Origin of the sequence: Acinetobacter sp. SWAC5 (genome assembly GCF_003419885.1) — a bacterium.
Taxonomy (GTDB): Bacteria; Pseudomonadota; Gammaproteobacteria; order Pseudomonadales; family Moraxellaceae; genus Acinetobacter; species Acinetobacter cumulans.
On the sequence record NZ_QUWR01000017.1, the window covers coordinates 1 to 57,671 of the forward strand.

Here is a 57,671-nt window from a genome sequence, read left to right on the forward strand (position 1 = left end):
GATAGTCTTTTTCAGATTCAATCAATAATTGAACCGCTCTTTCTCTGATTTCAGGGGTATATTTTAATTTGGTCATCGGAACATTCTCTCAGAATACTGAGTCTCCGACAAACCCGGTACGGTTCAAGGATTGCACGTAAATACAAGCATACGACTGATTCAACCCATCGTTTGCCTACAGCACCCAACTTGTTGGATCGCCAATTTACAGTTACTCAGCCTAATAAAGTCTGGACAACAGACATTACCTATATCCGCACTAAAGAAGGTTGGTTGTATTTATGTGTGATGCTAGATTTATTTAGCCGTCGTATCGTGGGGTGGCAAACCAGCCATCGAATAGACCGCCAGTTGGTGTGTGATACGTTTAACTATGCAATGGCTCGTCAGGGTTATCCAACTGGTGTTATGGTTCATTCGGACCAAGGCTCACAGTACTGTAGTCGTGATTTTAGAGCGCTGTTACTGAAAAATGATTGTACTCAGAGTATGTCTAGACGTGGAAACTGTTGGGATAATGCAGTGACTGAAAGCTTCTTTCATACATTAAAAGGTCATGTGGTACATGGCAGTGTGTTTTCGACTCGAAAAGAAGCGAATGCTGTCTTGTTTGACTATATTGAAATTTATTACAATCGAGTCAGAAGACATTCTGAAAACGGCTGGTTAAGTCCAGAAGCCTTTGAACAGAAATATATTAAAAGTTTAGAGGGGCTGGTTGTCCACGATACTGTCTAGGATCACATTAATAACAAGAAAAACTGTCTCGTTTTTTCTAGGCTTCTTCTTTGACACAAGCAAATTTGTAGACTTCCGCCTTACTCCAACGAAGACTACGCCCATGCCTAATAGGATTAATCGGCCCATTTTCGTACAATGCCCATTTACGCAGTGTTTGTTCTGCATACCCTAATAAACGAGCAGCTTCACTAGTAGATAGCAATAATCTATCTTCGGTAATTTGTTTAACTTTATGTTTCATGTTGATTAATGTATCTGAATTAATATATTTATATAAAACTAAACTTTTTAAGTAATTCATATACATCTGAAACTTTTTTATGATTTCATAACACTAAAGAAGATTTCAAAAACCCAGAATAAAAACCATGATATTGATTTATATGAGATATTTTTGACGAAAATATGGAACCACAAAAGTAAAATAAGTACCTTCCAAAGGACTATCAATCTCATCTATCTTTAACAACACTCAGTTCTGAAGAATCATCTTACATAACCATCGTACAAACCAAAATTCTTTATATACTTTCTATTACTTAATTAAAAAATATAAAAATTATAATTTTACTGTTCAAATTAAATACCATTAAATAAAATAATCATATTTATTATTTTTTTGCAATAATATTATTTAACTACATTCCTCAAACATCATTATTTAAAACCAAAATACACTAAAGAATAATATTATAATTAAAAATTTATCATACAATTAACCTACTTCATTACAATAACAGGTTAAATTAATATATCAATTGAGTTTAATTATTATATTTTATCAGCAGTGTAAAATATTCCTATAGTAGTATTAAAAGCAACTCAATAGTTAATATAACGTCATTTTAAAATACTAAAAAATTTTATCTTTAGCACAAGAAGTAACAGTCCATACACTGTATAAACAGGGTTTATTATTTCAAGGTAATAAATCAAAAACTTGTAGTATCTAAAAATACAATGTGCAAATATTTACAGCTCAAGTTCACACTACAGTATCGGCTTACAACCTAGAATATGTATTCTTGACTTATATAAACTTTATTTGCTCGAACGCATAAATGCTGTTTATCCTGAATGGATTCCTGCCGTTGTGCTCTACCAAGAAGTTTTAGAGTTTGAATATCTAGAAACGGTCAGAATCTTAAGGGAATATCTTGCAACAATATAATCAGTCACCAAACTTGAACCCTAACAGCTCAACTGTGTTAAAAAAATATGGTTTTTGCTCCCGCATATGTAAGCCCTACTATGTACAGACCAAAGGTAAAGTTGAACGCTTTAATGAATACCTCAAATCAAGACTATATTAATGGCTCAACCAACACCATCTGACGCTGCTATCGAATTCCCTAACCGCTCTGAGGATCAACTACAGCCTAAAAAACTGGCAAGCACTCTGGCCGCTATCTAGTTGATAGTAACTTACCAATCAACATAAGAAGCATTGCTTCATAAGGGATCTAAAATCAGATGTGTTGCAGGGCCTTGGGACGTAATAACTAGTTATTTGCTGGCTCGATGCGCAGTTGTCAGCGAGCAGCTAATATCATACGCCTGATTCAGTCAGCAAAGCTGAATGGACTGGATCCGCATGCCCATTTAAGTGATGTGCCGAAAAGGTTGCCGACACATAAAGTGACCCAGATTGAAGAATTACTTCCACACCGATGGAAACCCAACTCAAATTAAAAAATAGCTATGGGGTTTAGCGGATGCTTACAGAATAATGTTGATTTAAGCTGCTTACCATTTGCTTACTAGAATGCAAAAACAAAAAAACCACTTACGATTAATGCACGTAAGTGGTTGTTTTATATGGTGGGCCCACACAGACTTGAACTGTGGACCAACGGATTATGAGTCCGCTGCTCTAACCAACTGAGCTATAGGCCCTATATATACCGAAACTGTTATATTTCAACAAGTTCAGGCGAAAAGAATACTATCTAACATTGTTTCAAAAGACAAGTACTTTTCGCGCTTGTTGTACATTTTCAAAACATTTATAAAGTATCAAAACGACTGTTTATAAGTAACAGACTTTGGTTTTGAATCATATTTCTTTATATGTGCAAGCTTTGTTTTCTTTAAGTAATAGATTTTAAGTCTAATTAAACATATATAATAAATACTTTATTTAATTATAAATAAAAAGAATATCTGTATCACTTCTCTAAACATTCAGCAAAATCGAACAATTAAGACTCAATTATTTCTTTCTTTTTAGATTCAAGTTGAATTTCGATCAAAGACCATACAGCAACTAACATAAATAATGCTAGAGCAAAGCTCAAAACGCTCATTAAAGTCATTTTTTTCAGTCTCCAAAAAAATTTAACCATAAAATCTGTCATAGGCATTCTTTACACCTAAGACAAAAGTCTAATAAGAATCTGACTGAATAAAAAGTGCAAAATCACGCATTTTAATATTTTTTTTTATATCGAATAATATATTTAATGAATTAATATTTATTGACTTAGTTTTTTTTTACTCTAAATAACAGGCAGAAATACGTCATTAAAACACGCATAAATTATTATCAAGCATACGGTTTTACTCTTGACTGTTGATTCAAACAGGAAGAAATTAAGCACTTTATTTCAACCTCTTCTTACACCCCATGCTGAATAAATTTATTGGCGAGTCTGCATTCAAGCTTGCAGGCTGGACTTATCATGTTGAACCCGATGTGCTAGAAAAAAAACAAGTGATTGTTGGCTTTGAACATACATCAATGATGGATGCTGTACTTTCACTAGCGCTTTTCAACATCTACAACATCAAGATACATACTTTAATAAAAAAAGAACTCTTTAAAGGCCCTTTCAAGCCTCTACTCAATGCAATTGGGGGCATTCCTGTCGATCGTAAAGCGAATAAAGATATTGTTTCTCAGATGGCTGAGCATTTTGCCAATAACGCAGAATTTAACTTGGTCATTGCTCCTGAAGCGACCCGAGCAAAGCGTGGCGAAGCGCGTAAGCCAATACGTACTGGTTTTTGGCACATTGCTAAAGCCGCTGGTGTACCCATTGTATTAATGTATGCTAATTCAAAAACCAAACAAGGTGGGATCTTCGGAAAAATCTATCCAACTGAACTCGACCATGACTTAGCTTTACTCAAAAAGCTTTATAAAGAAAATACTGGATTGGATATTATTATCCCAGAATCTAAAAACTAAATTTTTGATTGTTTAAAAACTCTAAGCTAAGCCCTTTATCAGAAAAAAGTGCTTATGGTAGAATTTGCACAATTTGATAGGCATAAGGCCAATCTACAAGGAGCATATTTCGCATGGCGGGTCATTCCAAGTGGGCTAACACAAAGCATCGTAAAGCAAAACAAGATGCGAGTCGCGCTAAAGTATTCACAAAATTTATTCGTGAAATCGTTACTGCAGCGCGTTTAGGGGGTGGCGATGTTGCTTCTAACCCACGTTTACGTGCAGTAGTCGAAAAAGCATTAGTTGCAAACATGACACGTGACACTATTAACCGTGCAATTGCACGTGGTGTTGGTGGTGAAGAAAATGCAGACCTAAAAGAAGTGACTTACGAAGGTTATGGTGTGGGTGGTGTTGCTGTTATTGTTGAAACAATGACAGATAACCTAAACCGTACGGTTCCAGATGTTCGTCACTGCTTCTCAAAAACTGATGGTAACTTAGGTACAGCAGGTTCTGTTGCCTACATGTTTACTAAACGTGGTGAGATTACTTTTGAAGATGTATCTTTAGAAGATAAAATCATGGACGTGGCTTTAGAAGCTGGCGCAGAAGATATTGAAGTTGATGAAGAAGAAATTCTAGTCATTACAACACCAGAAACATTTGGTGAAGTTCAAGATGCTTTAACTGCTGCAGGTTTAAAATCTGATAACGCTGAAGTTGTAATGAACCCTTCTACTAAGGCATTAATTTCAGATGTTGATCAAGCGAAGAAAATCGTAAAAATGATCGATATGTTTGAAGACCTTGACGATGTACAAAACGTTTATACAAACGTTGAATTTACGGATGAAGTTCTTGCTCAACTTGACGACTGATCAAGCTGAAAACGAGATACATCTAAAAAAACGCGCCAATTGGCGCGTTTTTATTTATTGCATATAAGATGAAGATAAGTCACTAAGCTTTGCTCAACAATCCTGTGCAATTAAATACGTCATATTCTTTAATCACAAAACTCGAATGCAGTGCGACCACATGTTCAATTTTTCCAATACGTTTTAACAATACATCGCTGTAATTTTCCATATCTTTTGCAACAACTTCTACAATAAAATCTGCAGATTGGCCCGTCACTAAAAAAGCATTAATCACTTCAGGAATACTTTCTAACTCTTCTAGAAATTTTGCAAAGGTGTCTGTATCATGCTTACTTAATGATACTTGCAAGAGCACATGCAGACTAAAACCGAGTTTCTGATAATTGAGTTCTCGTTTTAATCCAGAAATAATATTTTGATCAATCAAGTGCTTAATACGGCGATGGACTGAACTGACTGATAAATTAATCCGCTCAGACAATTCATTAAGATTCAGATCTTCATTGGTTAATATTTCTAAAATTTGCTTATCAAAGCGATCTAATTCCATGCCTTGCTCCATCATAACTACAGCTTTATATACATTTATTTTGTTTTCGTACGACAATCACTTAAAAAGTGACATAAATAATTAATGTAAAGAAGAAAGTAACAAATGCCAATTTATTTTTCAGTTATTTCCATATTTGTCGAATTTTTTATCCCCAAATATCCTTTTTATAAAAAATAGCGTAATTGTGCCTTAGTGTAAATCGTGTAGATAAATGCAAATTTCAGCTTTAAATACGATACATCTGTATACCATTGGTCAGAATTTTTAAATCATCCGACTAAATACAGATTCTTTTATTTTCAGTTAATTAGAACAATATACAGATTATTTTTTTGTGATGAACTTCTCTTTTTTCATTTTTACTGGATTTTTCAATATTTTACATTTTAATTGAATCAGTTTAAAAAAGATTTGCTTTACAAGACCCCAAAAAAAATAAAGCAGATTAGAAAATAACAAGGAATGAATAAAAAATGGCAATTAAATTAATTAGCTTACTCAGCACCAAAATTAGTCCGGTTCTTAGCTCAAATACACAGCTCAGCAGTATTCAAAATAGTCTCAGTACTATTATTAACCCAATTAGTTCCATCATCAGTTCAATTACCAACAAACCAATGACCATTGACCTCAGTAGCTTATCTAGTTCTTTGCCCAAGCTGATGAGTTTAATGACCAACTTAAGCTCAAGTACTGCAAAACCAACGCTCAATACAGATACCATAAATACGCTGATGCAGACCCTGCAACCTCTGCTTCAATCCACAAATGGCACTTCATCTATTAATCAAAGCCAACTATTACAATCTTTACCTACGGTTGTAACTAGCATTACAACCTTAATCAATAGCCTCAACAAGCAAGCTAATGTATCGGATAGCGTTTCCTCTGCAATTACCGCGGTTAAACCACTTCTCACAATTTTAGCAGGTGCTAGTAGCAATACTGACGTGAGTCAAATTGTGAGCACATTAAGTAAAATCATTGATATTGCACAGCCGATTATTCAAGTTGCAGGCAGTGCAACATCTGGCAATCTTGATTTTGGTGATATTGCCAAAGGTGCTACACAAGCATTAATGCCATTACTTGCATCTATTGATACAGGTAACTCCAAAATTGACATGGCACTTCTGCAAAAAGCTTTACCTTCAGTGATTGGTAGCGTAACAACCTTAGTGGGAACATTAACCAAAGCCAACGAAGGAAATATTCCAGAAACTATTTCGGGTGTGATTAAAGGGATTAGCCCTTTACTCAAATTACTGGCAGACAGTGGCAGTTTAGATACTGACCAAGTTACAACTGTGAATACCGTTTATAACTTACTGAACAGCTTAAAAGCGATTATCGACTTTACGAACAACCCTTCGTTGTTAACACTTTCTAGCGACCTCAATAATATCATTGACTCATTGAAACCAGTCATTGCCGTACTGGATCAAAAAGGTGATTTCAGCAACTTACTTGATAGCGTACATATTCCAGATTTGGGCGACCTACTGAGCAACTTAAGCAAACCATCTACAGATCAAAGCCACGACAGCAACAGCTCAACAACGACTAGCTTACCAAACCTTTCATATCTACTATCTAATGCAAGTGGTTTAGGTCATATCGACCTCGGATCTATTGCGCCTGAACTGTGTGAAACTGTGGGGAAAATTGCTGGCTTATTAACAGGTAACATTCCTGAATTAATCACCACATTACCTTTGACAGCACCAGTGCTAGATCTGCATACACCTACGCCTTATGTATAAGCTATCTAGGCAAAGTATTCATCACTAAGTACTATTAAAAAAATGCACCTTCTGGTGCGTTTTTTCAATACTTTAAATCAATTTTAATACGCTTTCAGCATTCTGTTTGCTTTACCTGTAAAACAGTCAAAATCTTAAGTAATAACCATATTAAACACCACGCCAATCCACCCGTGCATTGCGTTCTGTTTGATATATTCGTTGTACATATTGGCCTAATGGAAGTTCCTGCAAGTAGGCCTTATAGTCTTTAAACTCATCCGACAATAAATCTTCGGATTCTTTTTCCCACGGTGTACCTGCAAGCTCTAAGATAGGTGCAAGCATCGAGCAAACTGCAATATCTGCTAAACCGATGCGGTCGCCAACAAAATAACGACCACCCTGCTCAATAATTTTTTCATTCAGCTGTTCAATGAGTTGTTGCATCTGTGTTTTTGATTGCGCGACTTTGTCGCTATCAAGCTGATAGCCTTTGGACATAATCGCTTTCAAAATTGGTTTACTGTATTTTTCAAATTGGCGTAAGTAGCCTTTTTCACCAATTAAGATATCTAAAGACTCACCACCTTCATTCAACACATGTGACAACCCCCAACGGCGCACATGTTGCCCCAATTCAATTGACATTAAATTAATATCTAAAGCTTGAGTGCGTAATTGAGGATCAGCCCTCAGCAAGCCATGTTCTGGGTACTTTTCATCTAAATACAGTGCAATTTGCGTAGAATCTGCAACCCAACATTCTTCATCACGCAAAATAGGAAGTTTATTTTGACCTGTTTTAAGCTGAGCAAAAGCACGATGCACACCAGGCATCAAATTATGAGCAGTATATTCAAGCTCTTTATGGTCGAGTAGCCAGCGTGCTTTTTCACAAAAATGCGATAAAGGAAACTGGTATAAGGTGCGCATATATACTCCAAAATTTATTGTCTTACCCAATCCATGCGGACAAGTATTTTAGTCAGATACTTTAGACACTGCCTCGTTCAAAAACAATGAACTTTTTTTCCAAATTGCTGAATGTTTTGTCACTAAAGTTATTTATTTTTATACGATTTTATCGCATGAATATCTAAATTCAATATATACCGCTTGTTAAAAACTCTTAATAAATAATTAAATTCAATATATTTCATATACTTAATATATACTTAAAATTAAAAAATTCAGCAGGATAAATTCATAGGACTTTTTTGCATAAGGTCATCGAAAACTCACATTTAATTATTGCAATCAGAGCAGTTAGCGTTTGGAGATTAAATATAGGTGCTCTTATGTCTCGTTTAACTGCCGATAATGTACATATTCTTGAAAATGACCAAGATGCAATTACAGCGGCCTACCACGTAGCCGACTTTGCTTTAGAAGGTCGTAATCTTCGTGATCAAAAGCGTCAACTTCCATTTGCTGAAATTGAACTCTTTAGCCAAAAAGGCTTAGGTGCCATGCGCATACCCAAGCAATACGGCGGTGCCTTCATTTCAAATAAAACTTTGGCACATGTATTTCGTATTTTGAATCAGGCGGATTCGAGTGTCGGTCAAATCCCGCAAAACCAAATTAGCTTACTTAATTTGGTGGATATTATGGGCTCAGAAGAACAGAAGACCTTTATTTTTAATCAAATTCTGCAAGGCAAAAGACTCGCCAATGGTGGCCCAGAGCGTAATACCAAAGACAGTAAAACTCTCAATACTCGATTAGATATTGAAAATGGCAATTACATTTTGCAAGGCGAAAAATTCTATTCTACAGGCAGTAGTTTTGCCGACTGGTTAGCCGTAAAAGCCATTCATCCTGAAGGTCATGTGGTATTGGTTATTTTGCCTGCCAAAGCTGAAGGTGTAGAAGTCATCGACAATTGGGACGGTTTTGGACAACGCACAACCTCAAGTGGCACGATTAAACTCAATCAAGTTGTTGTTGATCCATTTTTAATTTTTGATGAACGTAAACTCACCACACAGCCGAGTTATCGTGGTGCTTATTCACAGCTCCTACAAGTTGCTATTGATGTGGGTATTGCTGAAGCAGCCTTCTCCGACACCATCAGCGCGGTAAAACGTGCTCGACCAATAGTCGATGCACAAGTGGAAAAAGCCAGTGAAGAACATTACACCCTACAAGAGGTAGGTAAGTCGGCAGTACTCTTAGATGCTGCGATTTTACTTTTGGATGATGCCGCTGAATATCTAGATGGACTTGATCAATTAACTCATATTACAGAAGAACAAGCAGCCCAGGCATCGATCTTGGTTGCAGAAGCCAAAGTGTATGCCAATGATGCGGCTTTACAGATATCCGAAAAATTACTCGAATTAGGCGGTAGCCGTTCCAGCTTAAGCGCACATCAACTCGATCAGCATTGGCGTAATGCACGTGTGCATACCTTACATGATCCGATCCGTTGGAAATTACACGCCTTAGGGGATTATTACCTTAACAATAAACTCCCTGCCCGCCACGCTTGGATTTAAAGGACGACTCAACATGACCTCATTTCATAACCTTGTTTCTTTTCAATCCAATTCTGTAGCCAATGCCCATATTATTCGTTCAGATGCGGAAGCACTTGAAATTGCGACTCGATTAGCTGAGCAATTTCAGCACAATGCAATTCAACGAGATTCAGATCGACAACTGCCTTTCGATGAAATTGAAAGCTACAGCCAGTCAGGTCTGTGGGCCATTACCGTACCTAAAGAATACGGCGGTGCTGAGGTATCAAGTTATACCGTTGCGCGTATTATTGCACTGATGAGTGGTGCAGATGGCTCGATTGGTCAAATTCCACAGAACCACTTTTATGCCCTTGAAGTACTCCGCAATACAGGTACAGTGCAACAAAAACAAAAACTCTATGCAGAGGTACTCAAAGGTGCTCGCTTTGGCAATGCCTTGGCCGAGTTTAAAACCAAAAATTCCACACAAAAATATAGCGCCATTAGCGCTACAAGTGATGGCTTTGAAGTCAATGGTGAGAAGTTTTACTGCACAGGTAGTTTATTTGCACATCGTATCCCAACCCTCGTAAAAAATGCTGAAGGCCGTGAATTTCTTGCTTTTATTCCTCATGAAAGTGAAGGACTAGAACTGATTGATGACTGGTCGGGTTTTGGCCAGCGCACTACAGGCAGTGGCACGGTTAAATTCAACCATGTACAGGTCAAAGCTGAAGATGTGATTGCATTTGATGATGCATTTAGTACACCTACACTTGTCGGGCCTTTTGCTCAAATTATGCATGCAGCCATTGAAACAGGCATTGCACGAGCTGCCTTTGAGGAAACCTTGCTACGTGTACGCCAAGCCCGCCCGTGGATTGATTCAGGTGTAGATACTGCAACAGAAGATCCACTCACCAAATTTGAATTGGGTCGTATTGTTGCAGATGTCCGTGCGAGCGAAGTATTGCTTAAACAAGCAGCGCGTTCTATTGATGCCGCTAAACCATACCCTACTGTAGAAAATATTGCCAAAGCTTCACTGGATGTTGCTAAGGTTCGTGCACATAGCACGGATACGGCCCTCAAGGCGTCGTCTAAATTAATTGAACTCGCAGGTAGCAGAGGGAGTCAGCGCAGTGATGGTCTTGACCGTTTTTGGCGTAATGCACGTGTGCACACTCTACATGATGCCTCACGCTGGAAATATTATTTTATTGCAAACTATGTATTAAACGGTGTACTTCCACCTCGTCGAGGGACACTGTAATGACACAAATACCTGATAAAGAAATTATTTTAAATGCCTTTGATATGAATTGTGTGGGTCATATCAACCATGGCTTATGGACACATCCACGCGATGAATCACATCGTTTCAATGAGCTTAGCTATTGGACAGGTTTAGCTAAAACACTGGAACAAGGTTTATTTGATGGGCTGTTCATTGCTGATATTACGGGCGTATACGACGTCTATCAGGGCAATATTGATTTAACCTTAAAAGAGTCCATTCAATTGCCTAGCCATGACCCAAGTACTTTGGTTTCAGCAATGGCTGCCGTAACGCAAAATTTAGGCTTTGGCGTGACCGTCAATTTAAGCTATGAAACGCCCTATCAATTTGCTCGTCGTTTTGCCAGTTTAGACCATTTAACCCAAGGACGAATTGGCTGGAACATTGTGACAGGTTATCTCGACAGTGCAGCGCGATTAATTGGTCAAACTGGCCTACAAGACCATGACCTGCGTTATGAGCAAGCCGAAGAATTTTTAAGTCTCTGCTATAAATTTTGGGAAGGCTCTTGGGAACATGATGCTATAATAAAAGATAAATCCCAGCGTATATTTACCCAGCCCAGCAAGGTACATGCAATACACCACCAAGGTCAGTTTTATCACAGCCAAAGGGTGTTCCAAGTGTCTCCGTCAGTACAACGCACACCTGTTTTGTTTCAAGCCGGCGCTTCTACACGTGGCTTAAGTTTTGCGACTCAACATGCAGAGGCGATGTTTATTGGTGCAGACCAACCCGCAAAAGTAAAACAGCAAGTTGAACAAATTCGAGCTCAAGCCCGTAGCCAAGGTCGCGACCCAAATCAACTTAAACTATTGGTAGGTATTAGTGTAATTACTGCTGAAACCGATGAACTTGCACAGCAAAAGCTTGCCGAATATATAAGTTATGCCAGTCCAGAAGCTGGCTTGGCTCATTTTGGTTATGCTGGTACAAGCCACAGGTGATTTACTCGCTGCACAGCTCGATAAACGTAAAATATAGACAACACCGTAAAAGCTTATATGCTCCCCTATGCAAGCCATGACTTTGTCATGGCTTTCATGTAAAATCGTCGGCAATTTTATATATAACACTGTGTGAGTTATTTCATGGGTTTTAATTGCGGTATTGTCGGCTTGCCGAACGTTGGTAAATCTACTCTTTTCAATGCTCTTACTAAAGCTGCTATTGCTGCTGAAAACTTCCCATTCTGTACGATTGAACCCAACACAGGGATCGTTCCTGTGCCAGACCCACGTTTAGACAATCTTACAGCGATTGTTAAACCACAACGTGTAATTCCAACCACGATGGAATTTGTCGACATTGCTGGTCTTGTTGCTGGTGCGTCTAAAGGTGAAGGCTTGGGTAACCAATTCCTTGCAAACATCCGTGAAACAGATGCAATTGCACACGTTGTACGTTGTTTTGAAGACGAAAATGTCATTCACGTAAATGGCAAAATTGATCCATTAGATGACATTGCAACCATTAACACTGAACTTGCTTTAGCTGACTTAGAAACTGTAACTAAAGCAGTTACTCGTTTAGCTAAATCTGCAAAAAGTGGCGATAAAGAAGCGATTGCAACAAAAGCAGTTTTAGACAAAATTTTACCTCTACTGGATGAAGGTAAACCTGCACGTGCAGCAACTCTAGATGACGACGAGCGTAAATTGGTTCGTGGTTTTGGTCTACTGACTTTAAAACCAACCATGTACATTGCGAACGTTGCAGAAGATGGTTTTGAAAACAACCCACACCTTGAAGCTGTTAAAAACTTAGCTGCTTCTGAAAATGCAATTGTGGTTCCACTTTGCAACCAAATTGAAGCTGAAATTTCATTGCTTGAAGATGAAGACCGTACAGAATTCTTAGAAGCTTTAGGCATGGAAGAACCAGGTCTAAACGTGGTTATTCGTGCAGGCTATGGCTTACTTGGCCTTCAAACTTACTTTACAGCAGGCGTACAAGAAGTACGTGCTTGGACCGTTAAAATTGGCGCAACAGCACCTCAAGCGGCTGGCGTTATTCATACAGACTTCGAAAAAGGCTTTATCCGTGCTGAATGTGTCGCTTATAACGACTTTGTTCAATTCAATGGTGAAGCGGGTGCAAAAGAAGCAGGTAAATGGCGTTTAGAAGGTAAAACTTACATCGTTCAAGACGGTGACGTTTTACACTTCCGCTTTAACGTATAATTTAAATACGTTGCAAAAGGCACCTTCGGGTGCTTTTTTTGTAATAACAGATTAGTAGATGGCCTATTGATAAACCAATTAAGAAGCCCAAAGACAAACTTTTAACTAACAAAAGCCAATTGAGAGAAAATGATCAGCAGAGTGGGTAAATACGGCGTATATTAAATTGGAAGTATGCTCAATCGATACATGTGTAGCGCCTATATATATGTGAATTCAAAACGATTTAAATATAAATAAAACATTGAACCAATATACAACCGTATATATTTAAAGCATTAAAATGAAACCAAACTTAAGAGCAAAAATAAAATACATAGGCACACTATTGCTATCTCATACTTACATCAGAACTGCTGCAGATATACGACCCAATACGGCATATTTTAAATATTAGGCACCAACGCCCTTTGTTATAAAGATAAAAGCAATGAAAAAATTAAGCACAATAATCGCTGCAGGTGTTTTAAGTGTACTCAGTGCAACAGCATTTGCATGCCCAAAAGGCACCACACTCACAGGTGGCACAGGTGCAAATCATAAAGGTGGCAAATGTGTTGCCACTCAACCCGTACAAGCACACAAACAAAGCCTAAAAACTGAAAAAGCTGTTGCTAAAACAGAAGCAAAAGTCGCAAAAACCGAGGCTCAAAAAGCCAATGTAAGTGCCCAAAAGGCCAAAGCTAGCGCAGAAAAAGCAACACAAGATGCTCATACCGCACAACACAACGCCAAAGTGGCAAAGTCGTAAATAAACTTAAATTACAAACACCAAAAAGGCTGATCTCAAATCAGCCTTTTTAACATGTAGTTGTTATAGATTTTACTTTATGACGCACTCACCGAATGCGCAACCTTCGCATCCATCAATGCACGTTGCTTATGGGCTTCTTGTAGCATTCTATGTTCCATGTCTTTTCTAAAACCGAGCATAAACACCATTTCGGCCAATACAAATAATGGGCCAATGGCTAAGCCAATTACATCATCCATAAAAGCGGGTTTTTTCTTTTCATAAAAATGACCCACAAATTGAAATACCCAGCCCACAACAAATATTCCAATACTTGCACTCAACCAAGCAACCCAACCCCACTGTGCAATGCTATGTGCCAATGGATACATCAGGGCAAACACGAGCAACATAATGAAACCGAAAATACGGTCTAAGCTCAGATAGTACAAAATGCTTAATGCCATAATGACCAATGCCAACGTCATTTCTAGACCAGAAATCATGACGCCTGCACGTGCTGTTAAACAAATAATTGAAAATACAATCAAAGGAATACCCACAAAATGCGTCAGTATATTTTTATGATCTAAATGATAAGCCGCATATTGGCTCAGTAAGGTTTCAAGTTTAGTCATCGCCAGCATCCTTGTACGAGTAATGATTTCACTATATAAAAAGAGTACAAGCCAAGTTGTCGTATAACCGACAACTGATAAAAATAAATGGATTTTTACCAGAATGTTAGATCAACAGTACCAGACACAACTCAGCAATAACTATTGGTATGCACAGCTCAGTCCAGAGCATCAGCAATATATTGCGACACATAGTCAATTACTTGAGTTTAATAAAGACCAAAATATCTTTTTATCTGGTGACGCCTTTAATGGCATGTATGCTGTTTTAAACGGTGCTATACGCTTAGGCTATATTGATATTCAAGGTAAAGAAGCCGTAGCAGCCATTGCTGAACCTATCATGTGGTTTGGTGAAATATCATTAGTCGATCAACTGCCCCGCTCGCATGATGCAATTGCCTTGCAAAAAACTACAGTATTACATTGGCCAAGCCGCAGTATTCAACATTTACTCAATGAACAACCACAGTTTTGGTTTCATATAGCACAGCTCACCAGCCAAAAACTTCGTTTTGCATTTTTAGAACTGATTTCAATTCAAACTCAAAATATCCGCCAACGTTTAGCACAGCGTCTACTGTTTATTTTAAATGGCTATGGCAATCATATTACGATTGAGCAACGATCTATTCACCTCTCTCAAGAGCAACTTGCACAACTGCTGATCTGTTCTAGACAAACCATTAATCAAGCCCTTCAAGAGCTTGAAAAACTAGGCGTACTCAAAGTGGCTTTTCGTAAAATTGAAATTTTAGATTTAGCATTGCTTCATAGGATTGCACATACACTAACGATTCATGAACCTGAATAGCGCAATTCATTGTGTGTTGCTGTAGATCGTAGCGTTTTATATCATTTTTAATACCGAACAGATCAACTGGAATATTTTAGTGCAATTACCCGCACCATTACTGACATACTTATTGTTTTTTGATCAATTTGAGTGCGCTAATCTCATACAAACTTAAGATAAAAGCTTGCACACATCTACGCTATCAAAGCCATTTTGACAGTTTGCAACTTCATTTGATTGTTCAGTATTGCTGTTAGCACTGACATTGGTTGCCATACTCAACATAAGAACAGAAACCACACAAATTAATGCTTTTTTCATCTTAATCACCAATTCTATATTTAATTTTTCATACAAATAAATTTAAATTTCAGAGTTATTTTCACATAATTTATCAAATTGTGATAATTTATTATTTTTATTAACTTATAAATTAAAACTATAACTCATCGAAAATACATCTAAATAAAATTAACAATACACTTTTTAAAAATAAGTCCAACTATAAAAAAGATCATTTAATTCAGCCATATAGAGTTTATTATTCCTATTTTTTAAATTACACCAACCTATAAGCCACTCAATTCAATACTTTATCTAATCTTTTTTAAGTTTTAAAAATACTCAAATATGTAAAAAACACTACAAAAAAAAGCCGTAAAAATAAATTTACGGCTTTTTAACCATTGTATTCTGAGGCTCAATCAAGCTTAGACTCCAATTTTCTTTGGATCTGTATTGCCTAAATTAGGATTATCAATTGCACCCTGACACTGCTTTTTATCGCGTTCATAGTCAGCTTGCTTTTGTGCTACATCACTCGAACTTTCAAGCACTTCGCGCGCCCAAATATCTAAACTTGTGAGTGCTTTTCGGCATAAGGCATATTTGCCTTCTGTCACAGAATCAGTCATTTTGACATTAATGCGCCAGTCCGTACTCAATTTCCGCGCAGGCTTACGTACTTGCCCATCAAGCTCTGCAATTTTCTTTTCATAAACCAAGTGATCCACTTGATTAATCAGTTTCCATGCCTCATTGGCATATACTGTTGCATCATTCGTCAGTTTTGGTGCAGGCTTAATCACCACTTTTTCTTCAGCCTGATCTGAACTATTGCCACATGCTTGCAACATCCATACGCTGCACAGCAAAATAGTTGTTTTAAAAACAACTGACTTGAAGCTAAACATAGCGAATTCACTTATCCAAACATTTCGGCACTATGCTAGTAAATTCAGGTACAATACTCAACGTCGTTTTGACCCTTTGTTTAACCTCCCGCTAAGGTGTGTCGTGTCTGAGCACAAAACTCCTCCTATAAAAGTAGCTGGTTTTTGGCAAGGTGCCAAAGATAGCCAAGCCATTATCTTTACTTATCTTCCTGTTTCTTTTGCATTTGGTGTATCTGCTACTCAATTCGGCTTTAGTGCTTGGGAAGCATTGTTTCTCTCATGCTCTATGTATGCAGGTGCCAGTCAATTTTTAGTTGTCGCCTTACTTGGAAGTGGCACCTCGATTTGGATGACTGCACTTACCGTCATAGCACTTGATATTCGACATTTACTTTATGGCCCAGCCCTACAAAACCTCATTCAAGACCGCCTTAACCTCAAAAAAACAGCCGTCTGGGCATGGGGTCTTACAGACGAAGTTTTTGCCTCTGGCATGATCAAATTGTCTCAGCGTCGCCAAGAATGGTCTGAGTCTTGGATGCTTGGCCTCAGTTTATTTAGTTGGATGTCTTGGGCACTCGGTTCTTTTTTAGGTGGCTTATTTGCAGATCAGGTCAGCAACCTACCGCAATTTTTACAAGCGGCCCTCGATTTCTTATTACCTGCGCTTTTTCTGAGTTTCTTGTTGGCTGCTTTTGAGCGTAAACATACTTTCGTGGTTGCTGTAACCGTTGTTGTATCTGCTGTTGCGTGTTATATGATTGATTTATCAGCAGCTATTTTCATTGGTATATCTTCGGGCATATTGGCAGGTTTGTTTAAGCATTATGTCTTAAAAAAAACAGACCCAGAACACAAAGAGGCCTAATATGAACTTAGAAATTATTTTGGTCGGCATTGTGGTTGGTATTGCTAACTTTGCATCTCGCTTTGGACCATTTTATTTTATCCAGAAATTCCAAAAGGATTCGCAAAAGCGAGGCTCACTTTGGCTCAAAATTGCATTAGGTGCGATTGGGATTTCAGCCATTAGCTCCATGCTCGTGGTCGCAACATTGCCTCCATTACTTGAAACCCCAGACAAAAGCGTTGCGATGCTGGCAGGATTTATTGTACTTGCTGGGCTTTATTTCAAATTTAAGCAAATTGTACCAGCAACTTTAACTGCAGCTCTCACCTATGGTTTGGTCTATACCTACGTACCGTTTCATTTCTAAATTTTAGTTATTTGCTCGGGCACCCTAATTTATGCGTAGGTAGTTCCTGCTTACGCTTTTTTATATTGTTAAAATATGCAATCATCTAAATACTAGAAAAACTTAGATAAAGCAAATACATGCCGAAATACGAATACATTGAAGGCAAAATTTTTATTCATTCCAGATACTCAGGCACAATCAACTGGGGATTACATCAACCTGTCGACAGTATTGCTTTTAACTGCTTTATACAAAATCAAAATTTCAATGGAAATTTCTGTGGCTTACACTGCAACCCAGCAGATCAAATTCGCGCAATTTACATTGAAGTGAATCAGAAAAAAATCATTATTGGTTTATATAACACCACCCAGCGCATCTTACATTTACACCCTAAGCGGAAGATATATCCTCGACTTTCTTGGCCAAAATTAGGGATTAGCTTTATACAAATCATCTGCTTTCTGCTTTGTTTCCTATTTTGTGTATTTATCTTGACTGCGTGGCAAAATGGTTCATTTGATTTTTTTAGCATAATGAACGATGTCTTTTATTTCACAGCAATCTTAGCTTCAGCAATTATCATTTTAACTGCATGTACCACGCCTATACTTTACCTACTGTATTGGCCAAACTTTCGTGAAACGTCGCGTCAATTACAGCAATTACAACTCACGTATGAAACTATTCAGTCACTCACTCCACTGCCATTGGAAGCGGGCGTATTCAAACAACAGGCCTTAAAAATTCGATAAATTCCAATAATTTAAAATACAGCTTTTGCTCATTTGAAATTAGGCTTTATAGCAAACCTACAGCTTATAAATAAAATTGTTGGACAATATCATTTATTTATGTGAACACGCGCTTAACTGCTTATTTAGTTCTGCTATGCTAAAAGCCCATAAAATCAAGCATGGATGATTTACATGAGCGTGACTATTGGCACTCCACTTCAATCTTCAGCGTTTAAAGTTTTACTTTTAGGCTCAGGCGAATTAGGTAAAGAAGTGGTGATTTCACTGCAACGACTTGGCGTGGAAGTCCATGCTGCTGATCGTTACGACCATGCTCCTGCTATGCAAGTTGCACACTATTCACATACGCTCAACATGGCAGACCCTACCGAATTAAAACAATTAATAGAAAGCGTAAAACCAAACTTAGTTATTCCAGAAATTGAAGCCATTGCAACACAAGTTTTAGTTGAATTAGAACAAACAGGTACACATATTATTCCTTCGGCAAAAGCCGTTAACCTCACCATGAACCGAGAAGGTATCCGTCGCCTTGCAGCAGAAGAGCTTGGTTTACCTACTTCTGCTTATCGATTTGCAAATACACTTGAGTCTTTCCGTGCAGCCTGTGATGACATCGGCTATCCAAATTTTGTTAAGCCAGTCATGTCATCATCAGGTAAAGGACAGTCGCGCGTTAAAAGTTTTGAAGAAGTTGATGCTGCTTGGGAATACGCTCAAACTGGTGGTCGCGTAAATCAAGGTACAGTCATTGTTGAATCACAAATTGATTTTGACTTTGAAATCACTTTACTGACTGTACGCTCAAAACATCCCGAAACAGGTGAAATTGAAACATCATACTGCGACCCAATTGGACACCGCCAAGACTCAGGCGATTACGTCGAAAGTTGGCAACCACAAATCATGACAGCTGTCGCACTCGAAGAAGCCAAACGTATTGCACACAAAGTCACTGTCGCATTAGGTGGTTGTGGCATCTTTGGCGTGGAACTGTTTGTCAAAGGCGATAAAGTATGGTTTAGTGAAGTATCTCCTCGCCCGCATGACACTGGCCTTGTTACATTGGCATCTCAGTTCCAAAGTGAATTTGAGTTACATGCACGTGCCATTTTAGGACTACCTGTAAATACTGCACGACATAGCACAGCAGCCAGCGCTGTTATTTATGCGGGTGTTGATGATACTAATTTGTCATTTTCTGGCTTAAATCTTGCTTTGGCAAACCCGAATACCGATTTGCGCTTATTTGGTAAACCAGAAGGCTTTAAGCGTCGTCGCATGGGTGTAGCCACTGCGCGTGCTGAAACGACTGACCAAGCACGTGAACTCGCGACCCAAACTGCACAACTCATTAGTGTTCATCAAAATTAAGTTAGTCATACACATTTAAACGGACCCTTGTTCATGATCAATACTCTTCCATTGCTGGATTATGCTCAAAATAGCCACGACATTAAGGCCATTAACCAATGGCGTACAGATGTTGAAAATCAGCTACAAGAGCGTTTTGAACAAGGGCTGTCGATTCGTGAAATTATTGTTACTCGCTCTAATCTGATTGATGAAGCACTTAAATTTTTATGGCGTCATGCTGAATTAGAACAAAGTCAATTAGGACTTTTTGCGGTAGGTGGCTATGGTCGACGCGAAATGCTTCCTTACTCAGATGTGGATATCATGATCCTCTCTGAGGATGAAATCCCCAAAGAACTCGAAGCACAAATTTCTACGTTTATTTCTTCTCTTTGGGATGTTGGTAACTTTAAGCCAGGCATTAGTGTACGCACGATTGCTGACTGCGTCGCACAAGCGGCAAGTGACCTAACTGTTGCAACTGCATTAATTGAAGCGCGCTTAATTACTGGTAATGAACACCTTGCAAAATGGCCACGTCGTATTGTGTCGCAAACATGGACGGATAAAACCTTCTTTGATGCAAAAATGCAGGAACAAACCAAACGCCACGCACAACACAACAATACCGAAAGCAATTTAGAACCTGATATTAAAAATGCACCCGGTGGTATTCGTGACATCAATCAAATTGGTTGGATTGCAAAACGTCATTTTCGTGTCAACCGTATTTACGACTTAGTCCATTTGGGCTTTATTTCAGAATTTGAACTGGGTGTACTCGAAGAAGCTGAAAGCTTTCTTTGGGAAATTCGCCACCACCTACACCGCTTAACCAAGCGTGACGAAAACCGTCTGTTGTTTGACTATCAACGTGAAATCGCAGCCAAATTTGGCTATCACCGTGAAGAAGACAAATCGCCTAACTACCCAATCGAACAATTCATGAAGCGCTACTACCGTAGTGCACAACAGGTCTCTACGCTGAATGAAATGCTATTGGCGTACTTTAATGAATCTGTCATTACACCGCGCTTGCCAAGTTATGAACGACAAATTGAAGAAATCAATGAGAATTTTAAATTAGTCGATGGCAAACTGGCAGTTCAACATCACAAGATTTTTTCAGAGAATCCAAGTGCAATTTTAGAAATTTTCTATTTACTTGCTAACCGCCCTGAAATTGAAGGTATTCGTGCACGCACATTACGTCTATTAACCTTAGCCGCAAAACGGATTGATCAGTCTTTTCGAGATAATCCTGCGCATCAAGCGCTATTTATGGAGATTATCCGCTCACCGTATCGCTTATATGACACACTTGTAGCTATGAAACGCTATGGTGTTTTGGGCAATTACATCCCTGCTTTTGGCCAAATTATGGGCCTGATGCAATATGATCTCTTCCATATCTATACAGTTGATGCTCACACCCTACTGCTTATTCGTAATTTAAACCGCTTTAAAGAACCTGAATTTGCAAAAGACTTCCCTGTCGTAAGCTCTGTATTCCAACGCCTTGCGCGTCGTGACATTGTGTATTTAGCAGCAATTTTCCACGACATTGCCAAAGGCCGTGGTGGTGACCATAGTGAACTTGGAGCATCGGATGCTATTGCATTCTGTCTAGCACATGGCTTTACTGAGCGTGAAGCAAACTTGGTTGCATGGTTGGTCAAAAACCACCTGCAAATGTCTGTTACTGCACAGAAAAAAGATATTTCTGATCCAGATGTAGTAAAAACCTTTGCCGAAACAATGGGTGATATGGAGCATCTCGATTATCTTTATGCTTTAACCGTTGCAGACATTAATGCAACCAACCCAACGCTTTGGAATACATGGCGCGCTTCACTCATGCGTCAGCTCTACACTCAAGCACGTGATGTAATTCGTTCCGGCATTGGTCGACCAGTCGACTATCAAATGCTGATTGAAGACACCAAGTTTACTGCCAGCGAATTATTGGTTGAAGAATTCTCACTCGATGATGTTGAAAAAGTATGGCAAGAATTGGGCGATGAATATTTTGTCAAAGAATCTGCCAATGAAATTGCATGGCATACCCGTGCTATTTTAAAACATGGTAGCAATCCCGAACCTTTAGTGCTCATGCGTGCACATCGTAAATTCGCGCAAGATGCCGTACAGATCTTTATTTACACTCAAGACCAACCAAACCTATTTGCAACAACGGTTGCAGTGCTTGACCGTATGAATTTAGACGTCCAAGATGCGCGAATTATTACGGCACTGAAGTCATTTAGCTTAGATACGTATGTAGTCCTCGATCGCTTTGGCACCTTACTCACGGACCCAGATCGTGAACATACGGTCATTGATGCCTTAATTAAAGCACTCAGCCAAGCAGATGTTTATCCTGGCCTCATGCAACGTCGTATTCCTCGTCAATTACGCCATTTTGATATTGAAAATACAGTTGCAGTCACCCTTAATGAAGCCTTACAACAAAACATGGTGGAAATTGCGACACTTGACCACCCCGGCTTACTTGCTAAAGTTGGTGGTTTATTTATGATGCAAGGACTAGATATTCATTCTGCACGAATTGCGACTTTAGGCGAACGCGCAGAAGATATTTTCTTTGTGACTAAAAAAGATGGCATCCCCATGAATGCGAACGAAACAGAAACATTTGCAGCGCAGCTCAAAGCAGCGCTCGATGAAGCTTCGAACCAAGTATGTAGTCATCATTAACTTAATTTAACTGGTAAAGGTTTCATGAACTCTAGTTTGTCATTATTACATCCATATCCATTTGAAAAATTGAATAAACTTTTCGCGGATATTCAACCAGCAGCACTGCCTTTAATTCCACTATCTATTGGTGAACCAAAGCACCCTGCACCAGAGTTTGTGAAACAAGCCATTATTAACAACTTTAATCATCTTTCAACCTATCCAAACAGTAAAGGCTTGCCTGAGTTACGCACCAGTATTGCTAACTGGCTAGCACGTCGCTTCAAGTTAAATACTATTAGTGCTGAAAATCATGTACTTCCAGTATCAGGTACACGTGAAGCAATTTTTTCTTTTGTACAAGCGCTCGTAAACCGTGAAGAAGCACCTTATGTAGTGATGCCAAATCCGTTTTACCAAATTTATGAAGGTGCAACCTTACTCGCTGGTGCACAACCGTATTTCATTAACTGCACAGAAGAAAATAACTATTTAGGTAATTTCGATGTTGTGCCTGCGGAAGTCTGGGAAAAAACAGCATTGTTATTCGTCTGCACGCCGGGCAATCCAACTGGCGCAGTACTGTCTAAAGAACAATTTAAAAAGCTCATTGCACTGTCTGATCAATATGGTTTTGTGATTGCTTCTGATGAATGCTATTCAGAGCTTTGGTTTGATGAAGCACCTGTAGGCTTACTTGAAGTTTGTGCTGAAATGGGCCGTGACGACTATAAAAACTGTGTCGTATTCCATTCTCTCTCTAAGCGTTCTAACCTTCCAGGCATGCGCTCAGGTTTTGTGGCTGGTGATGCGGCGTTACTTAAACCTTATTTGCAATATCGTACTTATCACGGCGCTGCAATGCCTGTACAACATCAACTGGCTTCAATTGCAGCCTGGGATGATGAAACACACGTAGAAGAAAACCGTCGTTTGTACCGTGCAAAATTTGAATTATTCCAAAATGAGCTTGGTCATTTACTTCCACTACAAAAGCCAGATGCTGGCTTCTATTACTGGTTAAAAGTCGACAATGATGAAGCTTTTGCCAAAATGCTGATGGAAAAAGCACATATTAAAGTGCTTCCTGGTCGTTATTTATCACGTGATACGGCGCAAGGTAACCCAGGTGAAAACCATGTACGTATGGCGCTGGTTGCTGATATTGCACAATGTGAGCAAGTCATACAACGCTTAAAAGCGATCTTGTAAGTATCAATTAAGCATAAAAAAGCCCCAACTTTGGGGCTTTTTTATTGCCGTCAACACCAGTAATAAACATCTCAAATATGACTAAAACATGGCATTTCAGATTCTGATTTTCTGCTAAAGCGGTGGTGCAATATTAAATTCATGGACTAGACTATAGCGCAGTGTTCTTTCCACCATCGGTAAAGGCTGTAATTTGGCTTGTTGCAAAGCATCATGCACTTTCTGATCTACACGCACAGAACCTGAGGATCGGATGGTTTTAGATTGTAGAATCTGGCCTGATCCCGCCTCCACAATCATTTCCACCTTAATGGGCTGGCGATAGCTCTGATAATCCTCCGCATTCACCCGAAAGGATGGCTGTACCCGCCACGTCACTTCATATTGTCGTTTGGCAATTTTAGGATCAATCACATAAGGTTGAGTATCAACCTTATACTCAGCAACAGGTGTCGTCAGCATTTTTAATAGTTCATCAGTTTGAGTATCCGCAAAAGCAGACCCAGAAAAAATAGCGCTAAAAGAAATCCATACAAAGTGAAATTTATAATGTTGAACCACAATAACCCTCTTATGGATTTAATTTATTATCAGTTTTCAATGCTTAGCCACGCATACCACCACCTTGTTAAACACGCACTAAGCCACTCACTCAATATAAATGAACCCTGCTATCTTTGCAAAATTGCTGAATTAGGCGTTTTTATTATTTTTTTAGACAGTGCCTTCATTTCTGACAAATCAGTACACACTAAAAAAGTTTCACCTGGAAAAGTAATTGTAGATTTGAGCACATTGATGGTTTGAAGTACCAGTTCAGCATCTACTTTATCAAACATACCGTCCTTTAAGCTAAACGCAAAAACAAAGCAAGGCTGTTCATTTAAATACTTAGTCCGCTTTCTTACCAGCCACATTTTTTGAATTGAACTAAATTTTTCTAATTTGCTGAGTAGCTGATTCAACTCATCTTGTGCCAAACCATGCGACATGAACTTGTCATTTGACGAAATCGTCTCACGCTCTTGCGCTGCCTTCATTTCAATTTCAACACGTTGCTCTAGCATCTGTCTAAAATGTGTCGCTTGTGCATGATCCTCTACATCTTCATAGTATTGAATCAATAATTCACAACTTGGAATCGTAAAAAATGCATTCTTATTCATGGCCTGTTGCAGTAAAGTTATGCCTTGTACGTCTTTTCGTATAATCAATTCTTTGGCATACAGATAAATCGCATGCTCATGCACTGGAAAATCTTGATATAACTGTGCCTTCAGTTCAAAAGCACGTTCAGGCTGATAAGCAACATATTCGGTTAATTCGATATAATTTATACGCTCTTCAAAGGTTAAACTGTCCGTCGGCTTTTCAGATAACTGTGCTAAGTAGTCTTTTTGCTCTTTAAATGTTTGGTGATGCTTTTGCCAATCATACTGCACCGATTTTTGCCATGTTTGATCAAACTCAGTGGCTATTTCCAGTCGTTTTTGTCCCAATAAATAATCTGAAGTTTGACCTATTACCGGGTAGTTTACCTTAGCAACTTGACCAATCGACTTTAAACGATCTGATAATGATGGATGTGTATCCTCAAAATTGGTATGCACATTTAAAGAATGATTTAACCAAACGTGCGTATCTTCACTAGAAACCTCATCGGAGAAACGTTGTACATAACCCGTATAAGGCAAAACATTTGGTCGAGATGACGTCTCAGCTTGCTTAAAAATTTTAGGCCAATAATTTTCCGACAAATAAAACCCAATAACATTCACCGTGCTCAGTGTTTCCGCTACGACTTCTGCAGAAGTTAAGTTCACTGATATTTTATCGGCCTCATATTCATTCGCCCGTGCAATCGGAAATGAATATGCCACAAAATAAGGAACAAACCGCTTTAAAAATGGTCGAAAAATAATATCGACATGACTCACCTTTTGCTCAATTTCAGTAAATAATTGTGCCCAGCGGATACGTTGTCTGTAAATCCAATTGGCTGTCCGCGCATGGTTTTTGGATAAATGACCAAATTCATGTGCTAAAACAGCAGTTAACTGTTCAACCTTTAAGGACTGCATCAAAGGCAAACCTATAATTAAATAGTTTTCATACCAGCCAAAGATTCCTAAACGTGGCCGTTGTACCACAGCAGCATTAAAATCATCGGTAATTAATACATGATTAAATTTGACTGCGTTCAACTGCCCACTTAAACGCTCAATAATTTTAAAAAGCTCAGGTGCATCTTTTTCCGAGATTTCAATTCCAGTCGGTGCATCCACCGTAACCCAAAGTGAACGCACCACAACAAATAAAAATACCCCAGCAATCGCAATCAGTTTAATTGCAAAAGCTTTCAAAACTAAAATGGATAAACAGGCAAGGATTAAAAGAACTAAAAGAATGAAAACCCCACACACGATATAAAAATTACCTAAAAGTGCCAGTAACATCACTTTAGTTTGATAGGCTTTTGGATTTTGTCGTAACTCACGTTCTAGTTTTTCAATTAATTTAGGGTCATACATTTATTATTTTCCACAGATTAAATCCATTATTTTTTATCAAAAGCGTGTCTTTTTATACTGCTTATACTGCATCCCTCAGTATAAAAATAAGCCATCTTATGCTCAAAATTTTGATTTCTTTTTTGAATTGATGCTCAGCCAAAGCTGTGTATGTTAGTTCAATCTAAATGCAAATAAAAAGTAACCCATTGGCTACTTTTTTATTTTGCACAATATGCATGACTATTTTCTTTTTAAGCAGATCAAGCTTTTTAACTGGCAAGCGCTTTTTCAATATCTGCTTGTAAGTCTTCTGGCTTGGTCGTTGGCGCATAGCGATTGATGACTTTGCCATCTTTACCAATTAAAAACTTTGTAAAATTCCATTTAATACCACTTCCTAAAATACCTTTAGAATTATTGGTTAAATAACGGAAAATGACATGCGCTTCTGCACCTTTTACATTCACTTTGGCAAACATTGGAAATGAAACGCCGTAGTTTTTTTCACAAAAGCTACCAATTTGCTCATTTGAACCAGGATCTTGGCTACCAAATTGGTTACATGGAAAACCCAATACCAGTAAGCCCTGATCTTTATATTCTTGATAGAGCTTTTCTAGCCCAGAAAATTGTGGTGTAAAGCCACATTTACTGGCTGTATTCACAATCAAAAGCACTTTGCCTTCATAATCGGCAAAAGATTTGTTTTTCCCATCTAATAATTCAGCTTCAAACTGATATATGTTGGTCATGGATAAGTTTCCTCGTCATTTTTTTCTTGTGTTTTTAGGTCTAAGGAAGCCGAATTCACGCAATAACGCAATCCTGTCGGCTCTGGGCCATCAGGAAAAACATGCCCTAAATGTGCGTCACAATGATGACAAACTATTTCAGTTCTGACCATACCGTGCGTCGTATCCAAATGCTCTTCAATAACCACACCATTAACAGGACGTGTAAAGCTTGGCCAGCCACAACCGCTATCAAATTTAGACTCCGATGTAAATAATGGTTCACCACAACAACGGCATACATAGGTGCCTTCTTGCTTGGTATTCCAATATTTACCTGTAAACGCTGGCTCCGTCCCCTTTTGACGTGTAATGCGAAACTCTTCTGGCAACAACTCTCTTTGCCATTCTCGTTCTGTTTTATTGAGTTTTCCCATGATGACGTCCCTTTATATCGTGCTATTTAAAATAGGATAATCCTATATTTACGTCATTCAATGTTAAATTTCTAGTCTTTATTCAACAATTTACAAAATCGATATAATGACCATAAAAGCAAAAAGTAAGCATTTTAAATTAACAAGTAAGCAAATTAAAAAATTAAATGCTTTTTTGTGAGCAAAATAAGTGTTAGGCTTAGCTCTACTCTTGCTCAGGATTAAAAAATGTCGCAAAAAAAGAGCGTAATTTTTAAAAATCTGCTGCCCGTGATTAAACAATATCAGCAGGCTGGGTTTACGCATGAAAAAATTGTTGCTTTACTCAAAGATGAACACCATCTTGACTTAGTAACAACAGAGACATTTAAAAGCTATTTATACCGTTATGCAAAAGTGACCTCCACTCCTTCCGAGACTATAAAAATGCCGAACACTATCAACACCCCACGCGAAATTAAGAAATCGTCTAAGCTTGAGCATGTATGCTACGACATTCGCGGACCAGTGTTACGAGCGGCCAATGAAATGGAAGAAGCTGGCCATAAAATTATTAAACTAAATATTGGTAACCCTGCACCATTTGGCTTTGAAGCGCCACAAGAAATTATTAATGACGTTGCATTAAACTTACCTAATGCGATCGGCTATACCGACTCAAAAGGTATTTTTCCTGCACGTAAAGCAATTTGCCAGTATTACCAACAAAAAGGCATCCTTAACATGCACGTAAATGACGTGTACGTAGGTAATGGTGTATCTGAACTAATTGTTATGGCTATGCAAGGCTTGCTGGATGATGGCGACGAAATGCTCGTGCCAATGCCTGATTACCCACTTTGGACTGCAGCAGTTAACTTATCTGGCGGTACAGCGATTCACTATAAATGTGATGAAGAAAACTTCTGGTATCCAGATATTGCAGATATGGAAAGCAAAATCACACCAAACACCCGTGGTATTGTGATTATTAACCCGAACAACCCGACTGGTGCTGTATATCCACGCCACGTACTTCAACAAATTGTAGATCTTGCTAAAAAATACGATCTCATTTTATTTGCTGATGAAATTTACGACAAAATCGTTTATGACGGCATTGAACACGTTTCTGTAGCTGCTTTAGCAGGTGATCAACTGTGTATCTCATTTAACGGTTTATCTAAATCGTACCGTATTGCAGGTTATCGCTCAGGCTGGATGGCAATTACAGGTGATAAATCGCGTGCGCTAGACTATATTGAAGGTTTAGACATGCTTGCATCTATGCGCCTCTGTGCTAACCATCAAGCACAATATGCGATTCAAACCGCATTAGGTGGCTATCAGTCTATTAACGACTTGATCCGTCCAGGTGGCCGTTTATACGAACAGCGCAACATTGCTTGGGAAATGTTGAATGATATTCCTGGTGTTTCATGCGTGAAACCTGAAGGTGCAATGTACTGCTTCCCGAAATTAGACCCAGAAATTTATCCAATTCAGGATGATGAGAAGTTCATGCTGGACTTCTTAAAAGCAGAGAAAGTTTTATTGGTACAAGGGACTGGTTTTAACTGGCCAACACCGGATCATTTTCGTGTGGTATTCCTCCCTGCCGAAAATGAACTGCGTGAAGCATTAACGCGCTTAAGTCGCTTCTTGGCAAAAATGCGTTAATTCGCTCTTTAAAAAAAACCGCATTCTGTGCGGTTTTTTTTGGCCTAAACGAAACATATCACACCCAAAAAATGCATTTTTAAAAAATATTTGCGGTTATACATTACTTTTAATCCGTCTTCACGCATAATACTCGTATGCAAATTCACTTTATTTGAGATTTATACAAGAAACCTCTATGTTTCTTTTTTCAATAAATCCTCACCAATTTCTAATTCATGTAATTACAGAAGTTATTTTTTATGAAAATCGTCATTCTTAACAAGCCTTATGACGTGCTCTCCCAATTCCGCAAAGACGAAGCTCACATGACGATGTCAGACTTCGTAGATGACCCAACACTGCGTTTGGCGGGTCGTTTGGATATGGACTCTGAAGGCTTAGTATTTTTAACAGACCACGGTGGTTTAAACCAATACATCACCAACCCTGAAAACAAAAAGTTTAAAACTTATTTGGTACAAGTCGATGGTGATGTAACTGAAGAAGCTTTAGAAAAACTTCGCCAAGGTGTTGAATTAAAAGACGGTATGACTTTACCTGCTAAAGCAAGTAAAGTTGAAGAACCTGAATGGTTATGGGAGCGTGATCCTCCTGTACGTTACCGCGCAAATGTACCAACATCTTGGGTTGAAATTTCAATTTGTGAAGGCCGTAACCGCCAAGTTCGTCGTATGACTGCTGCTGTTGGTTTCCCAACTTTACGTTTAATTCGTACTAAAATTGGTTCTATTGACTTAGTTCAAATGGCTTTACAACCAGGCGAAACCAAAGATATCGAGCCTTTATTGTATAAAGACTTTCAAAATGTACCAAAGGAAGAACCTTACCGCTCACGTTCGTACGTGAAAAAGCCTGGCGGTACGGGTGGTAAGCCAATGGTACGTAAGAACAAAGATGGTTCTGTGAAAAAGTCAGGTACTAAACGTATTTGGCAAATGGATGAGAGCGAAAAGCCAAAACGTCGTACCAATGGTACAACACGTCCAAATACCAAAGCGCCACGTGGTAGTCGTAGCCGTAATGGTCGTGGTTAATCCCCTCTGAAATTAAAATAAAAGCTCACAAAAGTGGGCTTTTTAATATTCGATCAATTATCAACATTAAATGTATTGCTCTTTAACTCATATCTTTTTGAAATTCTCTTCCACCGCACACTATCTGAATTCAAAACATCTAATTCATATACTCCATAAAATTGATACACATACCTACCTTTTGGCATCAAATTATTTTTAACAGCTCCAAAAACCAAACGTATTTTTTCTTTTTTGGACCATATATCATTCATTTTTTCTATTTTTTCTTCTATTTTGGTCTTTTCATCAATATATAATCCATCAGACGCAATACTATTACTCCATTGTTCATTTTCAAAAAATTTTGGATACCAAATTTTTATTTTTTTTTCATCATTAAGCCATGTCCCACCTTTTCGCTCTAAATACTTTACTCCAAAACACTCACAGATTTTCTTAGCATTTAGAAATAAAACATTTTCATCTGCATCAAGATACCCCTTTTCAATATAAGTTTTAGGATTAAACTCTTTTTCAATATCCCAATCTTGAAATTTACCCTGACTCTTTAAATCCAATTTTTTATTTTTTAACAATTCAATTATTTTATCAGTTTGTTTATCAATACTTTTTAATGATATGGTTTCCGAAGTTGTTGTATTTCTAAAAACATTGATTCTTTCTATTTCTTGCTTTGTACTATTTACTATATCTGACTGACGTAGCTTATCTTTATCTGTTTGCTTCAAGACTTTTTCTTCAACTTTAAACTCCCCATTTCTTTCTTTGACTTCATTTTTTTCTAAATCAAAATGGTGCCCCTCATCAATCTCAACTAAAACACCTAACTGTGGAAAATAAATATCCACTAAAGCATAATTATATTCCGATAATCTTACATATTGTTGAGTCACAAACTTAATACTGTGATCATTTAATAATGTTAAAATCCTATTAATGACATAAGCTTCATACACTTTGTTTTTAGTTTTATTTAATTGTTTAAAAAAATATTCCGTATACAATTCAGAATTTTGCTCATAACACGATGACATAAATACCCCCAAACAAAAAAACCGATGCCTAAGCATCGGTTTTACATGGTTTTTATAGCGTATGCAAATTAAACATTAAGCCACTTTTCAGCTTTCGCCTGATCTTCCACTTTTAATTCAACTTCAGTTAAAACAGAACCAGCTGCATTCACTTCAAATGTCATTAATTCATCACGACGGAATGCATGAATAGTAAAAGTACCATCTTGTTTAGCATATTTTTCTGCAAGCTTCACTGTGGCTTTAATACCATCAATCGCCACAATCACATCATTGGCAGAAAGGCCTGCTTTAGCAGCCACCCCATCACGGCGTGCAGAAGACACAACCACACCTTCTGGCTTGTCTGTTAGTTTCAAACCAAATGGCAAAGCCTTGTCATTATTTAAAGTGTAGCTTAAACCAAACTCAGGAAATAATTGATCCAGTGGCAATTCATCGGTCGTGTTAACCAAATGATTGATTTGTTCAATCCAATTATCGCCTGTGAGTTCATTGCATAACTCTACAATCGTACGTTCATTAACTTGTATGCCATTTTGCGCATTTTCATACAACTTACGCATTAAGGCATCAAGGCTAGAACCACGCAAACGCAAGCCTAAATCTAGGCATAAAGCCACCAAACAACCTTTGTTGTAATAGCTTGTACCTGCGTTATTGGAGTTTTCATCCTGACGGTAGAATTTCACCCACGCATCAAAACTTGATTCAGATACCGACTGAACCTCACGCCCCGGATTTTGCAAATAACGATCAATCTGAGCTTTCAACAACTTGATATATGACGCTTGAGAAATCACACCACTTCGAAGCAAGATTAAATCATCATAATACGAAGTGAAGCCTTCAAAAATCCAAAGCAGTGAAGTGTAACCTTCTCTGTTTAAATCATAATTGACAAAGTTTTCAGGGCGAATGAATTTTACCAACCAAGAGTGGAAATATTCATGGCTACATAAACCCAAGAAACGCTGATAATCCGCAGAAGGCTCTACAGGCTCATTGGCTTTTGGCAAATCGTCACGCGGACTAATTAAGCTCGTGCTGTTTGGATGCTCTAAACCACCATAACTGTTGCCAGTCGCCATAGTCATAAAGGTATAGTCTTTAAATGGCGCCGAACCAAACATTTGAATTTCTGTTGCACAGATTTTTTCAATGTCTTGTTGCATACGTGTGGCATTCATTGCATGTTTGCCAGACACCACAAATTCATGCGGAATACCTTCAGCTTTAAAGCTAAAACGTGTTTGCTCCGCAAGCTCAAACGGTGCATCAATTAATTGTGCGTAATTGTCGGCTTCTAAGGTAAAACGACCTTTCACTAATGTGCGTGACTTCAATCCCGTTGCCAATTGAAAGTGCTTTAACTCTTGCGGTAAAAACAACTCAACTTCAATCGCCTTATGCTCCTGCCCTTCCAAAGCCAAGCATACGCATGCAGGATTCACATATAAGCGTTTTTCATCAACATAAGCACCACGCACCGACAAATCATACGCATAAACATCATATTCAACCGTAATCAGCTCATGATCCGTATTAAATAAACGCCATTTATTTTTTTCAAATTTTTGAATTTTTAAAATTCGACCATCTTCATCATAAGCACGTACAGACTCAATATGCTTTGAAAATTCACGGATTAAATAGCTACCCGGAATCCATGTTGGGAGAGACAGGATTTGCGTTGGATCTGCAAGAAAACGTGCAGTGACATGAACCAAGTGCTGACGATAATCGTCAAATTCGATTTGATAATGCAACATAATGGGCAATACAAAATAAAAATAGATAACTTAGTAACTAGCTTAACATTTTTTTATTGCTACAGCGCTGAACTGTCGTAATTGTCTACAATTAAGACTAGTCAGCAGAAAAAAAAAGGCATAGCATTCCTAAAATTTTTTTGTATTTTCAGCCTAAGGATAGGCTGTAAGGAAACCCATTGAAACGCGTAATTTACTTCATCTTGGCGCTCGTAGCTTTATGCTCCACGATAACCCATGCAGCCTTACTCAACATTAAGCCTGAAACCGTAGAAGCTGAAGCTTGGACTATTCTAGACCCTCAGTCTGGACAAGTCATTGCTGAGCACAATAGTCATCTTCAACGTGCTCCTGCATCATTAACCAAAATGATGGTGGCCTATATTACGCTTAAAGAAATTCAGGCTGGTCATCTACGCAAAGATGAAGTGCTAACCGCAACACCTGTTGTAAAACTTGTGCAATGGGACGAATCCCAAATGTATCTTAAAGAAGGTGAGCAAATCACGATTGATCATCTTCTTGCAGGTTTAGTGGTTATGTCTGCCAATGATGCCGCTGTTACACTTGCAGAGCGTATTTCGGGTAGTGTTCCAAAATTTGTAGAGCGCATGAACAAAGAAGCCAAAGCATTGGGTATGAATGACTCACATTTTGAAAATCCACCTGGTGTCACAATGCCTGAGCATTATTCATCAGCAGCTGATTTAGCGCGTTTAGGTGCTGCCCTAGTTAAAGAAGTTCCAGACTATTTAAACTACTCAAAACAACAAAGTTTTTCTTATAATGGTCGTTTTCACCGTGCAACCAACATATTATTAAAACAAGACCCAAGTGTTGATGGCTTAAAAACAGGCTTTACCCGCGCTGCAGGTTACAATCTAGCGCTCACCGCAAGCCGACCAACAGGACGTTATAATGACCCTGATCGTCGCTTAATTGTGGTGGTTTTAGGCACAAAGAGTGGGTTAAAACGTGCAGAAGTCGCACACAAACTCATGAACCTCGCTTATGTCTATACACGCAATGAAGTTGCGGTAAAAGACAAAACGCTTTTGGCTGAAGTCCCTGTGATTAAATCTACTTTGAAAATGTTTAAAGTTGAAACTAAAGCACCACAAATTATCAGTACAGCGCTTGTTGATCCTGCAGTTCAGCTTGATTTAGCCAATTTTGATCCTTTACGCCAACGTATTGCACAAGACTTAGGCAATGGTCAAATTCAAGTCCTTGAGCCACTACAACAAACCAATACCAACTTAGAAGTAAAAATGAATGAGAAGTTGCTAACCGCACCACTGTCTCAAGTGATGAAACTTGCAACAATCGAGGTCTATCAAAACAATCAGCTCATCAATAGCTTTGATATTGAAGATGACGTACAGATTGAAGAAGCTGGCATTTTCCAGCGCTTTTTCCACTGGTTAAGTAGTTTATTTGGTGGCAGCGTAAATAGCGAAATTAAAACTTATCCTATTGGCAAATAATTTTTGCAATGATGTGTTTCTGTAACATGTCAGACAAAGGTTTATAAAGCAAAATAAGAAGATGGCATACTAAGCCATCTTTTTTTTACAATAATAAAATAGGTAACTGCAATGCCGAATGACAAAAATACCACTTCAGAAAGTACAGCTCCACATCGAATCGTGATCGTTGGTGGTGGTGCTGGCGGTTTAGAACTTGCAACACTATTGGGCGGCAGTTTAGGTAAATCTCAAAAAGCTCACATTACTTTAGTCGATTTAAAACTCAACCATGTGTGGAAACCCCTACTGCATGAAATTGCAGCAGGCACCATGAATATTAATGATGAAGCAACCAACTATTATGCACATGCCAGCAAAAATCATTACGAGTTTGTACTCGCTAAGCTAGAACAAGTCTATTCCAAAGAGCAACAAATTGGCTTAAGCCCAATTATCAATGGTAAATATGCCTCTACAAATGAAGAAATACGTCTAAGTTATGACACCCTCATTTTAGCTGTAGGCTCAGTATCCAATGACTTTGGTACGCCAGGTGTACAAGAACACTGTCATTACTTGGACAGCCTACAACAAGCTGAAGTCTTCCAACAAGACCTGCTACACCTATACCTCGATGCACAAAATAAAAATGCTGACCGCACACTCACCATAGGCGTGATTGGCGCAGGTGCAACTGGGGTCGAACTGTCAGCCGAGTTAATTCAAGCCAAAGAAAATTTCTATAAATATGGCTTAAATAAAATCCATCCAAACAATGTCAAAATCACCTTAATTGAAGGTGCAGACCGAATTTTACCTGCACTGCCTGCCCAAATGGCCGTTCACGCACAACAGCAACTCACACGTATGAAAATTGATGTTTTGAGTGGCAAGCGTGTAGAAAAAGTCGACGCGACTCATATTTATTTTAACGATGGCACGAGCATTCAAGCAGAACTCAAAGTTTGGGCTGCAGGGATTAAAGCACCAGATGTCATTAGCCAATTAGAAGGTTTTGCTAAAGACAGAATGGGACGCCTCGAAGTATTTGCCACCTTACAAACCAAATCTGATCCCAATATATTTGCCTTAGGTGATTGTGCACACTGCCAACCGCGTGCAGATGAACCTGTATTGGGCCCGCGCGCGCAAGTGGCTAGCCAACAAGCCTCTTTTCTTGCTGAAGCCATGAAAGCGCGCATAAAAGGTCAATCCCTACCTATGTTTGTATTTTCTGACAAAGGCTCTTTGGTGTCATTGAGCAAACATAAAGCGGTTGGCGAGTTACTTGGTCAAGTGAATGTTCAGGGCTTTGTGGCTAAATCGATGTATGTTTCATTATATCGCTTACATCAAGCTACTATTTATGGCTATACCCAAGCTGGCCTGCTAACAGCCAAAGATTTTGTTACACGAAAAATCACACCAAAAATAAAATTGCATTGAAAAATAAATATTCATCCCCATTAATGAAAAAAGCATCAGAAGAACTGAAATTTTGCATTTTTTTCGCAAATTCAGTCTACAAAAGTGCAAATTCACTTTATGATGTAACCCTTAAAAAATTGAACGGATCAATAACATGACTGCTATTGCAAATAACCTCGTGGTTTCTTTCCACTACACATTGACTAATGCAGAAGGTGAAACTCTTGACAAATCTCAAGGTGAACCACTTGCATATTTGCACGGCGCAGGCAACATCATTCCTGGTCTTGAAAATGCACTTTTAGGCAAAACTGTTGGTGAAAAATTCACTGTTACAGTACCTGCTGCTGAAGGCTACGGCGAATACAACCCAGAACTAGTTCAAGAAGTTCCTGCGCAAATGTTCCAAGGCGTAGACAACATCCAAGCTGGTATGCAATTCCAAGCGCAAACTGATGATGGCGTTCAAATCGTTACTGTTAAATCTGTTGAAGGCGACAACGTAATCGTTGATGCTAACTTCCCACTTGCTGGTCAAGATTTAACTTTCGAAGTTGAAATCGTTGAAATCCGTGAAGCTTCTCAAGAAGAACTTGACCACGGTCACGTACACGGTGCAGGCGGTCACCACCACTAAGATCTATTGATCTAAAGTGTGAAAAGGCAAAGTTTTTACTTTGCCTTTTTTTATGGATTTTATTTGATTTATTTGTATTTGATTTCAACGATTGTTTATATAAATCTTCAGATTGTGCAGTTGTAGATATGAAAATTACATTCTATCGACTCGTTACGCTCCTACAATCCCCACGCTCAATAACAGTCACAACCAGTTAAATAAACATAGCCCCTTAAGCTTTAAATTAAGCTAATTGAATTCTCTATATAAATACACAAACTCACAGTGCAATAATGCTTATTGGCCTGCACCATTTTTTTATTTTTAAGACATAAAAAAGCAGAGGATCAACCTCTGCTTTTTTACACATAATAACTGCTTATTTACGCTGAATATAAATGGCTTGCGCTGCTGGCAAGTTTTTACGCATCGCATCAATACGCTGTGTATTTGATGGGTGAGTCGACAAGAAAGTTGCACCACCCTTACCATCGAGTTTGTTCATTTTTTCCCAAAGTGTGATTGCTGCTTGCGGGTTATAACCAGCACGCGCCATCAACATTAAACCACCTTGGTCTGCTTGGCTTTCCAAACTACGAGAATATGGCAAACCTACACCAATTTGACTTCCTAATTGCGCAGCTGCAGTACCAGTCTGACCTACACCCGCAGCACTTAAACCAATACCAAGAGCAATGTCAGTTAATGCTTGCGCACCAATTTTTTGCTTAGAATGCTCTTCTAAAGCATGGGTCATTTCATGGCCCATAATGGCTGCAATTTCGGCGTCGGTTAAATTTAGTTTATTTACAATACCTGTATAGAATACAACCTTACCACCTGGTGCAACATAAGCATTTACCTGATCAGATTTCAGCACAGCCAATTGCCAATCAAAACGAGTGCCTGTTTGATTGTATTGATCTGCTACAGGTTTAAGACGATTAAATACAGCATAAATACGCTTATAGGTTGCAGAACTTGTATCTAGGGTTTTATTACTATTGGCTTCTTGAACCGTTTTATTAAAACCTTGACTGGCTGCTGCATTTAAAGTCGCAGTATCAGCACCTGCCATATCAGCAATAGTCGTACAACCCGAAAGAGTCAACGTACCTGCAACACACAGGCCCATCCATATATTTTTATTCATTGTATTTAAACTCCAAAACATCAGTATTCCACAAAAATATGCTTCATTATATTCTTTAAATTTAGGAGCTTAAATAAATATTAAGGACAAATTCATTTAATTTATGTAACGGCTTTAGCCAATAAACTGCATATAGAGCCAATACAACAAACAAGCGATATTTAAAACAAAATAAGCTTTCATTAACGGCTTAATTTTAAGATCTAATGCCTCATCATTACGTTTAAACAATAAGTATGCATTTTGAATCAGGATCACAGGTGCCAAAACGCAGGCAATCATTACAGACAACCCCACAAAAGCCTGATAAAAGATATCTGGATGATAGCTTTGCCCCTGAATAATCAGCATTGCGATGGTGGGAGCACCACCCATTGCAAACAATAACGAATACAAAATTGTTTTGGCAATATTAGGTTGTAAGGTCATAGCATCTTTATTCATTTTACTTTGTGGTATTTTTTAACGTGAATTTGCGCTAGAACATAGTCAACTTTAGTCGGCAAAAAAAGGAATGCCTAAGCATCCCTTTTTGAATCTTCAGTTTAATCTTTATTTAAATCCGTATTAAGGCTTTGCACTTGCGGTATAAAATTGTTTTGCCTCAGCTAAGCTTTTTTTCAAATCAGCAATACGGTCATTATTTGATGGATGTGTTGAGGTGAATTTCTGTGCACCATTCGTGCTACCCCCATCCATTTTGTTCATTTTTTCCCATACTATAATCGCAGCATCTGGGTTATAGCCCGCTTTAGCCATTAACATTAATCCACCACGATCAGCTTTTGATTCTAAGTTACGTGAGTATGGCAATCCCACACCATATTTACTCCCAATATCTAAAGCTTGCGATCCAGTACTACCAAGTTTATCGCCAGCATAAGCCTTTCCAGCTTTCACTGCTAAATCCGTAATGGCTGTTGCCCCTGCTGCACGCTTTGAATGTTCTTCAAGTGCATGTGTCATTTCATGCCCCATTACAGCTGCAATTTCTGAATCTGTTAATTTTAATTTAGTCACAAGTCCAGAATAAAATACGACCTTACCACCTGGCATTACAAAAGCATTTAGCTCATCTGACTTTAATACGCTCAATTTCCAATCAAACTGCTGGCCTGTTTGATTCACCTGATCGGCAAAAGGCTTCATTTTTAAAAATATGGTATTGATGCGCTTATACGTTGCAGATGTTGTATCTAAAGCTTTTTGCGCTTTCGCATCTTCGACAATCAGCTGATAATCTTGCGCGGCATTTAAATTTAAAGTAGCAGAGTCATTTCCTGTTAATTCAGCAACAGTTGTACAACCAGACAGACTTAGGATCAGGCCAAGCCCCAGTAAACTTTTATTATTCAACATTTTTTCACCAAAAATAATTAATTATTATAAATTATGTCTTATTTGACATTTTTATTTATAAGTGCCAACTATAAATCATTTACAAATAAAATACAATCATTTATTTATTGAATATTAAGGCAAAAAAAAGCCCTACGCATGTAGGGCTTTTTTATTCCATTTAAAAATGCAAATTAAGCATCAAATGGATGACGAAGAACGATTGTTTCTTCACGGTCTGGACCAGTTGAAATAATATCGATTGGACATTCGATCAATTGCTCAAGACGTTTAACATAGTTAATTGCCGCTTGTGGTAATTGCTCAATCGATTTAGCACCGAAAGTAGACTCAGACCAACCTGGCATAGTTTCGTAAATAGGTTTTAAAGTTTCAAATGCAAGCGCATCAGAAGAACCTACGCAACCAGAATCCGCAGCTTCGTAACCTACACAGATTTTCACTTCTTCCAAACCGTCTAAAACGTCAAGTTTAGTTAAGCAAATACCTGAAAGTGAGTTCACTTCTACAGAGCGGCGTAGAATTTCTGCATCGAACCAACCACAACGACGTTGACGGCCAGTAGAAGCACCAAACTCAGAACCTACAGTACCCAAGTGTTTACCAATTGCATCACCAACATCGTTAGCTGCGTCATAAACCAACTCAGTTGGGAATGGACCAGCGCCTACACGAGTTGTGTATGCTTTCGTAATACCCAATACATAGTCAAGGTGTAATGGACCAAGACCTGAACCTGAGCTTACGCCACCAGCAGTGGTGTTTGAAGAAGTAACATACGGATATGTACCATGGTCAACGTCAAGAAGTGAACCTTGCGCACCTTCAAACATGATTTTTTTACCAGCTTTACGGTATGCATGAAGTTCACCAGTCACGTCCATTACCATAGGCTCGATTACTTTGCGCCATTCGTCGCATAGTGCAATCACATCTTCAACTTTAACTGCTTCAACACCGAAGAATTGAGTCAATTGGAAGTTATGGTATTCAAGAAGCTCTTCTAGTTGAGCTTTAAGATGTTCACCACCACGTACCAAGTCAGCAACACGGATTGCGCGACGAGCAACTTTATCTTCGTATGCTGGACCGATACCACGACCAGTCGTACCAATTTTCGCATTACCACGTTTAATTTCACGTGCTTGGTCAAGAGCAATGTGATGTGGAAGAATCAATGGACAGTTTGGAGAAATACGTAGACGTTCACGTACAGGCACGCCTTCTTTCTCAAGGATATCCATCTCTTTGATAAGTGCTTCAGGTGAAAGTACAACACCGTTACCAATTAAGCACAGTACGTTTTCACGTAAAATACCAGATGGAATGAGGTGTAATACAGTTTTCTTACCACCTACAACTAGAGTGTGACCTGCGTTGTGTCCGCCTTGATAGCGAACTACCGCAGCCGCTTGATCTGTGAGCAGGTCGACGATCTTACCTTTACCTTCGTCGCCCCATTGGGTACCAAGTACCACAACATTCTTGCCCATAATAGCCTCATTGCATCATGCTGTTAAAATTGGAAATAGCGTGTGTGCCCGCAGGCACATCCGCGGTTAAATTTGTTTGATTGTCCATTCGCCATTTGCGCGCACCAATTGGTGTGTCGCAGATGAAATTGAATTTAAATCATCATTACCTAGCAATTGAACCACACTAAACCCTTCGTTACGTGCTGAATCAATTGCCTTTAATAAATCTGCTTCATTGCCTTTAGGTGCAACCAAAACTTGAGTGCTCTGAACTTGACCAGCTGTTAAAGCATATAAGTCACAAGAGAAACCCGTTGCTGGACGTGCACGACCAAAGTGCTCACCAATACCATCATAGCGACCACCTTGAGCCAGTGGTGCAGCACGGTTTGGTGCATATACTGCATACATTAAACCAGTGTGATAGTGATATGAACGAAGTTCAACCACATCAATACCAATATCTAGCGCTGGCCAACGTGCTTGAATTGCTGCTTGAGTCGACTTCACAGCATCAAAAGCAAGTTTAAATGCTTCATTCGCTAATACTTCAGGCGTTAAATTAGCTTGCAGTGCATCTAAATCACTTGCAAAACGACCTAATGTATAAAAATCTGCACCAAACGGAATAGTTTGTGTGAATTCAGCAAGTTCAGGCAAAGCTTTGCGTTGATATAAGTCAGACAATTGGCGTTCAAGCGCTTTGCTCAAGCCTGCTTGTTTCACCATGCTACGGAATAAACCGACATGCCCTAAATCAAGATGAATACCATCTGCATGACCGGCTTTTTCAAGCAAGTTGATCATGACATCAATCAGCTCAACGTCAGCATCAATGCTGTCTGAACCAAATAATTCTGCACCTAACTGTAAAGGTGCACGCGTGGTATTAAAACCCTGTGGCTTAGTATGTAGTACTGTACCAGCGTAGCAATAACGAGCTACACCTTCGACAGGATGTACATGCGCATCAATACGAGCCACTTGTGGTGTCATATCGGCACGCACACCAAGCAAACGACCTGAAAGTTGGTCGATCACTTTAAAAGTGGCTAAGTCTAAATCTTGATTCGATTCTGAAAGAGAAGATAGAGATTCGATGTATTCAATGAATGGCGTGTACACCAACTGATAACCTCGAGATGCGAGGAAATCTAATGCTTCACGACGCAAAGATTCAATCACTTGCGCCTGTTTTGGCAGTACATCAGCTACACCATCAGGTAATAACCATGTCTCTGAAATGGGCATGTTGTAAACCTAAATTCTTGTCAGCGCGGAACAAATCCGCATAAAAAAATCGGGAGCACACCCGATTTCTCCTAGTCTAGCACGATCACTTAGCTTGTGCACATGACTTTTTCATAAATCATGTGCAAATAAACACGCTTATATGAAATCTATCGTTATATTTTCTTAAGAACTGATTATATAAAGTATTTTTATGAAGGAAATAGCAAACTACCTGCGCATAATTTACACATCCAAGCGCTATTAACACCTAAGAATAACGCACCAAAAACTAAATACTAGAGTGGTAATGCTGTGGTTTGCTTAATTCGCTGTAATGGTATTTCTGTTTTTACACTTTGTATGCTGATAATTTTGTTTAAATGCTCAACCTGAAAACGTCGATATGCATCCAAATCTGCCACAACTATTCTTAAAAAGAAGTCACAATCGCCTGCCATTAATTGACATTCAACCACCTCTTGCAAATCTTGTATTGCCTCTACAAAACTATTTACTGTATTGGCATCTTGTCCTTTCAACCAAATCCGTGCAAAGACAGTTAATCCTAAATTTAATTTTTGTGGATTTAACAAGGCAACATATTTTTCGATATAACCCTCATCTTCTAATTGCTTAACCCGACGTAAACACGGTGATGCAGACAACCCCACCTGCTGGGCCAGCTCATTATTTTGTAGCTTCCCTTGATGTTGCAATACTTGCAAAATCCGTTTGTCTAATTGATCCATAATTAAAGCACTTAATATCTCATTTAAGATAAAATTAGCAATAAAATTGCGTTAAGGCAAAACATAACCCCAATTTCAATCACAAATGCCAACATAGACAGAATAAAATAGATTTTCTATTTGCAGTTTAATGCCCAACATGTACAGCCTTCGTAGTAGCTCAACAGATACACCCAACACACAAGTTCAAGCAACAGAATTTAAACGTGGTCTCAAAGTGTCTCTACCACTACTGCTGGGTATAATTCCGTTTGCCTTAGTTTTAGGCGCTCAAGCGACGCAAAAAGGTTTTTCTGCAATAGAAGTTCCACTGCTCACAGGTCTTAATTTTGCAGGTGGGTCCGAGTTTGCCATTTTAGAAGTCTGGACCAATCCACCCAACATTCTTATGTTGATTTTTATTACCTTTTTGGTGAATAGTCGCCACCTACTTATGGGTGCAAGCTTAGTGCCCTATTTACGTCATTTACCCAATAAAACGGTTTATACCGCATTATTTTTTATGTGTGATGAAAGCTGGGCTGTTGGTTTAGCCGATGCACAAAAGAAACAAGGAATTTTAGCCCCCTCTGCATTTAGCATGATGTTTTATGCGGGCATTTGTACAGCGCTGTACCTTATGTGGGTCGGCTTTACTACATTAGGTGCCATGATTGGACCTATCTTAGGTGATATTAGTCGTTTCGGCTTTGATATGGCATTCCCAGCGGTATTTTTAATCTTGCTACGCAGTATGTGGAAAGGAATGACTGCGACACGTCCATGGTTGGTGAGTTTAATTACAGCTGCTTTAGCTTATTTATATTTACCTACAGGCTGGTATATCCCTGTCGGTGCAATTTGTGGCATTGCTTCAGCTTTTTACTTTGTTGGAGATGATGCATGATTCACACAGCCACCCTTATTGCCATTCTTTTTGTCGCGATCACAACCTATTTAACCCGTATATTGGGTTATGTTTTATTAAAAAATAAAACGCTGAGCACAAAGCAAAAACAAATCTTAGAAGTCGTACCTGGCTGTGTGCTCATTTCAGTGATTGCACCTTATTTTGTACGTGATAATCCTGCGGACATGATTGCAATTGTAGTGACATTAATTGCAGCATCTCGCTTGTCACTACTGCCAACTGTCATCATTAGTATGAGTACTGCGGCTTTTTTACGTATGGCACTCAGCTAAAGAATGTATTCAGCACTTCCTATTCATTCTTTTGAATTAAAAAAGCTCAATGCATATATTCGATATGCACCGAGCTTTATTCACATCATTTAAAGATATTCTCTTAACCAATAGCAATAAAGCTTTATTCTTTAGGAATAACTACTTTTGCCAGCAAGGTTACCAATTCGGCATTTTGTAATTCGACTTGCTGTAATTTATGTGTGGTTTGATCTAAAACCTCTTGTTGGGTATGCATTTTTTTTGCTAAATCTTGCATAATTTCTAAAGTTTTTTTCAAATTCTGCTCAAGATTTACAACTTTCTGATCCAGTTGCACGTGCTCAGACTGCTTAAAAACTTCATCCCCTTGGTTTTTAAATTGCATCCATGTTAAAAAAATTACCGCCATAGACAGCAAAAAAACAAATCCCCACAAAATAATCATGTGCAAACTCTACTTATATATTTAATTCCATTCTATCTTAACCAAATTCGAGTTAAATGAATGCTTAATTCTATAAAATACATCTACTTTTCACGTCATTTCATCTTTTTAATTATTTGAATGCCTTTAAAACACATTCGAAAGTAAATGATGTTGAAGCCAGCAAAATTAAATATCGGCTTTAGCCAATATGCTCACCCATCAACCAGCACGCACAGCTTTTAAAAAATCGATCAAACAAGCACAAGAAATAAGGCTTAGAAATAACAAAAACCGCTGCACAAATGATGTTCAAAAGTAATCTTATGGTTAGTACCGTATAATTCTGAGCTGTTTTAAAAGCATTAGACGGTAAAAGACTCACATAAATCTAATAAGCGGTTCGCATAACCCCATTCATTGTCGTACCACGCAAAGACTTTTGCTTGCTTACCCACCACCATAGTTTGGGTTAAATCCACAATTAAAGAGTATGGAGAGTGATTAAAATCACTCGACACCAATGGCTCATCGGTTACCTGCATAATTTCAGCATAACGGCTATGCGCAGCTTCCGTTAAAACCTGATTCACCTGTGCTACATTAATTTCTGTTTGCGAAATAAACGTAAGATCTATGGCTGCCACATTAATAGTGGGTACACGAATTGAATATCCATTAATTCGATCGGCCATTTTAGGCAACACCTGCTTTAAAGCGCCTAATGCAGATGATGTAGTGGGAATAATATTTTGACCTGATGCACGAGCACGACGTAAATCACGATGTGCATGATCCAAAACTGATTGATCCGCTGTGACTGCGTGAATTTCAGTCATCATCGCAGTATCTATACCAAACGCATCATCAATAATTTTAACCAAAGGCACCAATGCTTGGGTGGTACAAGACACACTGGAAATAATCTGATCGGTATCTTTTACATCTTGGTGATTCACACCATATACAATGGCCGCATCTACGGTATCAAACGGTGCCGCACCAATAATGACACGCTTTGCCCCAGCAGTAATATGTTGTGTAGCCGCTTCACGTGAGCGAAATAAACCTGTGCACTCAAGCACCACATCAATATCTAAATTTTGCCATGGCAAATCATAAGGATGAGCTTGATTGAGTACTTCCACGCGCAAAGTTTGCGTCGCAGACTGAATATTTAAATAATGATGGTATTCGTGTTGTTCAACACTCACTAGCCCCTGAAAGCGACCATGTGTTGTATCGTATTTAAATAAATGCACCAAGGTTTCTATGTCTGCAACATCATTGATGGCTACAACTTCAAAATTAAAGTGCTTTGGATTTTCAAACCAAGCACGTAACACATTACGCCCAATTCGACCAAATCCATTAATTGCCACTCGTTGCATGACTCAAACCTTGTAATATGAAACTGTTACCTTAAAGCACCTCTATGTTAATTGATTTCAACCCACAATAGTTATCATTAATTCTTTTATTAGTTATTGGGCATTTTTTTATTTTTACATCAAACATCTCAATGATGAAAAAGACTCCTTAACTTGAAGTCAAATCTATTCAAACGGCTGGGTAATTTCCTAAAAACGCTTAAAATTCATCAACATTAAATTTACTACGTATTTAACCTCACCAAATAAGGAATTCCATCCAATAGATTTCAAAAACAGCTTGGAATATTTTAAATATCACTTCAAATTTAGCTGGCAAAATAAACATTAACTCAATACTGAAAAGTCATTCCATAACGAAGCAAAATCCAGCTGAAAACACAAAACAATCTAAAATAAAAATAAAGCAAAAATTCGACAATTTTCAGAGAAATGCATGATTCCCTTTGAATTGTATAAAAAGTCATAGAGATAGCCGAAAATCATTGGTCACCACACCTTTTTCCGTTATAATTTAGCGTTTTTAAATTTTATGTCAGCATCTCAAGCCAGCTTTAAATTTTTGTAAGACTTGCTTGATATGCTATTACCAAATCGAAATTAGGAGAGACTTGGTTGTGAGTACTCGTTTTATGACATCAGCTGAAATTCGCGAAGCTTTTTTAAGCTATTTTGAATCGCAAGGGCATACACGTGTCGCGTCGAGTTCTCTGGTACCTGCCAACGACCCAACATTACTGTTCACAAACGCAGGTATGAACCAGTTTAAAGACTGCTTCCTTGGTCTTGAAAAACGTGACTACGTTCGTGCAACTTCTTCACAAAAATGTGTACGCGCAGGCGGCAAACACAACGACTTAGACAACGTTGGTTATACAGCACGTCACCACACATTCTTTGAAATGTTAGGTAACTTCTCTTTCGGCGATTACTTCAAACGTGATGCGATCACATTTGCATGGGATTTCTTAACCAACGAAAAATGGTTAGGTCTTCCAAAAGACAAACTTTATGCCACTGTTTATCACACAGATGATGAAGCTTTTGATATCTGGAACAAAGAAATTGGTCTAGATGCATCTCGTATTATCCGTATTGGTGACAACAAAGGCGGTCAATACGCATCAGATAACTTCTGGGCAATGGGCGACACTGGCCCTTGCGGTCCATGTTCTGAAATCTTCTTTGACCATGGCGACCACATCTGGGGCGGCCTACCAGGCACGCCTGAAGAAGATGGCGACCGTTTCATTGAAATTTGGAACAACGTATTCATGCAGTTCAACCGTACTGCTGACGGCGTACTCCACCCTCTTCCTGCACCTTCTGTAGATACAGGTATGGGCTTAGAACGTATTTCTGCAGTTTTACAGCACGTAAACTCAAACTACGAAATCGACCTATTCCAACACTTGCTTAAAGCTGCGGCTGAAATCATTGGTTTAGATACCACTGAGCTTGAAGCAAAAGCTCAAGCTGAAGGTAAACCTGTTGAATACCCAGCATCTTTAAAAGTTGTAGCTGACCATGCACGTTCATGCTCATTCTTAATCGCTGATGGCGTAAATCCTTCTAATGAAGGCCGTGGCTATGTACTGCGCCGTATTATCCGTCGTGCAGTACGTCATGGTAACAAGCTTGGCGCAACAGGTTCATTCTTCCACAAAATGTTGAAGCCACTTATTGAAGTGATGGGTGCTGCTTACCCTGAACTTGCTGCACAGCAAGCGCGTATCGAAGCACAACTCTTGAAAGAAGAAGAACAATTCGCAAAAACTTTAGAGCAAGGTTTGAAATTGCTTGAAGGCGAATTGGCACAACTGAAAGGTTCTGTAATTCCTGGTGAAGTGGTATTTAAACTTTACGATACTTATGGTTTCCCGACTGACTTAACTGCTGACATTGCACGTGAACGTGAATTAACGATTGACGAAGCTGGTTTTGAAGTTGAAATGGCTGCACAACGTCAACGTGCACGTGATGCAGGTAAATTTGCAATCGACTACAACGCTGTTGTTAAAGTTGAAGGTGAAACTCAATTCGACGGTTACGATGCAACTGCGGGTGAAGGTCAAATCATCGCAATCTACAAAGATGGTGAGCAAGTTGATGAAGTGGTTGAAGGCGACGAAGCTTTAATCGTATTAAACCAAACACCTTTCTATGCAGAAAGTGGCGGTCAAATCGGTGATACAGGTATCTTCAAAAACGATACAGGTATTTTCGAAGTTCAAGATACGAAAAAATCTGGTGGCGCATTCGTACACCAAGGTATTGTGACTATGGGTAACTTAAAAGTTACTCAAAATGTAGAAGCAACTGTAAAAGCAGACATTCGTGCAGCTACTGCGCGCAACCACTCTGCAACTCACCTTCTACATGCTGCATTACGTCAAATCTTAGGTACTCACGTACAACAAAAAGGCTCATTGGTTGCGTCTGACATTTTACGTTTCGACTTTGCCAACGACCAACCTGTTTCATTTGAACAGCTTCAAGAAATTGAACGTCTTGTAAATGCCGAAGTGATTGCTAACACTGCTGTTTCTACTGAACTTCTAGACATCGAATCTGCGAAAGCAAAAGGCGCGATGATGTTGTTTGGTGAAAAATACGGTGAAGAAGTTCGTGTACTTTCAATGGGTTCAATCATTGAAGAGAAAAACTTCTCAATCGAATTGTGTGGCGGTATCCACGTTAAGCGTACTGGCGACATCGGTTTGTTCAAAATCACTTCTGAAGGTGGTGTAGCAGCAGGTGTACGTCGTATTGAGGCAGTTACAGGCACTAAAGCAATTCAAGTTGCTCAAAAAGCAGAACGTGATATTCACGCAATTAACGATTTGCTTAAAGCGCAAAAAGATCAAACTTTAGAAAAAGTTGAAGCTTTGTCTCACACCGCATCTAGCCTGCAAAAGCAAATTGAACAATTGAACCAAAAATTAGCAAGCTTCCAAGCTACTGAGCTTTTGAGTCAAGTTCAAGACATCGCAGGTCGTCAAACTTTAATTACCACTGTTCAAAATGTAGATGCGAAATCGCTTCGTAACTTACATGACGGCGTGAAATCTAAGCTAGATAATGCAGTGATTGTAATTGCAGCAGTTGATGCCGATAAAGTGAGCTTAATTGCTTCAGTTGCTAAAGAATTTACAGCAACTGTTAAAGCGGGTGACATCATCAAACACCTTGGCCAAGAGCTAGGCGGTAAAGGTGGTGGTAAACCAGATATGGCTCAAGGTGGTGCGCCTTATAGCGACAAACTCGAAGCTGTAATGAGCGACCTTGTAGCATGGTTAGCTGCAAAATAAGAGCAAATATTAAAAGTTGATCAAGCAATTTTGATCAACTTTTGTATAAAAACCAAACAAACGTCAGACTCATGTGGATTTTTTAATGATGCATAAGTGCTAACGTGATAAAAATGATGGAGTCCACGAGAAAGCACTCTGCCCACTTGCGGACAAAAATGCATTCTCTTAAATAACCGTGAAAACAGTTATTTAAACATGCGTGGTATATTAAAGCCGCCCCGAAAGGACGGCTTTAAATATGTAAAAGTGCTTTAAGCCTTGCGGCTTATATACTTGGTAAGGATAGTTATGGCATTAATCGTTCAAAAATATGGTGGTACCTCAATGGGTACTCCTGAGCGCATTTTAAATGTTGCTCGTCGTGTAAAGCGTTGGCATGATCACGGTCACCAAGTTGTGGTGGTTGTTTCTGCAATGAGTGGCGAAACCAATCGCCTACTTGCTTTAGCGAAAGCCATTACCGAAACCCCTGATCCACGTGAATTAGACCAAATGGTGTCTACAGGTGAACAGGTAACGATTTCTATGTTAGCAATGGCGCTCAATTCTATTGGCGTTGCAGCAACATCACTAACAGGCCGTCAAGTCGGCATTAAGACTGACAGCGCTTTTACCAAGGCACGTATCGAATCGATTGACACTGATGTGTTAACTTCAAATTTAGATGCTGGTCGCGTAATTGTAGTTGCTGGTTTCCAAGGCTTTGATGCAAATGGCAACACAACAACACTTGGCCGTGGTGGCTCAGACACTTCAGGCGTAGCGATTGCCGCAGCACTTAAAGCAGACGAATGCCAAATCTACACAGATGTAGATGGCGTGTATACGACTGACCCTCGTGTTGCACCAAAAGCGAAAAAAGTTGACCGCATTTCATTTGAAGAAATGCTAGAAATGGCATCTCTTGGTTCTAAAGTTCTACAAATTCGTTCTGTAGAATTTGCAGGCAAATATCAAGTTCCGCTACGCGTATTATCAAGCTTTGATAATGACGATGACGGCGCATTTGATGAAGAGTTCAAAAAGAACGTTGGTACACTTATTACGACTGAATTGGAAGACAACATGGAACAACCAATTATCTCTGGTATCGCATTTAACCGTGACGAAGCTAAATTAACGATTTTAGGTGTTCCTGATGAACCAGGTATTGCGTCTAAAATCTTGAAGCCAATTGGCGATGCAAACATTGAAGTGGATATGATTATCCAAAATGTTGAAGAAGATGGTACAACTGATTTCACATTTACAGTTAACCGTGGCGAACTTGCGAAAGCGAAAAAAATTCTTGAAGAAACAGCTCAAGCAATTGGCGCTCGTGAAGTTGCAACACGTGATGACATCGTAAAAGTATCGATCGTTGGTGTTGGCATGCGTTCACATGCTGGCGTAGCAAGCAAAATGTTTACTGCCCTAGCTGACGAAGGCATCAACATCTTGATGATTTCTACTTCTGAAATCAAAATCTCTGTAATTATCGAAGAAAATTACTTAGAGCTTGCTGTACGTTCTCTCCATACTGCTTTCGGTTTAGACCGTGAACATGGTGAATCAAGCGCTCGTGCGTAATTAATGTGTCAAAAATTGTCATTGTTAGACAGTATTTGAAAAACATTACAAAAAATCAGAGCCACTATAGTTTTTCTTATAGTGGCTCTGTTATATTAACTGTGAGGATATTAAGAAAAGAATCAGAATAAAATTCGTAACAATGACGGTTACAACTTCTGATATATTTTCTTTGCTTTTTCAGGTTGTGTTTTTACATTCTAGATCAATTGCAGGTTTAGCGTTTTGCAAGGAGATAAACATGCTGATTCTGACTCGACGTGTCGGAGAAACATTGATGATTGGGGACCAAGTCAGTGTGACTGTACTTGGCGTTAAAGGCAATCAGGTGCGCATTGGCGTAAATGCTCCAAAAGAAGTTTCTGTTCATCGTGAAGAAATTTACCAACGAATTCAACATGAACGCGCTATGCACGAACACCTACAGCATCTCGATCAAGATTATCAACCTTCTTTTGAAGATGATAATTTTTCACAGAACAATTTTAATCGCTAAGATTAAAACTGGTTTGAATATAAAGCGGCTCTTGAGCCGCTTTAAATTTATCTATCCATTGTAATACCTTGAACCATAATACTTATTGGTTTTGCATTTGCTCTATGACCTTGCGCACTGGCCCAAAGCTACGACGATGCTCATCAATCACGCCATGTAAAGCAATCGCCTCAAAATGTGCCTTGGTTGGATAACCTTTATGTTTAGCAAAACCATACTGAGGATATTTGGCATCTAATGCCACCATGTCATGATCACGTGTTACTTTCGCCAAAATACTGGCTGCCGATATTTCAGCATGCAGTGCATCACCACCAACAATCGCATCACAGCTCATGGTTAAGCCTTGTGGCACTTTATTACCATCTACCAGCAAATGGTCAGGCTGAATCTCTAATTGCTCTACCGCACGTCGCATTGCAAGCAACGAAGCCTGTAAAATATTAATCTCATCAATTTCAGCTGCTGAAGCTTCAGCTATAGCCCAAGCCAAAGCCTTTTCTTTAATTTCCACAAAAAGCTTTTCACGTTTTTTTTCCGTCAGCTTTTTAGAGTCATTTAAACCTTCAATTGGGTTGTTTGGATCTAGAATAACAGCAGCAGCCACTACCGAGCCAACTAAAGGACCACGACCCGCTTCATCCGCACCGGCAATACGCATATTTTTTCCTCAAATATAAAAAGCGGCCGAATTCGACCGCCTTTTGACACAATTTTATTGTGCTTAGTTTTTCAATACTTCAACAACACATGCATTTAATGTTGTTGTTACTAATTTATTCACCAATGTTGCTTGAGATGTTTTATCCATCGCAGCAACTACAAGATCAGTCGCAGTCACGCTTGTTGTCGCCTTCTCACCTACACAAGAACACACCTCAGTTTCTAATTCTTGTTTCTTGCTTTCAGTCAATAATTTAGAGCCTGTTTTCCAATAGGTGTTGTTGTTAATTTCAGTCACACATTTCGCCTGAACACCAACTTTTACCGCCATCATTGCTAGGCTGTTACCTGTATTTGCTGTGGTTGAGCCTGTTGTGCCATCTACAGTCGCACATGCAGTTAAAGCAAAAGCGAGGGGAGCAAGTACAGCTAGTAATTTTTTCACTATTTATCCTTTGTTTTGGTGTAAAGATGCGCTATTTTGCCGAAATTTTCACACTGAATAAACTGCTAATTATAAAATTTAATACAGATGCACAATTTATGTCATCCCACTCAGCGTTGCAGTATATTAACGCTGAGTTCTATCTAAACTATAGAGCGCATCAGCAAACTCGATTAGCATTTCCACTGACTCAACCCACAACTGCCCAGCAACTCAATATGAATAAAAACATAGAATATTACACACGTACGGCTCAAGTCCTGCATTGGCTCATGGCGATTATTTTCATTGTCGCTTGGATTATTGGCTTCTATAGCGGTAACTTTTTAAGTTATGACAATGACGGAAGCTTTAAAGGCCAAGTCATTACCTTACATAAAAATATTGCGACTACACTGATCTTTTTAGTCGTTGTCCGTATATTTTGGCGTTATACCCATCCTGCACCAGCGCTACCAGATAGCATGTCAAACGGTATGAAAAAATTTGCTCACTTCGGGCATTTAGCTTTGTATTTCGTTTTGCTTGCATTACCAATTACAGGTTGTTTATTCAGTTGGAGTGCAGGCCATCCCGCACCACTATTGTATTTATTTGAAATCCCTCGCCTTGTACAAGACAATCCCGCACTTTTAGCTGTGGTAAAACCTTTACATATTTATATTTCGTGGGCGGCAGGTTTGTTATTAGCAGGCCATATTTTAGCTGCACTCAAACACCACTTCATTGATAAAGACAATGTACTGAAGAGCATGATAAGACAAGGTAAATAAACGAGAAACTAAATAATCGTTTCAAGCACTCTATAGTTTATAACTAAAAAATAACAGGCAAAGTGCTGTTATTTTTTAGTTTTAATCACACAACTTTTAATGCTATTGAGTGTTGCCTTACGAATGAGTTGATTTTTCGCCTCCTCACTCAACAAAGCCTGTGTAATTTCATTCACAGTCACGTCATTCAAAGCATTTTCCCCCACACACTGACATACCTCTGCTTCAAATTGCTTTTTATTATGATCAGTCATTAAAAATGTTGAAGCCTTCCAAACATTAGAGTCCTTTAATTCTGTTATACATTGACGCTCAATCACTGGCTTTAGCATTTTAACTGCCAGACTTTGCGATGCTGCTTGTACAGATGTCACACTAAAGAACATGCTCATCAAAAGCACCATCGACTTAAATTTTGTTTTCACTTGATACCCATTTCAAACTATAAATTGAATAAAACCATTAAGAAAAAGCATAAAAAGGCAGCCCAAGCTGCCTTTTTTGTGACCTAAAATTACACCAAAGATGTAATTTTAGAAATCCATTGTTGCTTTTCAGCATCTTCTATAAATGATGCTTCAAATGAGTTTATAGCCAATTGCTTCAACTCATCATTGCTTAAGTCTAATGCTTCTGCAATAGCAATAAAGTTATCATTCATATAACCACCGAAGTACGATGGATCATCTGAATTGACTGTGACATGCACACCCTGTTGTAGCAAACGACGAATATTATGCTCCGTCATATCTTGCACAACACAAAGCTTTAGATTTGATAAGGGACACACTGTTAACGGCATTTTTTCAGCAATTAAACGCTGCATTAACACTTCATCTTCTTCAGAACGTACACCGTGGTCGATTCGGTTTACTTTAAGTAAATCCAAAGCTTCCCAAACATATTCTGGCGGGCCTTCTTCACCTGCATGTGCCACAATCAAGAAACCATTTTCACGCGCTTTCGCAAATACACGTTCAAATTTAGCAGGTGGATGCCCTACTTCACTTGAGTCTAAACCTACGCCAATAATCTGGTCTTTATAAGGTAAGGCTTGTTCAAGTGTGGTAAATGCAGCTTCTTCGCTCAAATGACGCAAGAAACACATGATTAAGTGCGAACTAATGCCCAGCTTTGTTTTCGCATCATCACATGCACGTTGCAAACCATCGATAACCGTTTTAAAAGCTACACCACGATCTGTATGTGTTTGCGGATCGAAAAACATTTCTGTGTGTACAACATTGTCTTCAGCACATTTTTCAAAGTATGCCCAAGCCAAATCATAAAAATCTTGTTCATGTACAAGTACATTTGCACCAGCATAATAAATATCTAAAAAAGACTGTAAATTATGGAAGTTGTACGCTTGTTTAACTTCTTCTACAGATTTGTAGGGAATCTCAATCTGATTGCGCTGGGCAATCGCAAACATCAGTTCAGGCTCAAATGTGCCTTCGATATGAACATGTAATTCAGCTTTTGGTAAAGCACGGATGAGCTCAAGTCGATTCATACTTTATTCCTCTTTAAAAATAAAAAAGGGTGCAAACTGAGTTTACACCCTTATTTGTGCTCGGAGAATTAACCGCCAAACAACGCAAATTTTAATACCCAAAGCACAGCAATAATCCATACCATATACGGTACAGTAGATGCTTTGCCTGTACATAATTTGATTAATGCATAGCTAATAAAGCCCATTGCAATACCATCTGCAATTGAATACGTAAATGGCATAAATACAATAGTCAAGAAAGCTGGAACAGCTTCAGTAATGTCTTCCCAGTCAATATGCGTAATGCCTTGAATCATCAGCACACCAACAAACAACAATGCCGGCGCTGTTGCAAAACCAGGTACTGACTGTGCAAGTGGTGCTAAGAACAAGCACGCAATAAAGAGCAAACCTACAACTACAGCTGTTAAACCAGTACGACCACCAGCAGCAACACCCGCAGATGATTCGATATATGGTGTTGTAGAAGATGTACCTAATGCAGCACCTGCAACAATTGCAGTTGAGTCAGCAAAAAGCGCTTTCTTTAAACGTGGTAACTTACCATCTTTCAGTAAACCTGCACGGTGTGAAACACCGACTAAAGTTCCTGTAGAGTCAAATAAATCAACCAAGAAAAATACAAAAATTACCCCGATTAAACTTGCCGTGAATAAGCCTTCAAAGCTCATTTGCATGAATGTTGGAGCAATTGATGGAATAGCACCCACCACACCTTGGAATTCATTATAGCCAAGTAAAGTTGCGATAGCGGTAATGGCAAGAATACTAATAATGATTGCGCCACGAACTTTAAAGTGATGTAAAATAACCACCATTAAAAAGCCAAGCAAAGCAAGCAATACAGACGGCTGCTTCAGATCACCCAATCCCACCAAAGTTGCTGGATTATCAACAATAATGCCTGCATTTTTGAGTGCAACAAGTGCCAAGAACAAACCAATACCACCACCGATTGCCAGCTTCAATGACATTGGAATGGCATTGACAATCGCTTCACGAATTTTAAACAAGCTAATCGCAATAAAGACAAAGCCTGAAATAAATACTGCACCCAAAGCCGTTTGCCACGGCACGCCCATGCCCAAACATACTGAGTATGTGAAGAAAGCGTTTAAGCCCATACCTGGTGCAAGAGCAATAGGATAATTTGCAATGATCCCCATTACCAAACAACCAATTGCTGCGGCTAAACACGTTGCAACGAAGACAGCCCCATGATCCATGCCTGTTTCAGACAAGATCATTGGGTTGACAATAATGATATAACACATCGTTAAAAACGTTGTTATACCTGCCAGCACTTCTGTACGAAAGCTGGTTTTATTTTCACTCAGCTTGAACATACGTTCTAGCACACTTTCGGAAGACGGATTAGGAGTCGTCATGACCTAGCCCCTATTAAGTAAACTTTATGCCTTAAGCATTCCACAAAGTTAAACACAGCACTGCATATGCTTAAATTTGTGCATGTCGAAGCACTACAATTCCAGCACTGTTCATTCAGAACAAAATATGCACAAACAATCAATAAGTTAAGCTTAACAAGCTCAATCATTATCAATCGTAAACAAAAAAGCTGCATAACAGTTATGCAGCTCTATTTACCTGAATTAAATCATAGGTTTATTTAACTATGAATATGATCTAACCCTATGCGAACAGAATTATAACACAGGGATTTTTTAATGTTTCTAAATTTTAAGTTTAATCGTTTTTTAATATATATAACATATTGGTTTTATTGAAGTCTTATAAAAAATTAAGAAAAAAATTATAAAAATAAATTTGAACTCAAAAGTCAGCACACGATTTTAAAGTTTGTTTTTTAGCCTTATTTAACGCTTGATGAAAAATTTTCTGAATTTTGCAGATGCTCTTCTCCAACCAGCTGATCTACATTTTGCTGTCGCTTGGCTTCTGCATCGTTATATACCAGCATGCATAGCCCACCAACAAGGCTCAAGAAAATTAAAATCACAAATGTCTTCATAACTAAAAATTATTGTTTTGCTAACTTTTGCTAATAATAACAAAATGAAATACAAAAATGTGACTCAATAGACATTTATTTTATTTATTTGAATTAATATACATTTTTTTGTAATTTTACGTAACTTCAATTTCTAGCAAGATCTTTATTTTTCGAGTTTTTAGCATAAGGAATATGACATAGTATCCATATACAAGAGCGACGAATGACATATTTAGTTCTACAAAAAAAAGCAGACCCATGCAAATGATCTGCTTTCATCTCGTTTATTTAAACTGAATTAAGCGACTTGTTCATCTCTTTTGAATACTAATTCACTTGATGTCGAATTGGTTGCATCAAAATAATAACCATCACAATTAAATGAACGGATATCTTCAATTTTCTCAATTTTATTTTCAATTAAATAGCGTGCCATCAGGCCACGTGCTTTTTTAGCATAAAAGCTAATAATTTTATATTTGCCATTTTTTTGATCCAAAAACACTGGGCGTACAATTTGTGCTTGGATTTTGCTTTCTTTCACCGACTTATAGTATTCGTCTGACGCCAAATTCACTAGCAATTCACTCCCAGCCTCAGACAAGTCTTGGTTAATGAGCTGGGTAATAATATCATCCCAGAACTCATATAGATTATGTCCACGTGAGTTTTGTAGCTTAGTTCCCATTTCCAAACGGTACGGCATCATTAGATCCAAAGGACGCAATAAGCCATACAAACCTGATAGCATGCGCAAATGCTTCTGTGCATAGTTAATTTGTGCATCATCTAAATGATATGCATCTAATCCTGTATATACATCACCTTTAAATGCAAATAGCGCTTGACGAGCATTTGAAAAATTAAAATCTGACTGCCAATCCCTAAAGCGTTCTACATTTAAATTTGCAATTTTTTCACTCACACCCATCAAACTGGCTATTTCAGATGCTGACAGCCTACGACTTACGTCGATAAGCGCTTGTGAATGTTCTAGCAATCTTGGTAATGTGTGCTGATCTGTAGGTAATGCAGTTTCATAATCTAAAGTTTTAGCTGGGGAAATTAAAGCGAGCATAGATAACTTGATTAAAATTTAAGTAATCAAACTATAACAGTAGACTTATTTTATTTCCAATCTGTGTTTTTACTGAGCATTATCGGTAGAATACTGCATTCTCCTGCTATTTAATCTATTTGTTATGTCTGAACAAATTTTCCTTCAAGGCCAAGCTGGCCAAATTGAAGTTTTTGTAGATTATCCACAGGGTGAAGTGAAAGGATTCGCGGTAGTTACTCACCCCCATCCCCTACAAGGTGGAACACCACAGCATAAAGTCCCAACTTTACTTGCTCAAATGTTTTTAGAGCGCGGTTGTGTTGTGTATCGTCCTAGCTTTCGTGGTTCTGGCCAAAGTGCGGGCGTTCACGATGAAGGTAATGGCGAAACGAAAGACACCTTAGATGTCATTACCTATGCACGTAGCCAACATGCAGACTTGCCTTTCTTTGCAGGCGGTTTTAGCTTTGGTGCACATGTCATGGCAAAATGTTATGCCATGCTTGCCACTGAGCTTCAGCCTGTACAAACCATCTTATGTGGTTTACCTACAGCAACTGTTGCTGGTGTACGTCCATATGTGACGCCACACATTAA

Annotated in this window: 54 protein-coding genes, 1 tRNA gene and 3 pseudogenes (1 of these 58 running past the window's edge); 30 read left to right on the plus strand and 28 right to left on the minus strand. The window is 38.6% G+C overall.

Annotation, left to right across the window (positions count from 1 at the left end):
- Window positions 1–66 precede the first annotated feature (66 nt).
- A complete protein-coding gene (locus DYI81_RS12685; RefSeq protein WP_276310166.1) occupies window positions 67–738 on the plus strand; it encodes an IS3 family transposase in 672 nt (223 codons plus the stop codon).
- Between the two features lie 37 nt (window positions 739–775).
- On the opposite strand, the gene DYI81_RS12690 is transcribed toward DYI81_RS12685, so the two are convergent.
- Window positions 776–1,042: a helix-turn-helix domain-containing protein gene (locus tag DYI81_RS12690; protein WP_023013345.1), complete on the minus strand. Its 267-nt coding sequence runs from the start codon at window positions 1,040–1,042 to the stop codon at window positions 776–778.
- A gap of 590 nt (window positions 1,043–1,632) precedes the next feature.
- Between DYI81_RS12690 and DYI81_RS18120 the strand changes: the two are divergent.
- Both DYI81_RS18120 and DYI81_RS12695 read left to right on the plus strand, forming a co-directional pair.
- Window positions 1,633–2,039 (plus strand): annotated as a pseudogene (locus DYI81_RS18120) (hypothetical protein); the annotation flags it as partial.
- A gap of 3 nt (window positions 2,040–2,042) precedes the next feature.
- Window positions 2,043–2,433 (plus strand): annotated as a pseudogene (locus DYI81_RS12695) (transposase domain-containing protein); the annotation flags it as partial.
- Window positions 2,434–2,560: 127 nt separating this feature from the next.
- Here DYI81_RS12695 and DYI81_RS12700 read toward each other — a convergent pair.
- Window positions 2,561–2,637 (minus strand) — tRNA-Ile (locus DYI81_RS12700).
- Between the two features lie 305 nt (window positions 2,638–2,942).
- Window positions 2,943–3,104 (minus strand): hypothetical protein, encoded by a 162-nt coding sequence (locus DYI81_RS17950; protein WP_155687858.1) that lies wholly within the window; start codon window positions 3,102–3,104, stop codon window positions 2,943–2,945.
- Between the two features lie 263 nt (window positions 3,105–3,367).
- On the opposite strand from DYI81_RS17950, the gene DYI81_RS12705 reads away from it, so the two are divergent.
- Together DYI81_RS12705 and DYI81_RS12710 are read left to right on the plus strand one after the other, a co-directional pair.
- Window positions 3,368–3,931, plus strand: a complete 564-nt coding sequence (locus DYI81_RS12705; protein ID WP_106986666.1) for a 1-acyl-sn-glycerol-3-phosphate acyltransferase — start codon at window positions 3,368–3,370, stop codon at window positions 3,929–3,931.
- Between the two features lie 113 nt (window positions 3,932–4,044).
- Entirely contained in the window at window positions 4,045–4,794 is a 750-nt protein-coding gene (locus tag DYI81_RS12710) for a YebC/PmpR family DNA-binding transcriptional regulator (RefSeq protein WP_106986667.1), read from the plus strand.
- A gap of 82 nt (window positions 4,795–4,876) precedes the next feature.
- Here DYI81_RS12710 and DYI81_RS12715 read toward each other — a convergent pair whose 3' ends face one another.
- On the minus strand, window positions 4,877–5,347 hold the full coding sequence (locus DYI81_RS12715; protein WP_117007724.1) for an Lrp/AsnC family transcriptional regulator: 471 nt from the start codon (window positions 5,345–5,347) through the stop codon (window positions 4,877–4,879).
- 476 nt (window positions 5,348–5,823) lie between these two features.
- On the opposite strand from DYI81_RS12715, the gene DYI81_RS12720 reads away from it, so the two are divergent.
- Entirely contained in the window at window positions 5,824–7,113 is a 1,290-nt protein-coding gene (locus tag DYI81_RS12720) for a hypothetical protein (RefSeq protein WP_117007725.1), read from the plus strand.
- 150 nt (window positions 7,114–7,263) lie between these two features.
- Here DYI81_RS12720 and DYI81_RS12725 read toward each other — a convergent pair whose 3' ends face one another.
- On the minus strand, window positions 7,264–8,028 hold the full coding sequence (locus DYI81_RS12725) for a glutathione S-transferase family protein (RefSeq protein WP_117007726.1): 765 nt from the start codon (window positions 8,026–8,028) through the stop codon (window positions 7,264–7,266).
- 365 nt (window positions 8,029–8,393) lie between these two features.
- Here DYI81_RS12725 and DYI81_RS12730 point away from each other — a divergent pair, with 365 nt between their 5' ends.
- The 5 genes and pseudogenes from DYI81_RS12730 (at window position 8,394) to DYI81_RS12750 (ending at window position 13,794) form a co-directional block, all read left to right on the plus strand.
- Window positions 8,394–9,596, plus strand: coding sequence for an SfnB family sulfur acquisition oxidoreductase (locus DYI81_RS12730; RefSeq protein WP_117007727.1), 1,203 nt, complete (start codon window positions 8,394–8,396; stop codon window positions 9,594–9,596).
- Window positions 9,597–9,609: 13 nt separating this feature from the next.
- Window positions 9,610–10,833, plus strand: a complete 1,224-nt coding sequence (locus DYI81_RS12735) for an SfnB family sulfur acquisition oxidoreductase (protein ID WP_117007728.1) — start codon at window positions 9,610–9,612, stop codon at window positions 10,831–10,833.
- Window positions 10,833–11,798, plus strand: a pseudogene (locus tag DYI81_RS12740) (NtaA/DmoA family FMN-dependent monooxygenase); the annotation flags it as partial. The gene DYI81_RS12735 and the pseudogene DYI81_RS12740, both read left to right, overlap by 1 nt.
- Before the next feature lie 153 nt (window positions 11,799–11,951).
- The gene (gene ychF, locus DYI81_RS12745; RefSeq protein ID WP_117007729.1) at window positions 11,952–13,043 is read left to right on the plus strand and encodes a redox-regulated ATPase YchF; all 1,092 of its coding nucleotides are present in this window, start codon (window positions 11,952–11,954) and stop codon (window positions 13,041–13,043) included.
- Between the two features lie 430 nt (window positions 13,044–13,473).
- On the plus strand, window positions 13,474–13,794 hold the full coding sequence (locus DYI81_RS12750; protein WP_117007730.1) for a hypothetical protein: 321 nt from the start codon (window positions 13,474–13,476) through the stop codon (window positions 13,792–13,794).
- A gap of 77 nt (window positions 13,795–13,871) precedes the next feature.
- Here the strand turns inward: DYI81_RS12750 and DYI81_RS12755 are convergent, their stop codons facing one another.
- Window positions 13,872–14,414, minus strand: coding sequence for an Mpo1-like protein (locus DYI81_RS12755; protein WP_117007731.1), 543 nt, complete (start codon window positions 14,412–14,414; stop codon window positions 13,872–13,874).
- Between the two features lie 103 nt (window positions 14,415–14,517).
- On the opposite strand from DYI81_RS12755, the gene DYI81_RS12760 reads away from it, so the two are divergent.
- Window positions 14,518–15,228, plus strand: coding sequence for a Crp/Fnr family transcriptional regulator (locus DYI81_RS12760; RefSeq protein ID WP_117007732.1), 711 nt, complete (start codon window positions 14,518–14,520; stop codon window positions 15,226–15,228).
- 153 nt (window positions 15,229–15,381) lie between these two features.
- Here DYI81_RS12760 and DYI81_RS17955 read toward each other — a convergent pair whose 3' ends face one another.
- Both DYI81_RS17955 and DYI81_RS12765 read right to left on the minus strand, forming a co-directional pair.
- Window positions 15,382–15,531, minus strand: coding sequence for a hypothetical protein (locus tag DYI81_RS17955; RefSeq protein ID WP_165382507.1), 150 nt, complete (start codon window positions 15,529–15,531; stop codon window positions 15,382–15,384).
- Window positions 15,532–15,920: 389 nt separating this feature from the next.
- On the minus strand, window positions 15,921–16,403 hold the full coding sequence (locus DYI81_RS12765) for a hypothetical protein (protein WP_106986377.1): 483 nt from the start codon (window positions 16,401–16,403) through the stop codon (window positions 15,921–15,923).
- Between the two features lie 103 nt (window positions 16,404–16,506).
- Here DYI81_RS12765 and DYI81_RS12770 point away from each other — a divergent pair, with 103 nt between their 5' ends.
- From DYI81_RS12770 to dapC, 6 genes are all read left to right on the plus strand, one after another.
- Window positions 16,507–17,253 (plus strand): AzlC family ABC transporter permease, encoded by a 747-nt coding sequence (locus DYI81_RS12770; RefSeq protein WP_117007733.1) that lies wholly within the window; start codon window positions 16,507–16,509, stop codon window positions 17,251–17,253.
- Window position 17,254: 1 nt separating this feature from the next.
- Window positions 17,255–17,602: an L-valine transporter subunit YgaH gene (gene ygaH, locus DYI81_RS12775; protein WP_117007734.1), complete on the plus strand. Its 348-nt coding sequence runs from the start codon at window positions 17,255–17,257 to the stop codon at window positions 17,600–17,602.
- A gap of 119 nt (window positions 17,603–17,721) precedes the next feature.
- Complete coding sequence (locus DYI81_RS12780) at window positions 17,722–18,339, plus strand: hypothetical protein (RefSeq protein ID WP_117007735.1); 618 nt, start codon at window positions 17,722–17,724, stop codon at window positions 18,337–18,339.
- Between the two features lie 165 nt (window positions 18,340–18,504).
- On the plus strand, window positions 18,505–19,716 hold the full coding sequence (purT, locus tag DYI81_RS12785) for a formate-dependent phosphoribosylglycinamide formyltransferase (protein WP_171356361.1): 1,212 nt from the start codon (window positions 18,505–18,507) through the stop codon (window positions 19,714–19,716).
- Between the two features lie 33 nt (window positions 19,717–19,749).
- A complete protein-coding gene (glnD, locus tag DYI81_RS12790; protein WP_117007736.1) occupies window positions 19,750–22,416 on the plus strand; it encodes a [protein-PII] uridylyltransferase in 2,667 nt (888 codons plus the stop codon).
- 24 nt (window positions 22,417–22,440) lie between these two features.
- A complete protein-coding gene (gene dapC / locus DYI81_RS12795; protein WP_117007737.1) occupies window positions 22,441–23,610 on the plus strand; it encodes a succinyldiaminopimelate transaminase in 1,170 nt (389 codons plus the stop codon).
- A 114-nt stretch (window positions 23,611–23,724) separates the two neighbouring features.
- On the opposite strand, the gene DYI81_RS12800 is transcribed toward dapC, so the two are convergent.
- From DYI81_RS12800 to msrB, 4 genes are all read right to left on the minus strand, one after another.
- Window positions 23,725–24,171 carry a TonB C-terminal domain-containing protein gene (locus tag DYI81_RS12800; RefSeq protein WP_117007738.1) on the minus strand — a complete coding sequence of 149 codons (447 nt, stop codon included), beginning with the start codon at window positions 24,169–24,171 and terminating at the stop codon, window positions 23,725–23,727.
- A 110-nt stretch (window positions 24,172–24,281) separates the two neighbouring features.
- Window positions 24,282–26,141, minus strand: a complete 1,860-nt coding sequence (locus DYI81_RS12805) for a M48 family metallopeptidase (RefSeq protein WP_117007739.1) — start codon at window positions 26,139–26,141, stop codon at window positions 24,282–24,284.
- A 251-nt stretch (window positions 26,142–26,392) separates the two neighbouring features.
- A complete protein-coding gene (locus tag DYI81_RS12810; protein ID WP_106986369.1) occupies window positions 26,393–26,875 on the minus strand; it encodes a glutathione peroxidase in 483 nt (160 codons plus the stop codon).
- Window positions 26,872–27,291, minus strand: a complete 420-nt coding sequence (msrB, locus tag DYI81_RS12815) for a peptide-methionine (R)-S-oxide reductase MsrB (RefSeq protein WP_117007740.1) — start codon at window positions 27,289–27,291, stop codon at window positions 26,872–26,874. Before msrB ends, DYI81_RS12810 begins: the two co-directional genes overlap by 4 nt.
- Window positions 27,292–27,519: 228 nt before the next feature.
- On the opposite strand from msrB, the gene DYI81_RS12820 reads away from it, so the two are divergent.
- Window positions 27,520–28,950 carry a pyridoxal phosphate-dependent aminotransferase gene (locus tag DYI81_RS12820; protein ID WP_106986367.1) on the plus strand — a complete coding sequence of 477 codons (1,431 nt, stop codon included), beginning with the start codon at window positions 27,520–27,522 and terminating at the stop codon, window positions 28,948–28,950.
- A gap of 242 nt (window positions 28,951–29,192) precedes the next feature.
- On the plus strand, window positions 29,193–29,987 hold the full coding sequence (locus DYI81_RS12825; protein ID WP_106986366.1) for an rRNA large subunit pseudouridine synthase E: 795 nt from the start codon (window positions 29,193–29,195) through the stop codon (window positions 29,985–29,987).
- Window positions 29,988–30,040: 53 nt separating this feature from the next.
- On the opposite strand, the gene DYI81_RS12830 is transcribed toward DYI81_RS12825, so the two are convergent.
- Window positions 30,041–31,024 (minus strand): AbaSI family restriction endonuclease, encoded by a 984-nt coding sequence (locus DYI81_RS12830; RefSeq protein ID WP_117007741.1) that lies wholly within the window; start codon window positions 31,022–31,024, stop codon window positions 30,041–30,043.
- A gap of 68 nt (window positions 31,025–31,092) precedes the next feature.
- Entirely contained in the window at window positions 31,093–32,796 is a 1,704-nt protein-coding gene (locus DYI81_RS12835; RefSeq protein ID WP_117007742.1) for a M61 family metallopeptidase, read from the minus strand.
- Window positions 32,797–32,975: 179 nt separating this feature from the next.
- Between DYI81_RS12835 and DYI81_RS12840 the strand changes: the two genes are divergently transcribed.
- From DYI81_RS12840 to DYI81_RS12850, 3 genes are all read left to right on the plus strand, one after another.
- Window positions 32,976–34,283: a D-alanyl-D-alanine carboxypeptidase family protein gene (locus tag DYI81_RS12840; RefSeq protein ID WP_117007743.1), complete on the plus strand. Its 1,308-nt coding sequence runs from the start codon at window positions 32,976–32,978 to the stop codon at window positions 34,281–34,283.
- Window positions 34,284–34,394: 111 nt separating this feature from the next.
- Window positions 34,395–35,711, plus strand: a complete 1,317-nt coding sequence (locus DYI81_RS12845) for an NAD(P)/FAD-dependent oxidoreductase (RefSeq protein ID WP_117007744.1) — start codon at window positions 34,395–34,397, stop codon at window positions 35,709–35,711.
- 136 nt (window positions 35,712–35,847) lie between these two features.
- Window positions 35,848–36,330 carry a peptidylprolyl isomerase gene (locus DYI81_RS12850; protein ID WP_106986361.1) on the plus strand — a complete coding sequence of 161 codons (483 nt, stop codon included), beginning with the start codon at window positions 35,848–35,850 and terminating at the stop codon, window positions 36,328–36,330.
- A 361-nt stretch (window positions 36,331–36,691) separates the two neighbouring features.
- On the opposite strand, the gene DYI81_RS12855 is transcribed toward DYI81_RS12850, so the two are convergent.
- From DYI81_RS12855 to DYI81_RS12880, 6 genes are all read right to left on the minus strand, one after another.
- Window positions 36,692–37,465 carry a M48 family metallopeptidase gene (locus tag DYI81_RS12855; RefSeq protein WP_106986383.1) on the minus strand — a complete coding sequence of 258 codons (774 nt, stop codon included), beginning with the start codon at window positions 37,463–37,465 and terminating at the stop codon, window positions 36,692–36,694.
- A 114-nt stretch (window positions 37,466–37,579) separates the two neighbouring features.
- Window positions 37,580–37,894, minus strand: a complete 315-nt coding sequence (locus DYI81_RS12860) for a hypothetical protein (RefSeq protein WP_106986382.1) — start codon at window positions 37,892–37,894, stop codon at window positions 37,580–37,582.
- Between the two features lie 138 nt (window positions 37,895–38,032).
- Complete coding sequence (locus tag DYI81_RS12865; protein WP_117007745.1) at window positions 38,033–38,824, minus strand: M48 family metallopeptidase; 792 nt, start codon at window positions 38,822–38,824, stop codon at window positions 38,033–38,035.
- Between the two features lie 173 nt (window positions 38,825–38,997).
- Complete coding sequence (locus DYI81_RS12870) at window positions 38,998–40,317, minus strand: adenylosuccinate synthase (protein WP_106986359.1); 1,320 nt, start codon at window positions 40,315–40,317, stop codon at window positions 38,998–39,000.
- A 66-nt stretch (window positions 40,318–40,383) separates the two neighbouring features.
- Entirely contained in the window at window positions 40,384–41,550 is a 1,167-nt protein-coding gene (locus DYI81_RS12875) for an ATP phosphoribosyltransferase regulatory subunit (RefSeq protein ID WP_117007746.1), read from the minus strand.
- Between the two features lie 278 nt (window positions 41,551–41,828).
- The gene (locus DYI81_RS12880) at window positions 41,829–42,281 is read right to left on the minus strand and encodes an Lrp/AsnC family transcriptional regulator (protein ID WP_117007747.1); all 453 of its coding nucleotides are present in this window, start codon (window positions 42,279–42,281) and stop codon (window positions 41,829–41,831) included.
- 139 nt (window positions 42,282–42,420) lie between these two features.
- Here DYI81_RS12880 and DYI81_RS12885 point away from each other — a divergent pair, with 139 nt between their 5' ends.
- Window positions 42,421–43,167, plus strand: a complete 747-nt coding sequence (locus DYI81_RS12885; RefSeq protein WP_117007777.1) for an AzlC family ABC transporter permease — start codon at window positions 42,421–42,423, stop codon at window positions 43,165–43,167.
- Window positions 43,164–43,463, plus strand: a complete 300-nt coding sequence (locus DYI81_RS12890; protein WP_106986357.1) for an AzlD family protein — start codon at window positions 43,164–43,166, stop codon at window positions 43,461–43,463. Before DYI81_RS12885 ends, DYI81_RS12890 begins: the two co-directional genes overlap by 4 nt.
- Before the next feature lie 124 nt (window positions 43,464–43,587).
- On the opposite strand, the gene DYI81_RS12895 is transcribed toward DYI81_RS12890, so the two are convergent.
- Window positions 43,588–43,890, minus strand: coding sequence for a hypothetical protein (locus DYI81_RS12895; protein ID WP_106986356.1), 303 nt, complete (start codon window positions 43,888–43,890; stop codon window positions 43,588–43,590).
- A gap of 344 nt (window positions 43,891–44,234) precedes the next feature.
- Entirely contained in the window at window positions 44,235–45,260 is a 1,026-nt protein-coding gene (gap, locus tag DYI81_RS12900) for a type I glyceraldehyde-3-phosphate dehydrogenase (RefSeq protein ID WP_106986355.1), read from the minus strand.
- A gap of 617 nt (window positions 45,261–45,877) precedes the next feature.
- Here gap and alaS point away from each other — a divergent pair.
- The 3 genes from alaS (at window position 45,878) to csrA (ending at window position 50,639) form a co-directional block, all read left to right on the plus strand.
- Window positions 45,878–48,571 (plus strand): alanine--tRNA ligase, encoded by a 2,694-nt coding sequence (gene alaS / locus DYI81_RS12905; RefSeq protein WP_171356362.1) that lies wholly within the window; start codon window positions 45,878–45,880, stop codon window positions 48,569–48,571.
- A 291-nt stretch (window positions 48,572–48,862) separates the two neighbouring features.
- Window positions 48,863–50,143 (plus strand): aspartate kinase, encoded by a 1,281-nt coding sequence (locus DYI81_RS12910; protein WP_106986353.1) that lies wholly within the window; start codon window positions 48,863–48,865, stop codon window positions 50,141–50,143.
- A gap of 241 nt (window positions 50,144–50,384) precedes the next feature.
- On the plus strand, window positions 50,385–50,639 hold the full coding sequence (gene csrA, locus DYI81_RS12915) for a carbon storage regulator CsrA (protein ID WP_004989721.1): 255 nt from the start codon (window positions 50,385–50,387) through the stop codon (window positions 50,637–50,639).
- A gap of 82 nt (window positions 50,640–50,721) precedes the next feature.
- On the opposite strand, the gene rnhB is transcribed toward csrA, so the two are convergent.
- Together rnhB and DYI81_RS12925 are read right to left on the minus strand one after the other, a co-directional pair.
- Window positions 50,722–51,300: a ribonuclease HII gene (gene rnhB / locus DYI81_RS12920; protein ID WP_117007749.1), complete on the minus strand. Its 579-nt coding sequence runs from the start codon at window positions 51,298–51,300 to the stop codon at window positions 50,722–50,724.
- A gap of 63 nt (window positions 51,301–51,363) precedes the next feature.
- On the minus strand, window positions 51,364–51,747 hold the full coding sequence (locus tag DYI81_RS12925; RefSeq protein ID WP_117007750.1) for a hypothetical protein: 384 nt from the start codon (window positions 51,745–51,747) through the stop codon (window positions 51,364–51,366).
- Window positions 51,748–51,965: 218 nt separating this feature from the next.
- On the opposite strand from DYI81_RS12925, the gene DYI81_RS12930 reads away from it, so the two are divergent.
- Window positions 51,966–52,520, plus strand: coding sequence for a cytochrome b (locus tag DYI81_RS12930; protein WP_117007778.1), 555 nt, complete (start codon window positions 51,966–51,968; stop codon window positions 52,518–52,520).
- 68 nt (window positions 52,521–52,588) lie between these two features.
- Here the strand turns inward: DYI81_RS12930 and DYI81_RS12935 are convergent, their stop codons facing one another.
- From DYI81_RS12935 to yaaA, 4 genes are all read right to left on the minus strand, one after another.
- A complete protein-coding gene (locus DYI81_RS12935) occupies window positions 52,589–52,945 on the minus strand; it encodes a hypothetical protein (protein ID WP_130125662.1) in 357 nt (118 codons plus the stop codon).
- Window positions 52,946–53,034: 89 nt separating this feature from the next.
- Entirely contained in the window at window positions 53,035–54,036 is a 1,002-nt protein-coding gene (locus DYI81_RS12940) for an adenosine deaminase (RefSeq protein WP_117007751.1), read from the minus strand.
- A 68-nt stretch (window positions 54,037–54,104) separates the two neighbouring features.
- The gene (locus DYI81_RS12945) at window positions 54,105–55,427 is read right to left on the minus strand and encodes an NCS2 family permease (protein ID WP_106986484.1); all 1,323 of its coding nucleotides are present in this window, start codon (window positions 55,425–55,427) and stop codon (window positions 54,105–54,107) included.
- An 885-nt stretch (window positions 55,428–56,312) separates the two neighbouring features.
- Entirely contained in the window at window positions 56,313–57,092 is a 780-nt protein-coding gene (yaaA, locus tag DYI81_RS12950) for a peroxide stress protein YaaA (RefSeq protein WP_117007752.1), read from the minus strand.
- 124 nt (window positions 57,093–57,216) lie between these two features.
- Here yaaA and DYI81_RS12955 point away from each other — a divergent pair, with 124 nt between their 5' ends.
- Window positions 57,217–57,671, plus strand: partial view of a hydrolase gene (locus tag DYI81_RS12955; RefSeq protein ID WP_117007753.1) — the 5' portion only. It continues 175 nt past the right edge of the window; the window shows 455 of its 630 coding nt (coding positions 1–455); its start codon is at window positions 57,217–57,219; the stop codon falls past the right edge of the window.

Excerpts from the sequence above, each read along its gene's own strand:
- DYI81_RS17955 (WP_165382507.1), bottom strand. The coding sequence starts at position 15,531 with ATGAAAAAAGCATTAATTTGTGTGGTTTCTGTTCTTATGTTGAGTATG.
- msrB (WP_117007740.1), bottom strand. The coding sequence starts at position 27,291 with ATGGGAAAACTCAATAAAACAGAACGAGAATGGCAAAGAGAGTTGTTG.
- glnD (WP_117007736.1), top strand. The coding sequence starts at position 19,750 with ATGATCAATACTCTTCCATTGCTGGATTATGCTCAAAATAGCCACGAC.
- DYI81_RS12835 (WP_117007742.1), bottom strand. The coding sequence starts at position 32,796 with ATGTTGCATTATCAAATCGAATTTGACGATTATCGTCAGCACTTGGTT.
- DYI81_RS12710 (WP_106986667.1), top strand. The coding sequence starts at position 4,045 with ATGGCGGGTCATTCCAAGTGGGCTAACACAAAGCATCGTAAAGCAAAA.
- DYI81_RS12855 (WP_106986383.1), bottom strand. The coding sequence starts at position 37,465 with ATGAATAAAAATATATGGATGGGCCTGTGTGTTGCAGGTACGTTGACT.
- DYI81_RS12820 (WP_106986367.1), top strand. The coding sequence starts at position 27,520 with ATGTCGCAAAAAAAGAGCGTAATTTTTAAAAATCTGCTGCCCGTGATT.
- DYI81_RS12825 (WP_106986366.1), top strand. The coding sequence starts at position 29,193 with ATGAAAATCGTCATTCTTAACAAGCCTTATGACGTGCTCTCCCAATTC.
- DYI81_RS12780 (WP_117007735.1), top strand. The coding sequence starts at position 17,722 with ATGCCGAAATACGAATACATTGAAGGCAAAATTTTTATTCATTCCAGA.
- DYI81_RS12730 (WP_117007727.1), top strand. The coding sequence starts at position 8,394 with ATGTCTCGTTTAACTGCCGATAATGTACATATTCTTGAAAATGACCAA.
- DYI81_RS12865 (WP_117007745.1), bottom strand. The coding sequence starts at position 38,824 with ATGTTGAATAATAAAAGTTTACTGGGGCTTGGCCTGATCCTAAGTCTG.
- DYI81_RS12890 (WP_106986357.1), top strand. The coding sequence starts at position 43,164 with ATGATTCACACAGCCACCCTTATTGCCATTCTTTTTGTCGCGATCACA.
- DYI81_RS12805 (WP_117007739.1), bottom strand. The coding sequence starts at position 26,141 with ATGTATGACCCTAAATTAATTGAAAAACTAGAACGTGAGTTACGACAA.
- DYI81_RS12720 (WP_117007725.1), top strand. The coding sequence starts at position 5,824 with ATGGCAATTAAATTAATTAGCTTACTCAGCACCAAAATTAGTCCGGTT.
- DYI81_RS12735 (WP_117007728.1), top strand. The coding sequence starts at position 9,610 with ATGACCTCATTTCATAACCTTGTTTCTTTTCAATCCAATTCTGTAGCC.
- DYI81_RS12860 (WP_106986382.1), bottom strand. The coding sequence starts at position 37,894 with ATGACCTTACAACCTAATATTGCCAAAACAATTTTGTATTCGTTATTG.
- DYI81_RS12885 (WP_117007777.1), top strand. The coding sequence starts at position 42,421 with ATGTACAGCCTTCGTAGTAGCTCAACAGATACACCCAACACACAAGTT.
- DYI81_RS12875 (WP_117007746.1), bottom strand. The coding sequence starts at position 41,550 with ATGCCCATTTCAGAGACATGGTTATTACCTGATGGTGTAGCTGATGTA.
- DYI81_RS12750 (WP_117007730.1), top strand. The coding sequence starts at position 13,474 with ATGAAAAAATTAAGCACAATAATCGCTGCAGGTGTTTTAAGTGTACTC.
- DYI81_RS12725 (WP_117007726.1), bottom strand. The coding sequence starts at position 8,028 with ATGCGCACCTTATACCAGTTTCCTTTATCGCATTTTTGTGAAAAAGCA.
- yaaA (WP_117007752.1), bottom strand. The coding sequence starts at position 57,092 with ATGCTCGCTTTAATTTCCCCAGCTAAAACTTTAGATTATGAAACTGCA.
- DYI81_RS12850 (WP_106986361.1), top strand. The coding sequence starts at position 35,848 with ATGACTGCTATTGCAAATAACCTCGTGGTTTCTTTCCACTACACATTG.
- DYI81_RS12870 (WP_106986359.1), bottom strand. The coding sequence starts at position 40,317 with ATGGGCAAGAATGTTGTGGTACTTGGTACCCAATGGGGCGACGAAGGT.
- ychF (WP_117007729.1), top strand. The coding sequence starts at position 11,952 with ATGGGTTTTAATTGCGGTATTGTCGGCTTGCCGAACGTTGGTAAATCT.
- DYI81_RS12930 (WP_117007778.1), top strand. The coding sequence starts at position 51,966 with ATGAATAAAAACATAGAATATTACACACGTACGGCTCAAGTCCTGCAT.
- DYI81_RS12765 (WP_106986377.1), bottom strand. The coding sequence starts at position 16,403 with ATGTTTAGCTTCAAGTCAGTTGTTTTTAAAACAACTATTTTGCTGTGC.
- DYI81_RS12715 (WP_117007724.1), bottom strand. The coding sequence starts at position 5,347 with ATGGAATTAGATCGCTTTGATAAGCAAATTTTAGAAATATTAACCAAT.
- DYI81_RS12690 (WP_023013345.1), bottom strand. The coding sequence starts at position 1,042 with ATGAATTACTTAAAAAGTTTAGTTTTATATAAATATATTAATTCAGAT.
- DYI81_RS17950 (WP_155687858.1), bottom strand. The coding sequence starts at position 3,104 with ATGCCTATGACAGATTTTATGGTTAAATTTTTTTGGAGACTGAAAAAA.
- purT (WP_171356361.1), top strand. The coding sequence starts at position 18,505 with ATGATTTACATGAGCGTGACTATTGGCACTCCACTTCAATCTTCAGCG.
- ygaH (WP_117007734.1), top strand. The coding sequence starts at position 17,255 with ATGAACTTAGAAATTATTTTGGTCGGCATTGTGGTTGGTATTGCTAAC.
- DYI81_RS12760 (WP_117007732.1), top strand. The coding sequence starts at position 14,518 with ATGTTAGATCAACAGTACCAGACACAACTCAGCAATAACTATTGGTAT.
- DYI81_RS12945 (WP_106986484.1), bottom strand. The coding sequence starts at position 55,427 with ATGACGACTCCTAATCCGTCTTCCGAAAGTGTGCTAGAACGTATGTTC.
- rnhB (WP_117007749.1), bottom strand. The coding sequence starts at position 51,300 with ATGCGTATTGCCGGTGCGGATGAAGCGGGTCGTGGTCCTTTAGTTGGC.
- gap (WP_106986355.1), bottom strand. The coding sequence starts at position 45,260 with ATGCAACGAGTGGCAATTAATGGATTTGGTCGAATTGGGCGTAATGTG.
- DYI81_RS12880 (WP_117007747.1), bottom strand. The coding sequence starts at position 42,281 with ATGGATCAATTAGACAAACGGATTTTGCAAGTATTGCAACATCAAGGG.
- DYI81_RS12810 (WP_106986369.1), bottom strand. The coding sequence starts at position 26,875 with ATGACCAACATATATCAGTTTGAAGCTGAATTATTAGATGGGAAAAAC.
- DYI81_RS12705 (WP_106986666.1), top strand. The coding sequence starts at position 3,368 with ATGCTGAATAAATTTATTGGCGAGTCTGCATTCAAGCTTGCAGGCTGG.
- dapC (WP_117007737.1), top strand. The coding sequence starts at position 22,441 with ATGAACTCTAGTTTGTCATTATTACATCCATATCCATTTGAAAAATTG.
- DYI81_RS12845 (WP_117007744.1), top strand. The coding sequence starts at position 34,395 with ATGCCGAATGACAAAAATACCACTTCAGAAAGTACAGCTCCACATCGA.
- DYI81_RS12830 (WP_117007741.1), bottom strand. The coding sequence starts at position 31,024 with ATGTCATCGTGTTATGAGCAAAATTCTGAATTGTATACGGAATATTTT.
- DYI81_RS12755 (WP_117007731.1), bottom strand. The coding sequence starts at position 14,414 with ATGACTAAACTTGAAACCTTACTGAGCCAATATGCGGCTTATCATTTA.
- DYI81_RS12895 (WP_106986356.1), bottom strand. The coding sequence starts at position 43,890 with ATGATTATTTTGTGGGGATTTGTTTTTTTGCTGTCTATGGCGGTAATT.
- csrA (WP_004989721.1), top strand. The coding sequence starts at position 50,385 with ATGCTGATTCTGACTCGACGTGTCGGAGAAACATTGATGATTGGGGAC.
- DYI81_RS12910 (WP_106986353.1), top strand. The coding sequence starts at position 48,863 with ATGGCATTAATCGTTCAAAAATATGGTGGTACCTCAATGGGTACTCCT.
- DYI81_RS12940 (WP_117007751.1), bottom strand. The coding sequence starts at position 54,036 with ATGAATCGACTTGAGCTCATCCGTGCTTTACCAAAAGCTGAATTACAT.